Here is a 56,755-nt window from a genome sequence, read left to right on the forward strand (position 1 = left end):
CTGGACCTGGGGCGGCTCCTGGGACACCCCGATCGACTACCAGCACTTCGAGAAGCCCTGACCCCGGCCGGAAAGCCGTTCGCGGACGCTTGATCACAGCGGACGACGTCAATCAACAACAGCTCGCCCGGATTTCGTGCGCGAGTAAGAAATAGGAGCAAAAAGATGCGTAACAAGATCGCGGCCTTGGTCGCGACGACTGCGTTCGTCGCAGCCGGCACACTCATGACCGCGACGTCGGCGTCGGCAACCGTGGACCCGCCCGGCGGCAGCTGGGACCACACGTGGACCACCACGGACGCCGACAAGGGCGGCACTGTCTACATCGAAGAGAACGGCGACGTCGTCTCCCTCTGCGACACGGCGGCCGACGGACTCACTCCCCGGGCCACGATCGCCGTCGAGGAGAGCACCGTTCCGGGCGCCTACGACACCCGTTACACACTCACCGCCTCCGGCGGGCTGGGATCTTGCGCCACGGCCAGGGCTTCCGATGGCGGCACGCACAACCTCCCGGAAAACTGGAGCATCGGCGTCGGGATCTACCTGGGTCCGAACTACCAGCACTCGAGCCAGCACTACTACCTCAACGATCACTAGGTTTCTCGCGCCCTGGCTTCGCTTCGGTAGCCCCGTTCGGACGGCCCGGTCGATGGATCCCGACCGGGCCGTCCGCGCTGATCACGGAGTGTTACGAGAACTCGTCGAGGCGGCCCGAGCTAGACACCCACCAGCTCCGGCGCGGTCCGCGTCTTCGGGACCAGCGCCGCCAGCAGCGCCCCGGCCAGTGCGGCGCCCGCCGCCACCGCGAACGTCGCGCGGAAGCCGGCCAGCGACGGCACCGGCAGCCCGCCGACGCTGATCGTCAGCTGGGCCAGCATCGCCGCCATCACGGCGCTGGAGATCGCCGTGCCGACCGAGCGCATCAGGGAGTTCAGGCCGTTCGCCGACGCCGTTTCGGTGACCGGCACCGATCCCATGATCAGCGCGGGCATCGCCGCGTACGCGATGCCGACGCCGGCCCCGATGATCACCGACGCCGTGATCAGCTGGAGCGCGTTGTCCATCAGCACGATCGCGAACGCGTACCCGGCGGCGATCACCAGCGCGCCGCTCATCAGCGTCGGGCGCGGGCCGAACCGGGCGATGAGCCGGGCCGAAACCGGCGAAAGCAGCATCATCACCAGGCCGTTCGGGGCCAGCGTGAGACCGGACTCGACCATCGTCTGGCCCAGCCCGTAACCGGTCGACGCCGGCGCCTGCAGGAGCTGCGGGAACGACAACGCCATGGCGTACAGGGCGAAGCCGACCATGATCGACGCGAGGTTCGTGAACAGCACCGGACGGCGGGCGGACACCCGCAGGTCGACCAGCGGGTCGCGACGGCGCAGCTGGTAGGCGCCCCAGGCGAGCAGGACGACGACCGCGCCCGCGGCCAGCCCGAGCGTCGGCACGCTGGTCCAGCCCCACGTGCCGCCCTTGACCACCGGCAGCAGCAGGCAGAGCAACCCGGCGGCCAGCCCGAACGCGCCGAAGTAGTCGAACGGCGCGGGCGTCCGCAGCGGCGATTCGGGCACCACGGTGAGGATCAGCAGCGCGCAGGCCAGCCCGAGCCCGGCGGCGGTCCAGAAGAGTGCGTGCCAGTCGGCGTTCTCGGCCACCACGGCCGCGACCGGCAGCCCGATGGCGCCGCCGACCCCCAGCGTGGCGCTCATCAGCGAGATCGCGCCGCCGACGCGTTCGGGCGGCAGTTCGTCGCGCATGATGCTGATGCCGAGCGGGATCACGCCCATCGCGCAGCCCTGCAGCCCGCGGCCGAGGATCTGGAACCCGAGCGCGCTGGTCGTCGCGGACACGACCGAGCCGGCGATGAGCAGCGCGAGGCTGACCAGGATCATCCGCCGTTTGCCGTAGAGGTCGCCGAGCCGCCCGCTGACCGGGGTGATGACGGACGCGGCCAGCAGGGTCACGGTGACCACCCAGGACGCGTCGGCCGCCGAAGCGTGCAGCAGCCGCGGGAAGACCGGGATCAGCGGCACGACCAGCGTCTGCATGAACGACGCGACGAGCCCGCACGAGGCGAGCACCACGACGATCGCCCGGCCGGACGGCGCGGAACGGGACACCACACACCCCCAGTGTGTACTTAGTACGCATCATGCAACTTCATGCACTGTACCCACGGGGTGCCGGGTTTCCGTGCGAGTGGCGGTTTCGTCACAGCCAGGTGCGGACACCTCCGTGTCCGGAACAGGTACCCGAGCGGTGCTGGCTGTAACTGTAGGTGCCGTCCTTGCAGAGTGCTGTCGCGCCGGAGGGGTTGTCACTGGGCCGGTGGACGCAGTTGCCGTCGGAGTTCCGGTAGTAGTCGGCGCCGCACTCGGCCGGCTTCGGCGCGGCCTGCGTGGTGGTCCTCGGCGCCACGGGTTTCGGCGCGGTTGCCTTCGGCACGACGGCTCGCGGCGTGGTCGGCGCGGGGGTGACGACGGGTGCTTCGGAAGTCGTGGTCGGCGCTTCGGTCGTGGCCGGAACGGAGTACGTCGGCGCCGAATACGTCGTAGCCGGCGCGTCGAGAACGCCGACGTTCCCGGTGTTCTTCGGCGGCACCGCGCCGGCGCCACAGCCCGCAACCAGCAGGCACGCGGCGAGGATCCACCCGAATTTCTTGTTCATCGAGACTCCTTGGCGCCACGAAGCAATGCCGCGTAGTCGGCGCATCGGAAGCTCTTGTTACAAACGCCGCCGCCTAGACTCGGCGTATGTCCTGGTTGCGCCGGTTCGCCGTGGAGCTCGCGGTCACCGTGGCGGTGCTCGCCGGTTCGCTGTTCGCCGTGCTGGGCGATCGTCCCGAGGCCGCCCGCCACGCCGCGATCGGCTGGGCGCTGACCGTCCTCGGCTGCGCCGCCCTCTTCTTCCGGCGCCGGTACCCGCTGAGCGTCGCCGGGTTCGCGCTCGTCTGCTGTGCGCTCTACTACCCCCTGACCGATCCGGACGGCCTTGTCCTGCTCGCCTTCGCCTACGCGCTCTACAACGCCGCCGCGGCCGGGCGGATCCGCGGGGCCGCTCTGCTCGTCGTCGCGGCGATGGCCGGCGTCACGGCCGGCGAGATCGGGTCGCGGAGCGGGCGGCACGTCGACAACTTCGCGTTCTTCCTGATGACCGGCTGGTTCGTGGCGCTGGTCGCCGGTGGCGCCGTCGCGCACTACCGCGCCGAGGCCGAGCGCACCAAGGAGGCCGCGGCCCGGGCGCGCGCCACCGACGAACGCCTGCGCATCGCCCGCGAACTGCACGACGCCCTCGGCCACCACCTCGCGCTGATCAACGTCCAGGCCGGCGCCGCGCTGCACCGCCGTGACCCGGGGCAGGCCGAGGAAGCGCTCGGGGCGATCAAGGACGCCAGCAAGACCGCACTCCAGGAGTTGCGCGCGACACTCGGCGTGCTCCGCCAGACCGGTGGGCCGAGCCTGCAGCGGGTCGCGGAGCTGGCCGAATCGGTCGGCGCCTCCGGTCTGACCGTGCGCACCGAGATCGACGGCGTCGCCCGGGACCTGCCGCCGGACGTCGAGCACGCGGCGTTCCGGGTCGTGCAGGAGGCGCTGACCAACGTCGCCAAGCACGCCGGCGCGAAGACCGTTGTCGTCCGGCTCGGCTACGGCGCCGGCGAGCTGACCGTGGCTGTCGACGACGACGGCCGCGGCGGGACGGCGTCGGCGGGCAACGGGATCCGCGGCATGGCCGAACGCGCGCGGGCCCTCGGCGGCGAACTGACCGCGGCGCCGGGGGAGAACGGCGGTTTCCGGGTGCGCGCCCGGCTGCCGGTGCGATGATGGGCCGATGATCCGGGTCCTGCTCGTCGACGACCAGCGGCTCGTCCGCGCCGGCTTCCGGTCCATTTTGGACGGCGAGCACGACATTTCCGTGGTTGCGGAGGCCGCGGACGGGCGCGAGGCTCTGCAGGCCGCGCACGACCACCACCCGGACGTCGTGCTGATGGACATCCGGATGCCCGTGCTCGACGGCCTCGCCGCCACCCGGCACCTGCTGGACGACCCGGGCGTGCAGAGCAAGGTCGTCATCCTCACCACGTTCGACCTCGACGAAGACGTCTACGGTGCGCTGCGGGCGGGCGCGAGCGGGTTCCTGGTCAAGGACACCGAGCCGGAGGAGCTGATCCACGCCGTGCGCGTGGTCGCCCGCGGCGACGCGCTGCTGGCGCCGTCGATCACCCGGCGGCTGATCGCGGAGTTCGCCGCGCGCGGCACCCGCCCGGCGCCGTCCCCCGCGCTCGACCGGCTCACCGGCCGCGAACGCGAGGTGCTGACCCTGGTCGCGGCCGGGCTGTCGAACGACGAGATCGCCCGTGAGCTCACCCTCAGCCCGGCGACGGCGAAGACGCACGTCAGCCGCATCATGACCAAGACCGGCACGCGCGACCGGGCGCAGCTCGTTGTCCTCGCCTACGAGTCCGGTGCGGTGACGCCGCGGTGGCTGGCCCCCTGACCCGTACTCCCCCGGGAGTACGGGAACGGCCTTAGGGGACACCTCCGGGAGCACCCGAAGTGTCCTCCGCGGCGCGACGCGCGGTAGGGCCGGTCTCGCGAATCCTTGTCCACCATGGACACCATCACACGCCCCACCGGGGGAAGCCTGGCGCGGCTGGCCGGCTGGGCGCAACGCCACCGCTGGCTCGCCGTCGCGCTCTGGGCGCTGGTCCTCATCGGCGTCACGGTCACCGCCCGGCTCGCCGGCAGCGCGTTCCACGACGACAACTCGTTGCCCGGCACCGAATCGCAGCAGGTCGTCGACCTGCTCAAGACGACGGCACAGTCCGGCGCGAGCGCGCAGATCGTGCTCAAGGCCGACAGCGGGCTCGCCGCGAACCGCGCGCCGATCGACACGATGCTCGGCCAGGTCCGGTCCCTGCCGCACGTGCGGTCGGTATCCGAGACGACGCTCTCGGCCGACGGGCGGATCGGCTACGCCACCGTCACCTTCGACGCCGCCTCCACCGACCTCCCCTACGACGACATCGTGAAGTTCGCCGACACCGCGAAGCAAGCCGGACCGGTCGAGGTCGCGCTCGCCGGCGACCCGATCGAGCGGATCGCCGGGGGCGGCGGACCCGCCGAAGGCGTCGGGCTGCTCGCCGCGCTGGTCATCCTCGTGTTCCTGTTCCGCTCGCTGCTCGCGGCCGGGCTGCCGGTCATCACCGCGGTGTTCGCCGTCGGCGCCACGCTGGGCGTGATCACGGTCGTGTCGCACTACGTCGACATCGCGAGTTACACCTCGCCGCTGATGATGCTGGTCGGGTTCGGCGTCGGCGTCGACTACGCGCTGCTGATCTTTTCCCGCTACCGCGCCGAACTCCTCGCCGGCCACGACCGCGACGCGGCGGCGCGGCGCGCCCTCGACACCGCCGGCCGCTCGGTGCTGTTCGCCGGCACGACGGTGATCATCGCGCTGCTCGGCCTCCTCGCGCTCGGGCTCGGCGGCCTGCGCGGGGTGGCGCTGTCCGTCGCGCTCACCGTCCTGATGACGATGCTCGCGTCCGTCACGCTCCTGCCCGCGCTGCTGTCGCTGTTCGGCAAGCGGCTCGAACGCGGGATCCGCCGTCACGCCGCCCGCCGGGACCACGGCAAGGCGTGGCGACGGCTCGCCGACGCCGTCCAGAAGCGCCCGCTGGCCCCGCTCGCGCTCGGGTTGATCGTCCTCATCGGACTGTCCATCCCGGCCGCCGGGATGCGGCTCGGGTTCGCCGACGCGAGCACCGACCCCGCCGGCTCCACCACGCGGCAGGCCTACGACCTGCTGGCCGAGGGCTTCGGCCCGGGCTTCACCGGGCCGCTCGCGGTGGTCACCGAGGACGGCGACGCCGTCGCGCTGCAGCGGAAACTCGCGTCGACGCCGGGCATCGCCCGGGTTCTGCCGCCGATGGGCGAGACCGTGCTGGTCTTCCCGACGACGTCACCGCAGGACGAGGCGACGGCCGAGCTGGTGACGCGGCTGCGCACCGACGTCCTGCCGGCCCTGCCGGGCCACTACCTCGTCGGCGGCTCGGTGGCGGCCGCGACGGACTTCGCCGGTGCCGTCGCCGATCGGCTGCCGCTGTTCGTGCTGGTCGTGGTCGGGCTGTCCGCGCTGCTGCTGATGGTGGTGTTCCGGTCGGTGCTGATCCCGCTCAAGGCGGCGCTGCTGAACCTGCTGAGCATCGGCGCCTCGCTCGGCGTGATGACACTGGTGTTCGGCGACGGCTGGTTCGGCGCGCAGCCCGGCCCGATCGAGGCGTTCGTGCCGGTGATGATCTTCGCGATCGTCTTCGGGTTGTCGATGGACTACGAAGTGTTCCTGGTGTCACGGATGCACGAGGAGTGGCGCCGCACCGGCGACGCGCGGCTGGCGGTGCGCGAGGGCCTCGCCGCGACCGGCGGCGTGATCACCGCGGCCGGCGCGATCATGGTGCTGGTGTTCGGCGCGTTCCTGCTCGACCCGTCCCGGATGCTGGCGCAGTTCGGCCTCGGCCTGGCGGTCGCGGTGCTGCTGGACGCGCTGGTGATCCGCTGCCTGGTCGTCCCGGCGATCATGCGGCTGCTCGGCGCCCGGGCCTGGTGGCTGCCGCGGTGGCTGGACCGCCGGCTGCCGCACTTCGCGCTCGAGCCCTAACTCCCCCACGTAGTCGGCTTCTCCGACAACCGGAAGTCGAGGCTGCCGCCGGTGCGCAGGAAGTTCGCGTCGAGCTTCCAGTCCCGCTGGGGACGGCTGTCGCGGCGAACGTCCTGGACGTACTTCCCGCTCCCCGACGTCGTGATCCGGATCGGCGCGCCACCCGCCGGCCGGAGCACGGCGCTCGGGAACAGCGGGCTCGAGAGCAGCAGTTCCGCCGAGCCGGGCGTCCGCGGGTAGAGGCCGAGCGCGGCGAAGACGTACCAGGCGGACATCGTCCCGAGGTCGTCGTTGCCGGGCAGCCCCGACGGCCCGGTCGTGTAGACGGAGTTCACCAGCTGCCGCACGGTTTCCTGCGTCTTCCACGGCCGGCCCAGCTCGTTGTACAGCCACGGCGCGTGGATGCCGGGCTCGTTCGTCGGGTCGTACTTGAGCGGGCCGCCGCCTTTGAGCAGCCAGTTCCCCGCTCCGTCGTGGAAGAAGCCGTCGAGGCGGGTGACCGCGGCGGCCTTCCCGCCCATGGCGCCGGCGAGGCCGGAGACGTCCTGCGGGACCATCCAGGTGTAGGTGGCCGCACTGCCCTGCGCGAAGCCGCGGTCGCTCGCCGGGTCGAACGGCGTCACCCAGCCGCCGTCGAGGTTGCGCGCCTGCGTGTACCCGGTGGCGGGGTTGAAGACGTTGCGCCAGTAGCCACCGCGCGCGTCGAGTTCCGCGGCTTCCTCCGTACGGCCGAGCTGGTGCGCCCACTGGCCGAGCGCGAAGTCCGCGACGGAGTCTTCGAGCGTCTCGGCGGCGCCACCCCAGCAGTGGCAGACGTCCTGCGGCGCGTAGCGGGAGGTGAGGTACTGCGCGAGGTTCGGCCGCTGGCCGACGCACTGGCCGGGGCAGCCGCCGTCCTGCAGGCCCTCCGGCCGCGGGACGGTCGCCTGCCGGTACAGCGAGCCGAAGGCACCGCGGTGGTCGAAGTTGCGGACGCCCATGGCGTAGAAGGTCGCGAGCGTCGCCGCCGACGGGTCGCCGGTCATCACGTGCGTGGCGCCGTTGACGTGCACCCAGCGGTCCCAGACGCCGTCGTTCTGCCGCGCGTAGTTGTAGAGCGACTGGGCGAAGTTCCCCGCCACCCGCGGTTCGAGCAGGGCCAGCAGCTGCACGTGGGCGCGGTACTGGTCCCAGCCGGAGAAGTTCGAGTACTGGGCGTCCTGCCCGCGTTCGACGCGGTGGGGTTGCCCGTCCATCCCCAGGTACCGGCCGTCGACGTCGCTGACCAGGTTGGGCTGCTGGAAGCTGTGGTAGAGCGCGGTGGTGAAGACGATCCGCTGGTTGGCCGAGCCGCCGCCGACGTCCACGCGGCTCAGCTCGGTGTTCCAGGCCCGTTTCGCCTTCTCGGCAATGCTGTCCACAGTGGACTTCGAAGGCTGCTCGGCCCGCAGGTTGCGTTCGGCGCCTTCGAGGGAGACGTAGGAGATCGCGATCCGCATCGTGACCTTGCTGCCGGGCGCGAAGGTGACGTAGCCGCCGGAGCCGCGCCCGGCGCGGTCCTGGCCGGTCGCGTAGCCTTCGCCGCCGGTCTGGTCGAGGCCGCCGGGCTGGAGGGTGGCGTCCTTCCACGTCCCGGTGCCGGTGAAGGGCTGGTCGAACCGGGCGGTGAAGTGCAGGCGGTAGTAGGACTTGCGGTTGTTGACCCCGCCGTTCGCGCGGCGGCCGCAGAAGGCGCCGGTGAGCACGGACCCGGTGACCGCGCGGTTGGCCGGGTCGAGGTGGGTCTCGGCGTCTTCGCTGCCGTTGAGCGAGTTCGACGTGCGGAAGAGCAAGCTCGCGGGTTTGTCCGCCGGGTACTGCAGCGAGGCGATCGCGGTGCGTTCGGTCGCGGCCGCGTCCGTGGTGACGCCGTTGGCGAGGCCGAGCCGGTAGCGCCCGGGCGTCGCGGCTTCGTCGGCGTGGCTGAAGTTGCTCGCGTAGACGGCGTCGGTGGTGTCCGCCGTCGGCGACGAGGTGACATCGCCGGCGAAGGGCAGGATCGGCACGTCACCGGCGGCGCCGGGGTTGCAGCCGGCGCCGTTGACGTGGGTGAGGCTGAAGCCGCGGATCCGGGTGGTGTCGTACTGGTAGCCGTTGGCGGCGCCGGTCGAGGTCTGGTCGCCGCGGGTGCTGGTCGGGCTCCAGGCGAGCATGCCGAAGGGCGTGGTGGCCCCGGGGTAGGTGTTGCCGTCCCCGGCCGAGCCGATGAGCGGATCGACGAAGTCGGCGCGGCTCAGCGCGGCCGCGTCCGACATCGTTGTCAACGTCGAGGCGAGCAGGGCGGCGGCGAGGGCCACCGTGAGGGAACGGCGCATGGGCGGAGATTAACCCGCTCCGGTGGCGTTCCGGCGAACTTCCGGTGGACAGCTTCCCGGACACCCGCCGGTACCGTCGAGCCCCTCGACGGATTGGGGAACCGAGGATGATCGCACGTACCTGGCGCGGCTGGGCGCCCGCCGCGACGGCCGACGACTACCAACGGCACTACAAAACCGACGTGGCGCAGCACCTGCGTGACGTGCCCGGCTTCCAGGGCGCCCGGTTGCTGCGCCGCCCGGCCGGCGACGAGGTCGAGTTCACCTCGATCACCTTCTTCACCGACCTCGACGCCGTACGCGGCTTCGCGGGCGAGAGCTACGAAGAGGCCGTTCTCGAGGAGGACGCGCGGCGGGCACTGAGCCACTGGGACGGTCACGTCAGCCACGCCGAGGTGGCGGTCTCGTTCTGAACGCCGTGAAGGCCGCCACCGGAGTCCGGTGGCGGCCTTCGACGTCAGCCGTTATTCGTAGATCTCGCCCTTGGCGGCCTTCTCCACCAGCGAAGCGGGCGGCTCGAAGTGGTCGCCGTACCGGGCGGCCAGCTCACGCGCCCGGTCGACGAAGCCCTGCAGGCCACCCTCGTACTGGTTGATGTACTGGATGACGCCACCGGTCCACGCCGGGAAGCCGATGCCGAAGATCGAGCCGATGTTGGCGTCGGCCACCGACGTCAGCACGCCCTCGTCGAAGCACTTGACCGTTTCCAGGGCCTCGGCGAACAGCATCCGCTCCTTGAGGTCCTCGAACGGCACCTGCGCCGAGCCGGACTTGAACGCGTCGCGCAGACCCGGCCACAACCCGGTGCGCTTGCCGTCCTCGCCGTACTCGTAGAAGCCCGCGCCGGTCGAGCGGCCCTTGCGGTCGAACTCCTCGACCATCCGGTCGATCACGGCCTCCGACGCGTGCGACTTCCACGTCCCGCCGGCCGCCTCGACGGCTTCCTTCGTCTCCTTGCGGATCTTGCGCGGCAGGGTCAGCGTCAGCTCGTCCATCAGCTGCAGCGGCGGCGCCGGGTAACCGGCCTGCGCGCCCGCCTGCTCGATCGACGCCGGCTCGACCCCCTCGCCCAGCGCGGCGACGGCCTCGTTGATGAACGTGCCGATCACCCGCGAGGTGAAGAAGCCGCGGCTGTCGTTGACGACGATCGGGGTCTTCTTGATCTGCAGCGTGTAGTCGAAGACCTTGGCCAGCGTGGCCGGCGACGTCTTCTCGCCGCAGATGATCTCGACCAGCGGCATCTTGTCCACCGGCGAGAAGAAGTGGATCCCGATGAAGTCCTCGGTCCGCTGCACGCCCTCGGCGAGGGTGGTGATCGGCAGGGTCGAGGTGTTGGAACCCAGGACCGCGTCGGCGTTGACGATGCCTTCGATCTCGCCGAACACCTTGTGCTTCAGCTCGACGCTCTCGAAGACGGCCTCGATGACGAAGTCGACGCCTGCGAAGTCGGCCGGGTCGGCGGTCGGCTTGATCTTCGCCAGCAGCGCGTCCGACTTTTCCTGCGTGGTCTTGCCGCGCGAGAGGGCCTTCTCCTCGATCTTGACCGCGTAGCCCTTGCCCTTCTCGGCCGCCTCCTGCGAGACGTCCTTGAGGACGACGTCGATGCCGGCCTTCGCCGACACGTACGCGATCGCGGCGCCCATCATCCCGGCACCGAGCACGCCGACCTTCTTGGCCGTGTACTTCTCGAAGCCGTCCGGCCGCGAGCCGCCGGAGTTGATGGTCTGCAGGTCGAAGAAGAACGCCTTGGTCATGTTCTTCGCGACCTGGCCGGTGGCGAGGTGGATGAAGTAGCGCGTCTCGATCTGGATCGCGGTGTCGAAGTCGACCTGCGCACCCTCGATCGCGGCGGCCAGGATCGCCCGCGGCGCCGGCATGTTCGCGCCCTTGATCTGCTTGCGCAGGTTCGCCGGGAACGCCGGGAGGTTGGCCGCGAAGCTCGGGTTCGACGGGGTGCCGCCGGGGATCTTGTAGCCCTTGACGTCCCACGGCTGGACGCCGCCCTCGGGGTTCGCCTTGATCCACGCCTTCGCGGCGGGGACGAGCTCCTCGACCGTGCCGACGAGCTCGTGCACCAGGCCGAGCTCGAGCGCCTTGGCCGGACGGTGCCGCTGGCCCTGCAGCAGGACGTTCAGCAGCGCGCTCTGGATGCCGAGCAGGCGCACGGTGCGAACCACGCCACCGCCGCCGGGCAGCAGGCCCAGCGTCACCTCGGGCAGGCCGATCTGGCTGCCCTTGACGTCGGCGGCGATGCGGTGGTGCGTCGCCAGCGCGATCTCCAGGCCACCGCCGAGCGCGGCGCCGTTGATCGCCGCGACGACCGGCTTGCCGAGCTGCTCGATGCGGCGCATCTGCCCCTTCATCAGGGTGCTGCCCTCGGTCAGCTCGACCGCGTGCTCGGGCTTGGCCTGGATGAGGTCGTTCAGGTCGCCACCGGCGAAGAACGTCTTCTTGGCGGACGTGAGCACCACGCCGGTGATGCTGTCCTTCTCCGCCTCGAGGCGGTCGACGGTTACGCCGAGCGACTCGCGGAAGTCGGCGTTCATCGTGTTCGCCGACTGCTTCGGGTCGTCGAGGGTCAGCGTGACGATGCCGTCCTCGTCCTGCTCCCAGCGGATGGTCTTGCTCTCGGCCATTGTGGTCCTCACACCCGCTCGATGATGGTCGCGACGCCCATGCCGCCGCCGATGCACAGGGTCACCAGGGCGCGGCGCGCCTGGCGGCGTTCCAGCTCGTCGACCACGGTGCCGACCAGCATCGCGCCGGTGGCGCCGAGCGGGTGGCCCATGGCGATCGCGCCGCCGTTGACGTTGACCTTCTCCTCGTCGAGGTGCAGGTCCTTGATCCACTTGAGCACGACGGAGGCGAACGCCTCGTTGAGCTCCCACAGGTCGATGTCCTCGGGCTTGAGGCCCGCGGTCTTCAGCACCTTTTCCGTGGCCGGGGTGGGCCCGGTGAGCATGATGGTCGGCTCGGAGCCGACGGTCGCGGTCGCCACGATCCGGGCGCGCGGGGTCAGCCCGAAGGTCTGGCCGATCTGCTCGGAGCCGACCAGCACCAGCGCGGCGCCGTCGACGATGCCGGAGGAGTTGCCGCCGGTGTGGACGTGGTTGATCTTTTCGACCGAGTGGTACTTCTGCAGCGCCACGGCGTCGAAGCCGCCCAGCTCGCCGATGCCGGCGAAGGCGGGCTTGAGCTTGCCGAGGCCCTCGACGGTGGAGCCCGGACGGCGGTGCTCGTCGTGGTCGAGGACCGTGACGCCGTTGATGTCCTTGACCGGGACGACGGACTTGGCGAAGTAACCGCCGGACCAGGCGGCCTCGGCGCGCTCCTGCGAGCGGACGGCCCAGCGGTCGACGTCCTCGCGGGAGAAGCCCTCGATGGTCGCGATCAGGTCGGCGCCGGTGCCCTGCGGGACGATGTAGTTGTCGTACGCGGTGGCCGGGTCCATGAACAGCGCGCCGCCGTCGGAGCCCATCGGCACCCGCGACATCGACTCGACGCCGCCGGCGATGATCAGGTTGTCCCAGCCGGAGCGGACCTTCTGCGCGGCGGTGTTGGTGGCCTCGAGGCCGGAGGCGCAGAAGCGGTTCAGCTGCACGCCCGCGACGGTCTCCGGCAGGCCCGCGTTCAGCGCGGCGGTGCGCGCGATGACCGCGCCCTGCTCGCCGACCGGGGAGACGACGCCGAGCACGATGTCGTCGATCACGGCGGGGTCGAGGTTCGGGTGACGGACCTTCAGCTCTTCGATCAGGCCGACCACCAGGTCGACCGGCTTGGTGCCGTGCAGGGCACCGCCCTTGTTCTTGCCGCGAGGCGTGCGGATCGCCTCGTAGATGTAGGCCTCGCTACTCACTGAACTACTCCTCGCGAGCGATTCGGACGTCGTCGTGCCTAGCCGTGTCGCAGCCGACTATACCGGCCAGTAGAGCTAATGGCCATTAACATATCCCCGGATAACCCCATGGTGTCAATGGGTTGCAGGTGTGCCGTTAGCCGCTATCGTTCACTCACCATGACCGACTCTGTGCGTAGTGCGCGCCCGCGCGACCGCAAGGCCCAGCTGGCCGCGGTCGCGGCGGAGCTGTTCCGCGCGCGCGGCTTCCCCGGGGTCGGCATCAAGGACATCGCGGACGCGGCCGGCGTCACCGGACCGGCGTTGTACCGCCACTTCGCGGACAAGCAGGCGATCCTGGCGTACGTCGTCCTGAGCGGTTTCGAGGACCTGGAGGCGGCGACGGCGGAGGCGCTGTCGGACGCCGTTCCGCCCGCCGGCCGGCTGGAAGCCCTGCTCACGCGGCTGGCGACGCAGGCCGTCGAACGGCGGGAGATCGCGGCGCTGTGGCGCTGGGAGGGGCGGCACCTGCCCAAGGAGGACCAGCGGGAGATCGCCCGCCGCTCGGCGCTGGCGCTGGCGGCGTGGGCCAAGGCCCTGCTCGCCCGCCGGCCGGACCTGCCGGGCGACGACGCGGAGCTGCTCTGCTGGGCGGCCTTGTCGGTGTTCGGCAGCGTGTCGGTCCACCACACGTCGGTGGCGCGCCGCCGCTTCGCCCAGCTGCTCGTCGAGCTGGCCCTCGGTGTGCTCGACGCCACACTCCCGGAGCCGTCCGAGCACCCGGAGCCGCCGTCCTTGCGGCTGGGCACCCCGTCCCGCCGCGAGCAGGTCCTGGCGGAGGCGACGGCGCTGTTCGCCCAGCGCGGCTTCCACGACGTGAGCATGGAGGACATCGGCGCGGCGGCGGGCATCGCGGGCCCGAGCGTGTACCGCCACTTCCCGAGCAAGGCGGCCCTGATGGTGGCGATCGGCCACCGCGCAGCGGACCGCCTGGCCCTGGCGGCCGAGCAAGCCCTCCAGACGTCCGACGAACGCTCGGCCCTGCGCCGCCTGGCGGCGTCGTACGTGCACACGATCCTGCACACGCCGGAACTGCTGGTGTCGTTCTCGGCGGACCGCGTCACGATGCCGGACCGCGACAAGGCGGATCTGCTGCGCGTGCAACGGGATTACGTGGCCCAGTGGGTGACGCTGCTGTCGACGGTGCGCCCGGAGCTACCGCCGCGGGAAGCGAAAATAACCGTCCACGCGGCGCTGACCATCGCCAACGACCTGGCCCGCACGCGCCGGCTGGCCTCCCGCCCGCACTTCGAAGCCGAGCTGACCACCCTGCTGCACACCGCCCTCGGCGTCGCCTGAACCGGATCGGCAGCCAGATCACCACCTTCCGCCCTTCCTGCCGGGCCTGCCGGTCAGGCATCATGGACGTGGCGACTCGGCCGGCTTCCGTTCGTGAGTGGGGATGGGACATGAACACGGTTCTCGAACACCCGAACCCGGGCGCACCACTGGTCGACCTCAGTGCCGTGCCCCTCAGTGCACTGCGCACCATGGACACCCCGGAGCTGCAACGCGCCCTGCACCAAGTGGTCGAACAGTCGGCGGTGCCACAGTTCTGCGATCAGAAGCGCGACAACAGCTGGCACCACTAGCCGTGGTGCCATGCCAGCGGGCCAGGAGCACGTGACACCGGGCGAACTGCCGGTGCACCGGATCGGGACGGCGGATTTCGACGCGATCGCCACCGGAACCGGCGATATCGGTGCTCTGCGGCTGCTGCGCGAAGCCGAACGCAGCCGGCGGTTGCTCCTGCTGCGCGCGATCACGGACCTCGTGGCGAAGGACCCGGCGCTGTGCGGTCCGCTCGCGCCCCCGGACGAAGCCTGGGACCTGCTGGCCCGGGCGCAGAACTCGGACCCGGGATCCGTCGACCTCCTGCTCGGGCACCCGTACACCGGCACGTGGGCCGGGTACACGATCCGGTTGCTGCGCAGGCAGATCACCGGCGTCTGCCCGCTGTGGGTGCACACCGGCCACCTGCACGCGCTGGCGGCCGCGGCGGCGATCCGCGCCGGCCTCGACTTCACGGCGACCATCCCCGTCTGGGCGGGCACCGCGATGCTCCCCGGCCTCGGCGTGGCCCGCTTCCAGGCCAACACCGAATGGATGGTGGCCGAGGTCCGCCGGACCGGAACCGCGCTGGAACTGGACAACGGCCGCGAGATCGTCCGGGTGCCCGCCGATCCGGCGACGGACGGGCCGGGCTGGTGGGGTCTGCGCGAGGTGACGGCGATCGCGGGCGACCGCGTGCTGTCCCTGCGCCTCGACGACCTCGACCCGTACCGCGGTTCCTTCGAACCCGTGCTGCCCCAACGCCTTCCGGCGGAGGAACTGGCGAACTGGACGCGCTTGCTCGACGACGCCTGGCGGCTGATCGTCCGCTGCCTGCCCGACACGGCGGACGCGTTCCCGGTCGGGTTCAGCTCGCTCGTGCCGCGGCCGATGCAGCCGTTCCGCACCACGAGCGCGTCGAGCGGGGAGGCGTTCGGCAGCGCCGTCATTTCGCGGCCCGCCGACGCCGCGTCGCTCGCCGCGTCCCTGGTCCACGAGTTCCAGCACAACCGGCTCAGCGGGTTGATGCACCTGCGGCAACTGCACGGAGACGACCCGGCCGAGCGGTTTTACACCGCGTGGCGCGACGATCCGCGGCCGATCGGCGGCGTTTTCCAAGGGGTGTACGCCTTTTTCGGGGTGACGGCGTTCTGGCGGGCGCTGTCGCGGCTCGAAGGCGAACCGTTCCGGCGGATCGCCGAGTTCGAATTCGCCCACTGGCGGCAAGCGGTCCGGCAGGTCCTGGCGGTGCTCCGGGCCGATCCCCTGCTGACCATCGACGGACGGCGGTTCCTCCGCCGGATCGCCGAACAGCTCGGGCCGTGGCTGCGTGAACCGGTGCCGACGCCGGGCGCGACCGCGGCGAGGGCGGCGCTGCTCGACCACTACGCCGGCTGGCGGCTGCGCCACCTGCGGCCCGACCCGCTGGTCGTCCGGACCTTGGCCGACGCCTGGTCGGCCGGGCGGCCGCGGCCCGCGCTCGGCTTCCTGCCCGACGCCGACCCGACCCCGGTCCCCGACGGCCGGTGGCACCACGCCCGTCTCGATCTGACCCGGCTGTTCCTCACCGACCCGGCCGGCTTCCGCCGGCACGGCCACGACGTGCCGGGAGCGACCACGGCCGACTTCGCCTACGTTTCCGGCCACTTCGCCCAGGCGGCCGAGGGGTACCGGGCGGAGCTGGCCGCCGACCCGGACAGCCCGACGGCCTGGACGGGACTCGGGCTCGCCCTTTCCCGCTCCGGCACCGACCCGGCCGGGTCCGTGCTGCTGCACCAGCCGGAGCTCGTCCGCGCGGTGCACCGCCGGCTGCTCGCCGCCGGCACCGCTCCCGGAACACCGGACGCACTCGCGGGCTGGCTCGGCTGGCTGCGGACCGGCACCCGGCCGGCCCGCAGCTGACCGGCGTTACAGCGGCAGCGGGTCGATGTCGCAGTCCGCGCGAACACCCTTCGACGCCGCGATGGTGCCGGGGTGCGACTCGCGCAGCACCATCCGGTAGCGCGACAGGACGTCGGCGTAGAGCGTCTCCGCTTCCTGGCTCTGCCCGGACGTGCGCAGGTCGAGCGCCCGGTTCAGCCCGGCGGCGAGCGTCGTCGGGTGGTCCTTCCCGAGCGCCCGCTCGGCTCGCGCCAGCATGTCCGTTTCCAGTTGCAGCGCGGCCGCGGTCTCGCCGAGCGCGGAGAGATCGCTCGCCAGGTTGATCCCGCACAGCACCGCACTCGGGTGGTCCGGCCCGAGCGCCTCGCGCAGCTGCGCCAGCGAACGCTCGTCCAGTGCCCGTGCCGCGGCGGCGTTGCCGAAGAGGCGCAGCGTCACGGCCAGGTCGACGGCCGCGGCCATCGTGTGCGGGTGGTGCTCGCCCAGGTTGCGCCGGTACCGCTCGAAGATCTGCTCGCCCAGCTCGCGCGCGGACCGCAGTTCCTGCGCGTGGCGGAGGTCGATCGAGTACCCGAGCGCGCAGGCCATCACGTTGAAGTTGTCTTCGCCGTAGCGCACGCGGAACCGCTCCAGCACCGCGGCCGCCAGTTCCCTCGCCGCTTCGTGGTCGCCGGCCTTGCGCCGGGAGACCGCCAAGTAAGCCATCCGGCGCAGGGTCTCCGCGTTGTCCTCACCGAACAGTTCGCGCACGCGTTCGGCGAGTTTTTCGTTCTCTTCACGCGCCCAGACGTAGTCGCCCGCTTCCCGGCGGTCGATGATGAGACCCATCCGGGAGCTCAGGGTCTCCGCGTGGTCGTAGCCGAGGATTTCGGTCTGGCGCTGGTAATTCGCTTCGTCCAGCTCGGCGGCTTCGCGGTACTGGCCCGTGAGCCGCAGGTTGGTGCAGTGGATCCGGGCCGCGCGCAGGGTGACCGGGTCGTCCTCGCCGAAGAGCGCCTTGGCCTTTTGGTAGACGTCTTCGGTCAGGTCGCGCGATGCGACAAAATCGCCGCTGGCGGAAAGGTCGCCGGAGACCGCGATCTGGGCGGCGAGCGTCTCCTCGCTGTTGTCACCGGACAGCTGCCGCCGGGTGTCGAGGATCGTCCGGTTGATCTGCGCCGCCTCGGCGTACCGGCCGGTGACCCAGTAGTAGTACCCCAGCCGCTCGGCAGCCTGCATGGTCTGCTCGTCGTCGGAGCCGAGCCGCTCGGTCCAGTTCCGGTGCGACGTTTCCGCGAGCCGGAGCGCCTCGTCGTGGTCGCCCCACTGGTAGAGGTACCGCATCAGGTTGATCACGAGCTGGCGGACCCAGCGGTCGTCGCATTCGACGATCTCGGAGGGGTAGACGTGCGGCAGGATTTCCTGGTAGCGCGGCCACTGCTTCGACGAAGTGGGGTCGTTGGGGTCGCGTTTCGCGAGCAGCAGGTGGGCGCCGTGCCGCATTTCCGCCCGGTGCTGCGGCGTCATCCGGTTGCGGAGGACGATCTGCACCAACCGGTGCAGGACGATCGAATTGGTGCGGTGGTCGATCTTTGCCAAGCTGTACCGGTTGATGTCCCGGATGGCCCGCGCCAGTTTCATCGGGTCGCGCAGGGCCGTGTCGATTTCGGGCAGGATCGAAATACTGCCGACACCCGAGAAGAAGGCACGAGAAATGGGCTCCGGAGCGAAGAAAGCGCAAATTTGAAGGAGCTGGTGCGCCACCGGATTGCGCGTCCGCAATTCGTCGAATGCAACGTTCCAAGCCGCGGCGACCGACACCTCGTAATCCGCCGGACTCGAGGTGTCGAGGATTTCCGCGACCTTTTCGTCGAACAACCGCAGGTATTCCTGCACCGGCATGCCGGTTTCGGCGCGCCAGGCGGCGGCCTGCTCGATCGCCAGCGGAAGGTCGCCCAGCCGGTCCGCCAGCTGCTCGGCCTCGGCTATGTCGATCTCCGGACCCCGGCGGCGCAGCAGTTCGACGCTCTCCGCGCGTTCGAACACGGCGACTTCCAGCGGCCGGGCGACGCTGGCCCATTCCGCGTTGCGGGAGGTGATCAGGATTTCGCCGGGGCCGTTGGTCGGGAAGAACTGGCGGACCATCGCGACGTCTTCGGCCGAGTCGAAAACCAGCAGCCAGCGCCGGTACGGCCGGCCGGTCCGCAGCGCCTCGCGCACGGCCGGGATGGCGGTGTTCGCCTCGCCGGAGCCCGGGAGGTTCAACGCCTGGGCGAGTTCGGTCAGCGCCACCCGGATCTGGGCCGCGTGGGTGGCGGGGATCCACCACACGACGTCGTATTCCCGGAGGTGGCTGTAGATGTACTCGACGGCCATCTGCGTCTTGCCGATGCCGCCCATGCCGTGCAGGGCCGACGGCAGGACCGCCGTGGTGCCGGACAGGACCCGCTCGCCCAGTTCCCGGAGCAGTTCCCGGCGGCCGGTGAAGTTGGGGTTCCGCGGCGGCACACTGCCCCAGACGGGCGGGACGTCCTCGACCGGGCTGTCCCCGTGCTCCGGCGTGAAGATGGGACGGCGGCCCAGCAGGGCGCCGGCGTCTTCGGCAGGCAACGGCTCGCGCAACTCCGGGGTCCGGCGGACCTGGTCGTCCACCGCCTCGCCGGCGGTGGCGACTGTAGACGAGGAAGTCTCGGACGGAACGGAAGCGTTGGCCATAGCGTGGATCACCGGTTCACCATAGTCGTAGGGCGAGTTCTTCTTCTGAGGAATGGCATGTCCGGCCTTCGGGACAGTCGAGGTCCCAGCGGAATCGGCCGAAACATCAAGTTCGCCGTCGAATCCCTCTTTTGAGCGAATAATACGGCTGGCTCGTGAGGCATAAGGGCCACTGAGCGCCTGCATGACAACCCTTTCAAGTGAAATGTCATGCGGCGAGTCCTCCCCCGAAAGGGGATCCCGCGTGGCGTCCGGTGCGTCGATCGCATCCCGCAAGCGGGTGATGGTGCCGAACCGGGCCTCCGTGGCGCGGACCACCTCCGCGGTGTCGGTGCGCCGGGCCCCGCTCAGCAGCACCTGCCGGACCGAGGCCGGGAAGTCGAACACCGTCGTCTCGTCGCCGACCGCCGCGGCCGGCCGCAGCAGCCCGCTCGTCAGCACTTCTGTGAGGTGCTCCGGCCGGGCCTCGGGCAGGAGTTCGTCCTGGACGAACCGCGCGACCGAAAGGTTGGCGGGTACCGCGGCGAGCATCGTGGCCAGCCGGTAGGCCGGCGGAGAGGCGACGCTCAAGAACCGGCGCACCCGCTCGCGGGCGCTGTCCGGGTCGACGATGGCGCCGTCACCTTCGACGGGCGCGGTCTTCAGCCCGCTCAGCAGCACGCGCGCGGGGACAAAACCCTTGTGCTCACCGGCAACCAGCCGGGCCCACCAGCGCAGCCAGCGCGGACCGAGCTCCATCACCGGCACCGGGATCGCGCCGGCGTCCTTGGCCGCCGCCAGCTCCGGGTCCGCCCACGCTTCCGGCAGCTCCCAGCCCCACTGGCTGTTCGGCGCGACCGGCACGTGGACGTTGAGCCGGGCGCGGTGCAGGTCCATCCCCCGCGCCCACAGCCGCTGCGGCAGCACGTGCAGGACGGTCGTGGGCATCACCGACGCCCACTCGGCGAGCACGGCGGACACCCCGCCCGACCGCCAGAGGTCGCCGACCCCATCGGTGATCAGCAGAACCAGGCGCCGGCCGGTCGGGTCGATCAGCTCCGACGGATCCCTCGGCGTCGACGATGACGTTTCGCCGTACAACCGGGGCCGGCTGCGCGGGTGACCGCTGCTCTGGGTGTCGAGCCGGCGGTACTGGATCGTCCGGAAGGCGCCGAGCTGTTCCAGGCCGGCTCGAAACGATTTCACGGTGCTGCGCCACAGTGTCATCGAGCGAGCGGTATCCACCACGACGGTGAGATCAAGCCACCGTTCCATTTCCGGTTCGGTCACCGGCCACCAGAATCCGCTCTCGGCGACCCGCTCCGCCGTCGCGGCTTCGTCGACGATGACCACGTGCTCATGCCAGGCCGGCACCCTTCGCTTCAGCGTGCGGAGGGCCCGAACGATAACGGACGGCCGGATCGATCCGGAGACCGGCGGTGATTGCGGTCCGGAATCCGCGGTGGACGGAACTTCGATCACCCCGGCCGCAATCACCTGACGTGGGCTTTCGAGCGGAGGAGCCGGCTCTGCCCGCGTGGCCGGGGGCGGTAGTTCGACCGTATCCGGCAAAGTGTCCCGGACCGGGGGGATGTCCGGTCGCCGATAGGGGGTCGAAGGCCGCGCCCGTGCTTCGTCCGTCCGCGTCGCCGCGATCAGCCACAGTGCGTCGGCGACGTCGCGCACGTCCGGGGGCCGGGATGCGGCGGCCCGGCGCCGTTCCCCAGCACCGGCCGACCGCGATCCCGCGCCGTCGGGACCGGGAACCGGCGAAATGGGCGACCTGCCCACGTCATTGCACCGCCGACAGACGCTGCCACAGAGCGTCCACCAGCCGCTCCCACGTCACGTCGCCGCGGTAGGCGCCGGACGTGGCGAGGTACATGGCATCCAGGAGTTTTCCCGAGGGCAGCCGGTCGTCACCGGAGGCGCTGCGCCGCACGAACTGCTCGATCAGCTCGGACTGCAGACCCGCACCGAGCTTGCGCCGGTTGTCCTCCGAATCGTGCAGGTGGGCGACGACCATCGCGGCCAATTGCTCCGGGTCGGGATCCGGCATTTCCAGTTGAAGGCAACGTCGCAGGAAAGCGGGGGGAAATTCCCTTTCCCCATTGCTGGTGATGATGACGATCGGAAACGCGTGACACCGGATCCGCCCGCCGACGACGGAAGCCGTCTCGCCGGGGTCGTCGGTGAACACCGTCGCTTCGGGGGTGTGGTTGCGGATCCGCTCGAGTTCGGGAACGCGGAACTCGCCGTCTTCGAAAATGCTGAGCAGGTCGTTCGGGAGGTCGGCTTCGCTCTTGTCGAGCTCGTCGATCAGCAGGACGCGCGGCACCCGGCGCGGCAGGAAGGCGGTGCCCAGCACGCCGAGCCGGAGGAATTCGCCGATCGGCGGTTCGGGTTCGGGCGCGGGACTGGCCCGTTCGCCCCGCGAGGCGAACCGGGCGCTCGCCGCCTGGATCCGGCCGATGGCGTCGTAGTGGTAGAGCCCGGAATTCAGCGTGGTCCGGCTGGTGATCGGCCAGCGCAGGACCCGGCCCAGCTGCAGCTCGGCCGCCAGCCGGTACGCGAGGGTGGACTTCCCGGTTCCGGGCCGGCCGGTGACCAGCAACGGCCGTCGGAGGTAGAGCGCCGCGTTGATCATGTCGAGTTCGGCCGGACCAGTGCGCTGAGCCGATTGCGAATGCTCGCTCCCGAGCCGCCGTGCGACGTCGTGGTCGTCCCGCGGCGGGTCGTCCGACTCCGGCAGCGGACCCCCGTCGAAATCCCGCCACGGCGGTGGCGGTGGCAGGATGTCGGTCAGCTCGAGGTCGTGGATCGGCCGGCCGGTGCCGCGGTAGACCCACCAGTCCGACGACGCGAGACGCGACGCGTCGCGGACCTGCGTCGTCTCTCCCCCGTCAAGACGCTCGCTCTCGGTCATCCCGGATATCCCCTCGCTGCCACGGGAAAGCCGGCGGCTGGTCAAGAACGAGACGGCTCGGATCGTCCCACAGCACCACCAGATCCCGCACTGGATTATCCCGATCGAAGGCCGTTTCGGGAAGACTGGCGCGTGCTCGGGATTTCTTGGCCTGCATGGGCAAATCGCCTAGACCGGATTGGCCCTTCGCGAACTCGGTGATCAACTCCCGGAGTACGTCGAGTGGCGCGTCAGGGTGCCATAGTACCGCCGGGATACCCGACCGCAAAGCGGCCGTCAGGCTGTCCCCGTCCCCACCGGCTTCCAGCGGCGGAGCCGAACCGAGGACCACCAGCCCCCAGCGCAGGTCGGAAAGCACCACGTCGAGCCCCGAAGCCTGGGTGCCGTTTTCGTAGTAGACGCACTCGGCGGACGGGTTCGCCATGAACGCCTCCCAGTGCTGGTTCCAGACGCGGTGCCAGTGCTTCGAACGCATGCGCTCCAGCGAACGGACGGATATGAGGTAGTCGATCGAAAGCGGCCGCGGCATGCCGGATTCGTGCTCGCGGTGCCAGAGCTGCACGGGCAGGTTCAGCAACGCCCGCGGGAGCACGAACTCGAGCGCGACCGAACCGCGGTGGTCGGCCCAGACCCGTTCCGCGGCGACCACCAGTCCGTCGACGTATCGTTCGAGGTCGGCGGCCCGCACCTCCGCCGTGCCGCCGTGCGGTGGCGGCCATTCCCCGGAAAGCCGTTGACACCAATGGGAAACCTGGTACAAGTCCGGGTCTATCCCATCATGGTCGACCAGGATCATCAAGTGCAGCCGCCCTTCCCGCGACGGCGTGGCGATCGTGGCTCGACGCGCTCTCAGCTGGGCCTCGAGCCGGAGCCTCCTGGCCTGGTAGTCGTTCCACTCGATCAGCCGCAGCGCGAGTTCGCCGCCGCACTGGTGGGCGATGAGCTCGAGGAGCGTCAACGCCGGGGGGATGCCGTCGACGTCGGCGTTGAAATCGGCCAGGTGGGTGAAGGCTTCCCACGCGGTGCGCACCTTGGGCGGCAACGGCGAACCGAGCCCGCTCGCGCGACGGACCAGCTCGCCGAGCCGGGGCACCTCGAGGCCGGCCAGCCAGTGGTGCAGCCGGTCGCGGTCGGCGCGCGGCAGCAGGTCCAGCACCCGCGGCCGCTCCACCAGGTCCCGGACCCGCTCGGACTCCGGTGATCCGGGCCGCATGAAAGCGACGGCACCGACCAGTGCCTGCATGCCGTTCTGATAGCGCTCACAGGCGGAAACGACTTCGATCAGGGAACTGCGCGGGGTGGGGTGCCGGGGAACGGCCAGATCGACGCCCAGCGTCTTCCCGACGAGGCTGACCACGACGGCCAGTTCCTCGGCCAAGCCGGCTTCGGCGAGGACGTCGACGACGGCCTCTCCGATCAAGTGTCCCGCCACCTGGCGCAGCACCCCCCTACCACCTCACGGGACGGAACCGGCGTCATCGCCCCTGCGGATCGAACGCAGTTGCGGAGATCTTACCCGCGAAAAGGGCTTCCGCCGGGTGCCAAAAAGATGTCACGACGAGCTCTCTTCCGGCCAGCCGGCAACGCGCTCGAGCAGCCGCTGCACCGGCGCCGATCCGGGTTCCAGCATTTCCACCGCGGCGACGAGTTCGGCGAGCCCGCCGCGATAACGCAGGCAGGTACCGGCGATCTCCAGGACGTGCAGCCGGGTTTGCGGGTGATATGCCACGACGGTCGAGATCTCCGGCCGCAGCCGCTTCAACAGCATTCTCCGGCTGCTTTCCTCGGCGACGGCCGGAATGTCCAGGAGCAGTTCCGTCAGTTCCCGGGCGCGGTCGGGGGCGGGCGGCGCCACGGGCTGCCGCACGACCCGGAGGTCCGGCCGCCGCTCGCCGGCCCGGCCGCCGCCGTTGCTGCCGCTGCCGCCGAGCAGCCGCAACCACGCGACCGTGGAGGTTTCCTTGGTTTCGACCGGGATCCGCCGGTAGTCCGCGGGTGCCGCCGCCGGGTCCTGCAGCACGACGTCCTGGTAGAAGACGTCCGAGGCCAGCAGCGCCAGTTCGGCACCCGTGTCCCGCTGCGCGGTCTTCGCCTCCGCGGCTTCGAGCACCCGGAAGGTGAAGCTCACGGCTTTGCTGACCGAACCGTGGCCGGCGCTCAGCACTTCACCGGCGTGCAGCGCGAGGCGCAGCTGGATCTGCGCGCCTTCCGAGTGCACGGCGTTGTGGCGGCGCAGTTCGGCGTGCATGCGTTCGGGCAGCTGGGCCACCAGGTCGACCTTCGCGATGTCCGGCGGCAGGAGGATCATCGCGCCGTCGCCGGTGTTCTCCACGAAACAGACGTCCCACGGGATGCCGGTCTCGGCGAAGCCGCCCTTGAGCACCCGCCACAAGCCGTCGTGCACCTCGCGCAGGTGCGCCATGGTCCGGGCCGGGTTGTTGTACCCGGCGACGTCCACGGTCATGATCGTCCGGTGCAGCGCGGCCGGATAGGAAACCACGACACCCTCCCCACGTCCCGCGGTCATTGTCCCAGACCCATACCCGCTCGGCCATGTTCGCGCAGGGCGTTACCGGGAAACCGGCCCTTCTTGACCTTGTTTCGTCCATAATTCGGCGTGCCCACGAGACGCCTGCACCTGGTGAGCGCGGATGAGGACCACCGCGTCTCGACCATCGAGCTGTTCTTCGACCTGGTCTTCGTCTACGCCATCACCCAGACCACCCAGCTGATGGCCGACCACCTCAGCCCCGCCGGTGTCGGGCAGGGGCTGGCGATGCTCGCCGTCCTGTGGTGGTGCTGGTGCAGTTATGCCTGGCTCGGGACCACCATCCACGTCGACCACGGGATCGCGCGGCTCGCCATGTTCGGGGCGATGGCCGTGATGTTCCTGGTGTCGCTGACCATTCCCGAAGCCTTCGCCGATCATCCCGGCGGCCTGTTCGCGCCCGTGCTGTTCGTCGGCTGCTACGCGCTCGTGCGGCTGCTGCACCTCGTCGCGTACCTGGGGGCGGCGAAACACGACCCGGGGCTCCGGCGGGTGCTGCTCAAGATGCTCGTGGGGCTGCTGCCGAGTGTGGGACTGCTCGCCGTGGCCGCGTTCCTGGACGGGCCGTGGCAGCTGGGGTTGTGGGTGGTGGCCTTGGGAATCGATTACCTGAACGTCTACTTCGCCGGGCCGGAGGGCTGGCGGATCGAGGCGCCCGCGCACTTCGCCGAGCGGTTCGGGCTCATCGTGATCATCGCGCTCGGCGAGTCGATCGTGGCGATCGGCATCGGGATCGGGGCGCTGCCGATGTCGTGGCTGGTCACGGGCGCGGCGGTGTGCGGGCTGGCGCTGGCCGCGGGGATGTGGTGGACCTACTTCGACGTCGTCGCGCGCGTGTCCGAGCACCGGCTGACCAGCGCGACCGGGGTCGAACGCGCGAAGCTCGCCACCGACTCCTACACGTTCCTGCACCTGCCGCTGATCGCCGGGATCGTGCTGGTCGCCCTCGGGCTGAAGAAGGCGTTCCTCTACATCGCCGACACCGAGCACCACACCCCCGGCGAAGCACTGCACGGCGTGCCGATCTGGACGCTGACCGGCGGCCTCGCGCTCTACCTGGTCGCGCTGAGCGCCCTGCGCAAGCGCAACCTCGGCAGCTGGAACGTCCAGCGGCTGGTCGTCGGCGTGCTGCTGGTCGCGTCGACGCCGTTGCTGGAGCACGTGCCGGCCGCGGTGGTGCTGCTGATCACGGCCGCCGTGGTGCTCGGGCTCATCACCTTCGAACGGCTGCGCTTCGCCGAGTGGCGCAAGCAGGTGCACACCGCGCACTCATAGGAGCTCCGGGCCGACGACGGACAGCAGCTGCAGCTTCTCGGCGTCTTCGGTGCCGGGCGTGGCCGTGAACACCAGCAGCAACTGCCCGAGGTCGTCGGTGAAGAGCAGCTGGCAGTCGAGCGCGATCTCCCCGACCCCCGGGTGCACGAGCGTCTTGCGGCGCTCGAACGGCACCGCGACTTCGTGCGCTTCCCACAGCCGCGCGAACTCCGCGCTCTTCGCCGCGAGCAGCCGCGCGAGGCCCGCGGCCCGGGTGTCGCTCGCGCCGGCCGCCCGCAGGCTTGCGACCAGGAAGCGGCCGTGGCGCCCGCGGTCCGCCGGCGGGTAGCGCAGCTGCTCCGCCGGATCGGTGAACCACCGGTAGGCGGCGCTGCGCGCGGGTCCGGTGTGGCCGGTCTCGTCGCCGAGCAGCGCCCGGGCCGGCGGGTTCTGCACGAGCGTCTCGCCGAGGTTCGACATCACCTGCGCGGGCGTGTCGTGCAGCCGGTCCAGCACGCGCATCAGCGCCGGGCTGACGTGGTCCGCACGCGACACGCGGCTCGGTGCGGTGTGCCCGGCCAGCCGGAACAGGTGGTCGCGCTCGTCGAGCGTCAGGCGCAGGCCGCGGGCGATCGCGGCGAGCATCTGCTCCGACGGTCGCGGGCCGCGCTGCTGCTCCAGCCGCGTGTAGTAGTCGGTGGACATGCCCGAGAGCGTCGCGACCTCCTCCCGGCGCAGCCCGGACGTGCGGCGGCGCTGCCCGGGTGGCAGCCCGACGTCGTCCGGGCGCAGGGCCTCGCGGCGGCGGCGCAGGAAGTCGGCGAGCTCGGGGCGGTTCACGCTCCCGATTATCGGCGCCGGAGACCGGCGTACCCAGGGATCGCCGATCCCCCGATCGGCGCGCTTTGCCGCGGCCCGCCCGGCGCGGCAACGCTGAACCCATGACCACTTACCTCGTCACCGGGGCCGGCAGCGGCCTCGGCGCCGTCACCGCCCGCGAACTGGCCGCCACCGGAGCCAGCGTCGTGCTCGCCGTCCGCGACCCCGCCCGCGTCACGGCGCCGCCGGGCGACACCGAAGTCCGGCGCCTCGACCTCGCCGACCTGGGCTCGGTGCGGGAGTTCGCGGCCGGCTGGGCGGGCGACCTCGACGTGCTGATCAACAACGCCGGCGTGATGGCCGTGCCGTACGCGAAGACCGCCGACGGCTTCGAGACGCACATGGCCATCAACCACTTCGGCCCGTTCCTGCTGACGAACCTGCTGCTGCCGCACCTGACCGGCCGCGTCGTCACGGTCTCGTCCGGGCTGGCGCGCCTGGGGAAGGTGCCGCTCGGCGACCTGAACTGGGAGCGCCGCCGCTACTCCGCGCTGGGTGCCTACAACCAGTCGAAACTGGCGAACCTGCTGTTCACACAGGAACTCCAGCGGCGGCTGACCGATTCCGGCCGCGCGGTCCGGGCCGTCGCCGCGCACCCCGGCGTCGCACGGACCGGGCTCGACCGGCACTTCGGCGGCGGCCTCTCCCTGCTGATGAAGGTCGTCTACCCGCTGATCGCGCAGAAAAAGGCCGAGTACGGCGCGCTGCCGATCCTGTTCGCAGCGACCGGTGACGTCCCCGGCAACGCCTACGTCGGCCCGGGCGGCCGGAACGGCGGGCGGCCCCGGCTCGAGCGGCGCCGAGACCACCGCGACGCCCGGGAGCTGTGGGAGGTCTCGGCCCGGCTGACGCGTGCGTGAACCCGCACTGGCGTGATCCCGGCTCGCAGGTTAACCTACTCGCGAGTAGGTAACGGGATGGAGGGCCACATGGCTGCGCCAAGGAAACGGGACGCGATGGGCTGGGGCCTGTCCGCGCTGACCCGGCTGGCCGGGAGCAAGGTCGTCGATCGGGCCGGGCTGCGCAAACCGCTCGAGGACCTGGTCACGGCGGGGACGCGCAACGGCTTCCGCGTCGCCGGCGCGGCGACCCGGTCGTTCAAGTCGGTGCAGAAGCTGGGCAAGCCCGCCCGGCTCACACCGGCCGCCGACACGGGGCTGTTCGACCTCACGCCGAGTGAGGACCAGCAGCTCATCGTCGAAACGGTCACGGAGTTCGCCGCCGAGCAGCTGCGCCCGGCCGCCGCGGACGCCGACGCCAAGCTCGAAGCACCCGAGGGCCTGCTGAGCCGGGCCGCCGAGCTGGGCATCAGCCTGGTCGGCATCCCGGAGGAGCTCGGCGGCGTCGGCACGGAACGCTCGGTGGTGACCAACGCGCTCGTCGCGGAAGCGCTTGCGCACGGCGACCTGGGCCTGGCCGTGGCCGTGCTCGCGCCGTCCGCGGTGAGCACCGCGCTGGTCAGCTGGGGCGACGAGCAGCAGCAAGCCGACTATCTCCCCGCGTTCGTCGGCGAGCACGTGCCGGCCGCCGCGCTGGCGCTGCAAGAACAGAAAGCGCTGTACGACCCGTTCAAGCCGGCGACGAAGGCGCGCCGCACCCCGAAGGGCTACCAGCTCGACGGCGTGAAGGCGCTGGTCCCGCGGGCGGCGCAGGCGGAGCTGTTCATCGTGTCGGCCGACCTCGAAGGCCGCGGCCCGGCGCTGTTCCTCGTCGAGTCGTCGAACGCCGGAGTGTCCATCGAGGCCGAGCCGGCGATGGGCCTGCGCGGCGCCGCGACCGGCAAGCTGCACCTTTCGAGCGTCGCGCTCCCGGCGGGCGCGCTGCTGGGCGGCGGCCAGGCGGACGTCTTCGCCGAGGTCGTCCGGCTTTCGCGGCTGGGCTGGGCGGCGCTGGCCGCCGGGACCGCGAAGGCCGTCCTCGACTACGTCGTCCCCTACGTCAACGAGCGGACCGCATTCGGCGAGCCGATCAGCCACCGGCAGGCGGTGGCGTTCTCCGTCGCCGACATCGCGATCGAGCTGGAGGGCCTGCGGCTGGTCACGCTGCGCGCCGCGGCGCGGGCCGAGCAGGGCAAGTCCTACGCCCGCGAGGTCGCGCTGGCCCGGAAGCTGGCCGTGGACAAGGGCATGCAGATCGGCAGCGCGGGCGTGCAGCTGCTCGGCGGGCACGGCTTCGTCAAGGAGCACCCGGTCGAGCGCTGGTACCGGGACCTGCGCGCCATCGGCGTCATGGAAGGCGCCGTCCTTCTTTAGGCTTCGGAAAGGCTTTGGACCATGATCAACCTGGAAGTTCCCAAGAAGGCCGGCGCGCTGATCAACCAGGCGTACCAGGCCGCGGCCGAGGTGTTCCGGCCGATCTCGCGCAAGTACGACCGCGCGGAGCACACGTACCCGGCCGAGCTGGACATGTTCGCGGCGCTGCTGGACGGCCTCAATTCGTCGGGTGAGGGCGGCGCGGGCGCGGCGGGCGTGCGCCGCTCCGGTTCCGACGATTCGGCCAAGGGAAATCGCAACGGCGCCAACCTGAACGTCGTCCTCGGCACGATCGAGATGTGCTGGGGTGACGTCGGCCTGCTGCTGTCGATGCCGCGGCAGGGCCTGGGCAACGCGGCGATCAGCTCGGTGGCCACGGACGAGCAGCTGGAGCGCTTTTCCGGCATGTGGGCGGCAATGGCGATCACCGAGCCGGGCTTCGGCTCGGACTCGGCGGCGGTCAGCACGACGGCTCGTCTCGACGGCGACCACTACGTGTTGAACGGCGAGAAGATCTTCGTCACGTCGGGCGAGCGCGCGGACGCGGTGGTCGTCTGGGCCACGCTGGACAAGAGCAAGGGCCGCGCGGCGATCAAGTCGTTCGTGGTCGAGAAGGGCACACCGGGCTTCGAGGTGGTGCGCACCGAGCACAAGCTCGGCATCCGCGCCTCCGACACGGCGGTGCTGCGCTTCGAAAACTGCCGCGTGCCCCGCGAAAACCTGTTGGGCACACCGGAGATCGACACAAAAAAGGGTTTCGCGGGCGTCATGCAGACGTTCGACAACACCCGGCCGCTGGTGGCGGCGATGGCGATCGGCGTGGCCCGCGCGGCCCTCGACGAGACCCGCAAAATCCTCACCACCGCCGGGGTGACCATCGATTACGACCGCCCAGCCAATTCCCAGCACGCCGCGGCGGCGGAGTTTCTGAGGTTGGAGGCGGACTACGAGTCGGCGTATTTGCTGACGCTCGAGTCGGCTTGGATGGCGGACAACCGCAAGCCGAACTCGCTCCAGGCGTCGATGGCGAAGGCCAAGGCGGGGCGTTCGGTGGTGGAGATCGCGTTGAAGTGCGTTGAGCTCACCGGGGCTTACAGCGAGGAGTCGCTGCTGGAGAAGTGGGCTCGGGATGCGAAGATCCTCGACATCTTCGAGGGGACTCAGCAGATCCAGCAGCTGATCGTCGCGCGGCGGATCCTCGGGAAGTCGTCGGCTGAGCTGAAGTAGTTGTGACGTAACGGAAAGCCGCCCGGTCGCTTGCCCTTCTCGGGGCTCTGCGACCGGGCGGCTTTCGCGTCGGCGGGGGCGGGGTTTCATGATCAGGCCGCCTCCAGGCCGTCATCGAACAGAGGCCCGTCCGGCCGGCACATCACAGTGAAGTCAGATCGCGCTATCGACCTGCACACGGGAGTCATGCGCGAGCCCCAAGTCGTCGTTCGAGTTGAGCGTGAACGTCTTGAGTTCATCCTCTTGTATCTGCGAGACCGCGCCGTTGGCACTCCCGATGATCTTGCCTCGCTCGTCGCTGTAAGTAGCTGTAATGAACGCCATCTGCTTCCTGGGCCCGAGGTTCTTCGCCTCTCCCAAGACCGTGTACAGCCCAAAACCAACGGTCTTTGGCTCCTGTAGGCGCAGTAGGAAATCTCCCGAGCGAGTCCAGCCGTCCTCCTCTCTGGGGGTCGCCGACAACGCCCCCGCGCCCGACGGCTCGGCCCCAACGCCGGACGTGAAGTCGGGTTCAGGGGGCACCGTGAATTGTCCAGCCTGGTACCAGTCCGACTTCCCCGAGATGTCGACTTCGCATCCTGCGGACTGGAGCCGCTCAACCAGCTCCTGTCGCTGATTCGGCGCGTTTCCCATGCGCAAGACGTGACGACCGGCCACATCGCTGAACGGACGCATGCGACCAATCTCGACCAGCACCGTCCGGTCGGAGTGCCGACCCATCGCCATGCCCGCCTCGAAAAGAACATTGGGCCGCGCCTGAGTCGATGGGCTCAGGTCCGGATCGCTCATTCCATCGGCATATTCAGGGCGAAGGCTGACCACTTCATCTGGGGTGAGCAGCACGATGACCGCCTGTGCCGCATCGAACGCCATGTCCAAAATGTCACCAATATACGGATTCGGCTCTTTGGTCAGCGCCCGAGCCCTGCCCCACTCGATCGGGTTCAGGTCGATGGCGCGCAGGAACTCGAACATAGCTTGCTTAGCTTCGATGTTCCGGCCGTGCACCACGAAGACGTTGCGCCGCCTCTTCGCTTCTTGCTCGTCCATCCGACAACCTCATTCGCCCAAACCTACGAAGATCCACTAGTCAGTGTAGACCAACGATGTGATCAATTTCACACGACATGCCGATTGCGCTCATCGCCAGGTGAGACTGCTAGGCGGCTTTCAAGGCAGGCCGCCCGAACACCGCGTCGACGGCCTCACGTGCCCGCTGGTGGCTCGACGGGACGAGGTGCGTGTACGTCCGGAGCGTGAAGCCCGGGTCCGCGTGCCCAAGGTAGTCGGCCAGCTCGGTAATCGACACCGCACGGGCCAGGAGCGTCGACGCGTAGAAGTGACGGAGCGCATGCATCCCGTCCGCGCGACCTCGGTACTTGATCCCGGCCGCCCGGAACGCTCCGTGCCAGACGACCTTCGTGAACAGGTCGCCGGAGTACAGCCGGCCAGCTTCGCCGGTCATCAGCAGCCGCGCCGTAACCGGATCACCGTCCGCGCTCTGCCAGGGCAGCGTGACTGCCACGGACGGGGAACCGGTCCTCGTGGTCGTCGATCTCGGCCAGCATGGCGGCCGACAGCGGGATGGTTCGCTCCTTTCCCCGCTTGGGGAAAGGAGCGAACATCATCACGCCTCTGACCGTCTTGATCTGTCGACGAATCCGCACGGTCATCGCCGTCCGGTCGATGTCGTCGGGTGAGAAGCCCAGAATCTCACCCTGCCGTAAACCGAAGCCAGCACCGAGCGGAACCGCGATCTTGAACCGCTCCGCCAGCCCCGACCGCACAGCCTGAACACGTTCCTCCGGCCATACGACGATCGGCGGGCTACTCGCGACCGGTCGCCGCACGGTCTTCGCGTGGCACGGGTTCTCACGAATCCGGCGGTCGTCCACGGCCGAATCCATCACGCCGGAGACGGTGTTGAACAAGACCGCCTGGTAGTTGTCCGAGAGCTTCCGCTCTTCCATCGAGCCGACCCAGTCACGAATGGTCGCCGGTTTGATCTGCCCGACCTTCTTGGTCTCGAAGACTGGGTAGATCTGGCTTTCGAGCCGACTGAGGATGGTCGACCGCGTGCCCGGGTCCGGGGACTGGCCCTTCAACCAGCTCTCCGCCTGCTGGCGGAACGTCGTCATCGAGGCCCGCGGATCGATGTACTTGTCTTCGCGTTTGTCGGACTCGACACCAATGAGGAAGTCCTCAGCGCGCTTCTTCTGCTTGTCCGCGAACGACTTCGAGCGTTCGTTGTTGTCCGGGTCGAGGTACCGGACCTTGTACCGCAGCCCGATGCCGTACAGCTCGGACCGTTCCATGACGGGCTTGCCCCGCGCGTTGAGGATGACCTTCCCGGTCACCGCATCCCGCGCGGGGCGAAACCACCGATCTTGGATGTGCCCCATCAGGCCGCCTCCGCGTCGACCCAGGCGCGCAGCTTGGCCGGGTCATAGCGCAGGTGCCGGCCGATCTTCTTGACCGGCGGGCCCTCGCCGCGCCATTTCCACTGGTAGAGCGTCTTCACCGGAACGCCGAGGTAGTCCGAGACGTCTTCGACGGTCCAGAGCCGGTTCATGCTGCTGACGTTGTTCATGTGCTCCCCCTTTGATCAGGCCGCGAGTCCAGTTACCGAAGTTTCTGGCGGTCTCTCCGCTGCCAGTAGCGCCCGGTCTTACTCGGCCTTCCATGTGATCCGCTCGGCGATAGCGCGCATCACAAGGTGCGGCCGGGGCGGGACCTGCGGGTCTCCGGGCTCGACCTTCCGCCAGACCTGCTGTGACCGGTCGACCTCCGGCTTCACGATCCCGACCGCCGCGAGCGCCTGGAGCACAAACGCCCGGCGGTCGGCCTTGTGGTCCACGAGCGTCTTGCCCGACCACTTCCGCGAAACCAGGACGCGGCGGCCGGGCAGCCCGAGCGTGGTCCGGCGGTGAGCCCGGCCCTTGCAGTGGCCTGGAGTGGTCTTGCCCGTGACGCCCTTGGGTTGGATGCCGTAGAGCAGCCAGACCGCGCAGCGCGGCGAACACGGCGTGACCGACAGCTCGGCGTGAAGCCGGTCGTGGTGATCAGCCTGGGCTGCGCTATCGGCCTCCACCACTTCACCGGTGGACTTGGTGAGGTACTTGGTCAGATAACCGATGTGACGGCCGGCCTCCTCTGTGCCGCCGAGGATGCCCTTCGAGTGGACTTGCCGCCCGAACGTGACGACGTGCGCCGGACTCTCGACCGCCTCCACCGCGTCGTCCCACCGGGTCAGCGGCCGACGTGTCTCCGGGTCGACGAAGCCGGTGTCCGGGCCGTCCCAGATCGGGAGGCGATTGGTGTAGACGATCTCGTCGTGGGACGGCCACCAGACCTGGCGATAGGTGGCTTCGGTGACCTGGCGGATCACGTCGTGCGGCACCGCGCCCCGGATAGCGGTATGCAGGTGCGGAGCGGCCCGACGCTGGGGCTCGACGGTGGCGAAGTACTGGGCGTCCCAGCCGACGACCCGCCGCAGGTTCGGCCACCACCGGTCCACCAGCGCGGAGAAGTGCACCGCATCCCGAGCGGCCCGCCGGTAGTCATACCGCGATGGGTCGACCGGCGAGCCGTCACCACGGACCGGGCCGTAGGTGTCGCAGGTCAGCGTCACGAACATCGACGGCCGGAACTTGCCCGCGTACTCCCGCCCGACCGTCGTCTTCGCGACCTTCCGCCGAGGCAGGTTCGGAGCATCCTGCCGACGACGGGTCGAGCGCTTCACCGGGCGCTTGGCCGGGACGTCGAGGGCAGGCAGCCGGCCCCGCATCCCGAGTTGCCGAAGTTCCGCATCCACCCCGGCGACCTCCTCCCGCAACTCCTCCGCCTCCGTCTGGTCGTGCTCGACCACCTCCTGATACGCCGCGACGAGATCGGCGCGGTAGGTCAGCAGCTCGTTGTGATCCTCCGACGGCAGCTCGGCGGCGAAGACGGGTTCCTCGGTCATGTGCCAGCCCTCGCGGCACTGGGCCTGCCGGAGTGCCTTCGCCTTCCGCGCACACGGCAGGCACACCGACTCCACCGTGGAGCCGCAAGGGACGGGGACGTAGCGGAGTTCGCCGCTCGTGGTGTCGCCGACCTCCATCGTGAAGGGCCGGACGCAGACGCCGTGCTTCTCCGCCGTCGCCCGGATCACATCGGCAGCCAGCGGTGTCCGCATCCGTTCAGCCCGGGTCTCGCTCATCAGGCCGCCACCTCCCCGGCCATCGACCAGCCGCGCAGTAGGTAGACCGGCATGTCCTGCTTCGCCCCGGCCGGGAGGTCCGGGAACGTGCTCGGCTCGAACCGCACCACGCCGAAGACGAGGACCGGGATGCCGCAGGGTGTCCGACCGGTGATCGAGATGTGCACCCACTTGCCGTCACACAGCCGCCACAGCCGCGCCGAGACCTCATCGAGGGTCTGTGTCCACACCACCAGTGCCCGCGCCACCTCCGGCAGGCCGTCCACGTCGAGCTGAACCGTGATCGGGCCGGACCAGGCGTTGACATCGACCGACGCGGCCGGCGGCAGCTGATAGGAGTCGAGGTGGTCGCGGATGGCATCAAGGAAGATCATCAGCCGGTTCACGCGGCCACCCCCTCGCCGCCGTGTCGCAAATCCGCGACGCCCCCGTTTGTGATATACGCCTCCAGCGCCTTCACGGTGCTGTCGGAGACCCACCCGGCACGGATGCGCAGGGGCTCGCGGATGCCTTCGCCCCACACGTAACCGACACCGGCCTCCGAGTCGCCGATCCGGTTCGCCCACGCCCCACGCTCGTACGCGCCGTCACCGAGGACCATCCCGACGTGCGTCTTGGAGGTCACGCGCAGGCACACCCGCCGGGTGAACAGCTCGCGGACCGGAACGGTGTCTTTGGTGGGCTCCTGGACGTAGCCACGGACCGAGATCCCGAGCGCCCGACCTTGAGTGGTCAGCAAGGCGACGCGCTCCACAATGGCCTCACGGGTCTTGCGGTCGGTGTACTTCGTCAGCGCCCCGATCTCGTCGAACTCCAGCAGCTCCAACGGATACTCCGTCGACACCGGGATCGTCCGCAGCCGACCGGCGAAGGCCCGCTTGCGAGATTCCATCTCCTCCACCAGGCCGTCAAGCAGCTCCACGGCGTCCTTGCCACCCACCGCGTACCGGGAGAAGATCCCGCGCCCGTACGCCAGTTCCATTCCCTTCGGGTCGATCCCGGACATCCGCACCACCCCGGCCCGGATCGCCGAGGCAGCCGCGACCAGCGGACACCACATCACCGAGTTCTTGCCCGCCCCGGAGGCACCGGCGGTCAGGCAGTGAGCACCGGAGCCCAGCAGAGGGACGCGCCAGTCACGCCCGTACTCGGTCCGACCCGCCCAGACGTTGCGCAGGTCCACGCCGGTCGAGTCGACGCCGTCGGGGACCTGGGGGCCGGCCACCCCGCCGCCCAGGAGGTCACGCCGTTGGAAGTCGATCGACACCACGTTGGGTGTCAGTTCGCGACCTGGCAGCGAGCGACCTTCCGCGCGACGGCCAAGGCACGGGCGGCGTCGTCGAAGTCCTCCGGCTTCTGACCGGCCACCAGTTCCACCCGCACCTCGTCCCACGACGCTCCGGAGCGCACGCCGAGCACCTTGGGCATCCGCGTGCCGGAGCGGGTCGAGGTCGAGCGGGAGAGGGCACGTCGGCGGCCGACCAGGTTCACGTTCACCACCACCGGCAAGGCCTCGTCCCGCACCGACAGCCCGCAGGCGTGCAGCCACTCCGGCAGCTTCCGGCCATAGACCGCCCAGCGGGCCCACCAGGAGCGCAGGAACCGCCAGCACCACTGATCGAACGAGACGGCATCGATCGCCCACCACGTCGCCAGAACGACCGCGATACCGCCGAGGATGATCGCCAGGGAGAGCCAGCCGAACAGCTCGCACCAGGCGTAGACCGCGATCACGGCCAGGCTGGTCCGCCACCGCGTCACCACCTGCGCGAGCATCCACGCCACGGCCTTGCACAGCCACCACAGGGCCACGAACACCACGGCCGCCGCAGCCAGAGCTTCCAGGATCGAGGCCAGGGCACGGCCGACTCTGTGCAGCACCCACACACCGAGCCCCAGCCCGGCCAGGGCCACTACCGCGAAGCCGGGAGACATCACCGACCACCCCGCTTCACCCGCAGATCCAGCGGCAGCATCTCCAAGCAGGGAGCGCACTTGGTCTCACCGGGCAGGAGTTTGGCGAATCGTTTGCAGGCGGCGCAGCGCGTTCGGGTGACCCCCGTTGACGCTCGCCGGTTGTCGTCGTTTAGCGTTGTCATTGTTCACTTCCGCTGGGTTGTGGACAGCGCAGGAGCGGCAAGGTTGGTAGCCAGGCACCGCTTCTGCGCCTTAACGGATCACACGCACCCGCAACAGGGCGTGCTTCATCGCCGCACGTCATCGCGTGCGTTTTCGCTACTACTGTTGACTTTTAAGTCGTCTACATGCGACTAATCAGCAGGCTTGCTCTCCGCCTGGAGTTCCACCGAGATCTCACCCGCTTTCCGTTCCTCGTAGCTGGCCCAATACAGCGCCTCGTGGTGATGGCCCCGGTCAATGTCGGCGACGGCCTTGTACAACCGTGCGTTGCCGAGTCGGAACGCCAGCCACACCGAGGGGTTCGCGTCGTTCGGTGGCCGGCGGTCCATCACGACCTCATGGGCGTCCCGCAGCGTCTTCGGCTCACCCTTGCGCACGGTCACCCCTCTCCGCGCGGGCTTCCAGCAGCGCCGCCAGTTCCTCGGCGTGGTCGCGGAGACGGCGCAGGAACACCGCGCATCCCGTCCACGCTTCCTGATCCTCCGGCGGCACCAGCGTCACCACGCACAGCCCACCAGCCAGCACCAGCACCGGCGGGTGCGATGCGCCCGTCCCGGTCTCCTCCACCGTCACCTCGGTACCCGCGCTCACCGTCCAGCGCAGCCCCAGCCCGTCCCACGTAGCCGTCATGCGCTTCCCACTCCCGGGCCAGGTCGGCGAACCCCTCGGCCGCCGACTCCAGCGCCGCCACACACCACCACGGCAACCCGCGCGCCTGCGCCAGCTCGTGCCACGCCCGCGACACCCGCCGAGCAGCATTCGCCGTATTCGTCGCACTCACCGGCGACAGGACCGCACGGCCGTGCTCCCACGCGGCCATGTAGTCCCGATACGCCTGCTCCCACGCCTCGACCCGCTCGCGGAAGCCCACCATCGTCACGCTGCCTTCGCCGTCTCACCGGACCCACCGGACCGAGATGCCTTGCTCGCGGCCTGCTTGAAGCCGGTCGCGCGGAACACATAGGACTGGTATTTGAATTCGCCCTGCCCAGCCACGCGCGGTTCGGCCGTCAGACCGTCCAGCTCGATCGGCCGCATCCCCGGGAGCGCTTCCGACGTGGTCGGCACCGGCTGGACGTCGGCAAGAAGGGTGATCTCGAAGGAGGCCCGCTTCGCCCGCGTCTCGGACGGGTCAGTGACCATGACCTTCCACTGCCGCTTACCCGTGATCTCGTCAACCCGCTGCCGCACCGGACGGTTGGCGGCCCGGTCCTCACGCGACTGGTACTCGTTGTCCGGCGACACCTCGCCCACCATCACCAAGCCCTGCGGAAACGCGTCGTCGAAGTCGATGCCGAACCGGTGTCCCTTATCGATAGCCATGCTGAATCCCTTATGTCGTCTGTTGGTCAGTTTCTTCGGGCGGTTCTCCGCCTCGTGCCGCTGCGGCGTCCAGTGCCGCGCTCACCTCGTCCAGTTCCCTCCGCAGTACGGCGATGGCGTCGGAGTCCACGAGCAGGACCACCGGGAACGCCTTGCCGAACCGGACTTCCGCGCGGTTTGCGTACGTCAGCGCCCGGACACGAATCGGCAGATCAGCCGTGACGTGGATCTGAACCGTGTCGCGCATGCCACGCCGCGCCTACGCCGCACGTCGGCGAGGGATCGGCCGCTTGTCCAAGCCAGCCGGCCGGACGGCGGTTTCAATGGTCACGCCTACCTCCTCGGTGTCCTGGCACCGGGCCTGCCCCGGCAACCTGACACCCAGACTCCGCCAAAACGCGGGACGTGATCACCACGTGGCAGGACATCTTGGGACGTCCCTGGTACCGTCGAAGACGTCCCTACACGTCCCAAGGGGTGCCGATGCCGAACGAACGCCTGCGTGACGCGCTGCTGCGCAACGGCCTGACGCTGGAGCAGGTCGCCAAGGCCGTCGGGGTCGATCAGAAGACCGTCGAGCGCTGGATCACCAAGAACCGGACGCCCTACCCCAAGCACCGGCACAAGATCGCCGCCATGGCGCGCGAGTCAGAGACCTACCTGTGGCCGGACTCGGTGGCCCCGGAGCGCAAGGCCGAGACGGCCGCCGCCGAGCTTGTGCAGGTCTTCCCGCACCGCAACGCCGTACCCGTCGAACTGTGGGACCGGCTAATCAAGGAAGCATCGGAGACCGTCGAGATCCTGGTCCACGCAGCGTTGTTCCTGGTCGAACGCCCGCGGTTCATCAAGGACCTGGCAGCCAAGGCAGCGGCCGGCGCTCGAATCCGACTCGCGTTCGGCGACCCCGAGGGGGACAGCGTGGCCCTGCGCGGCGAGGAAGAGCAGCTCGGCGACGGGACGCTTGCGGCACGCATCCGCAACGCGCTGGCGTCCTACCGGCCACTGGTCGGCGTCGACGGGGTAGAGATGCGGTTCCACAACACGACGCTCTACAACTCGATCTTCCGGTTCGACGACGAGATGATCATCAACACGCACGTGTACGGGTTCCAGGGAGCCCACGCCCCGTCCCTCCACCTGCGGAGACTCTCCGCCGGGGACCTCTTCGAGACCTACTCGGAGAGCTTCGAGTCAGTCTGGAACCTCGCCAAGCCGGCCACCTTCTAGGAGGCAGCATGACCCGAGTCGACTATTACAACGATCCGAACGCACCCAAGGCCAACAGCATCGCGGTAGCGGTGTCTGCGTTCATCCAGGACGACGAAGGCCGGATCCTGATGATCAGGCGCACGGACAACGACCTGTACTCCATCCCTGGAGGCCAGCTGGAGCTCGGCGAGACGCTCGCCGAGGCGGCGGTCCGGGAGGTCCGCGAGGAGACCGGCATCGAGTGCGAGGTTAAGGAGGTAATTGGTCTCTATTCAAATCCTAAGCACGTCATCGCCTACGACGACGGCGAAGTTCGGCAAGAGTTCTCCATTTGCTTTCGTGCCGCGCCGACCAGCGGAACACTCAGGACGAGCAATGAAAGCAAAGAAGTGACTTGGATACCGAAAGATTCCCTAGAGAAACTTCCAATTCATCCCTCAACTAAGCTTCGCTTATCACATGCCTTGAACCGAAATAGCGACGTCTTCTTTTCTTAGATAGTCGACGTTGCGCCTGCCAAGAGTTGGACTTAGTACCACACTTTACCTATGGAATAGGTAGCCTTAATGTGACCACTCAAATTCCTGTCGGTAACGCCAGCCAAGTGAGAGAAGATTCCTCGAACCAGATTGAGGCAATCGTCGGTCAGTCGTGCCTGCCCAGTCTTATTGGTGTTCCATGAGTACGCCCTCATTGGGGCTCCATGCGCAAAGTGGTGGCGTACGGTAACAATTTCATCCACAAGGTTTTTTACCGCAGGACCACCCATACCCCGACTAGGCCAATTCCAATCGTTGATCGGATCGTAGCCAGTTGACGTATAGATTAGATCGCGTGCGTTACCATATTTCGGAGTATTAAACCTCTTGAGCTCGCTATCAATTTTTGGCGCCAACAAATCAATCACGGCAGAGTAACGCACGTCGAGCGGGTCGGCAACTAACGTCAAAAAGTCTTTTACAACGTTCTCGAGGTAAGTTTCCCAGGCTGCAACGTGCGCCGCCAGGCAGGCTGCATACTGCACTTTTTTCTCATACTGAGTGAAGGTTCCTCTTCGCTTGCGAACATTCGTCCGCAACGTCTCAGCGTTGCGAACAGCATTTCTATATCCCACCTTGGCTGGCGACGGCATCATCACTCACAACGCATCGACAAAGTCTTCAAGTGCGGCCAGATAGGTCTTGAGAGGCACGGGGTTAACCTGCACTCGTTCACCAGCCACTTGCTTAGGGCCGGCCGTCATCTTGTGCAGCGGAATGCCGAGCATTGCAGATACAATGCATGCACCATGATAGTCAGGGACAGTTATGAACGCATTCTCCGGCTTGCTCCTTGGGTTTGCAAAGATCGATCGATGCTGTCGATAGATCCTACTAACGGTTGCCTCAATTGTATTCGCCACCGCAAGAAATGCCTTACTGGGCTTACCTTCATATTTAGTCACTCGATTGCTGACAAAAGTATGAAGAAGAGGAAGGTCAACCCCCTCCTCCTTAGCTCTACGCGAGAAGCTGATTCGCGAATAGGCCGAAACCTTGTCATCGCCGATTCCATATGTCAGAGCGACAACATTCTCAATTGCGCGCCGCGAACTGTCATCAGCGGTGAACGGCACTACAATATTCCGGGCAGCAGCCAGTCCTAGTTGAGTGTAGATGGCGAAGCTGGGGTTACAGTCAAACATGAAGACAGCAGGACGATTACCGCTACGCGCCGCGAGTGCCACCGTAAGATCCTTGATCCACTCGGTAACCTTCTTCCACGAATCCGTCGGTATGGCCAACTGGGAAGTTTGACGAATGGCTTCGGCAAGAATTTCGAGAAGATTGTCCCCGCAAACAAGATATAGGTTGTCTGGAACATTCTTGTTAACGGTCACAGGGTGACTCACGTACGGCTCAACGCTATCAATCTGGCGAAACGGCGAGCTTAGTCGCGCTTCAATATATCCCGCCACAGTGGCCCGACTTGCCCTCCCAATAAGCTCATGCATAGCGTTTGGACTGGTTTGATAACCGCCCAACAAGATCTCGCTAACATTCGCCTGCGGGCATAGGTCGATGACGTAAACGTCAACATCCTTATTTCTGTGGGCGTACTCCGATGACGCGATGAAGCATAGGTAGCTCTTTCCTACGCCCCCCTTGTTGTTCCAGAATGCATACGATGTCACCCGAGGGCCCCACTTCTGTTCAGATCCTTCAGGCCCCAAATCCTACACCGCCTGTGGTCGTATTCTGCCGAACTTGGCTCTATGGGATCAAGGGCGCGCCGCCGCAGGCGGCGCGCCTGTCGCCTACGGAGCCCCTCGCCTTGGCGACCGCATCCGCTTCCGACACGGCGGGCTGCCGCTCCGCTCCGCTCCGCCCGCCGGCCGGGCGGTGCGGCCGCCAGCGGGTCACCTCGCGCAGCGCCGCACGGCGGCGGCACACGGGTCCCCAGAGCCAACGTCGGCCTCCTCTGCGAGCGGCTGTGACAGACGGGTCGTTCGTGACTCGATCTCTGTTACGCACCGTCGTGAGAGACCTCCATCCCGACGCCGGATCGTGACAACGGCCGGTAGCACCGCGTCAAGACGGTGAAGCGTGTCTTGACCCGGCACCACCGGCCGCGTGCTGGCTTCGTATCGGGATGCAGGGGTAGGTGTGGCTGGTCCGCCAGGCCGTCTCCAGGCCGTCAGAGGCCGGGGAGAGGCGACAGACGACGAGAACTAACGAGACACATCAGCGCAGCTCAGAGGCCGTTTACGACGAAACGAGCGAGGCCCGCGAAATCCAGCTGAGAAATTCTGGACATCTTCGAGGGGACGCAGCAGATTCAGCAGCTGATCGTGGCTCGGCGAGTGCTCGGGAAGACTTCCGCCGAGCTGAAGTAGTTGTGATGTAACGGAAAGCCGCCCGGTCGCTTGCCCCTCCTTGAGGCTCTGCGACCGGGCGGGCGTTACGAACTTCCCGGCGCCGCGTGGGCGGACGTCCGCTACAGCGCGGCCGAGCCGTTCGAGATCGACCTAGTCGGCTGAAGCCCGGTCGTCGAGGAACTCGTCCAGGTACCGCCAAGTGGTGCCCCGCGCCTTGCGGCCCGTCAGGACACCCAAGTGCCCGCCGGGAGCCGTCTTGAAGCGGACCTCCGGGGCCTTGTCCAGCAGCTCCACCACGCGCTCCACCGACGGACGAGGGGCGATCGTGTCGTTTTCGCCCGCCACCACCAACGTCGGAACGCGGACCGATGACAGCGAAATGATGCGGCCGTTCAGGTCCACCTTGCCCTCCGCCAGGTCGTTCGTGCGGAACAGGCGGTGGTACAGCTGGCCGAACGTGCGGCCCGGGTACGCGTACATGTTGCTCATGAAGTGGTCGACCGCCTCGATCTGGGCGAGGTAGTCGCGGTCGTCGAGGTGGGACAGGATCGCCAGCGGCTTCGTGATTTCCCTGCTGATGCCCGTGGCGCGGAAGACCCGGCTGACCAAATAGGACGGTGCGCCGCCGAACACGCGGTAGATCGGGGTCAGCAGGTGGCCGTTCGTCAGGTCGACCAGCGGGCGGAACGGGGCCACGATCGGGATGGCCGTGAAGTCCACCGGCGAGCCGATCGCGGTGATCGACGCGATCGGCAGGTCGGGCCGGTCGGCGTTCACCAGCAGCGAGAAGATCCCGCCCAGCGACCACGACACCAAGTGCACGTCTTGGCCGCCGGCGTCCGCGCTCACGCGCCGGATCGCGCGCGGCAGCACCTCGTCGATCCAGTGCTCGATGCCCAGGCGGCGGTCGGAGAACGCGACCACGCCGTAGTCGACGAGGTAGGTGTTGCGGCGGCCCTCGACCAGGTGCTCGACGAGGCTGCAGCCGCGGCGCAGGTCGAAGCAGATCGCCGGCGCGGCCAGCGGCGGCACCAGCAGGACCGGCGGCCCGGACACCGGCCCGCCGCGGTGGGTCATCCGGTACAGCGAGCGGTTGGGTCCCTGGTCGATCAGCACCCGCGGCATCGGGCGCAGGTCGGCGAGGCCGCCGTGCAGCACCTTGCCGACCACGTTCGACGCCGCCGCGGCCAGCCGTGCGGGTGGTGAAACCATCGTCCTCGTGCCTCCCGGAAGCGGATCCGGAAGCGGATCCGGGAGCAATCTTGCCGGGCCGGGCGGGCGGACTCAACACCCACGACCGCAAGCACCCGGCAAGCACGTCCATTTCGGACGGTCACTGGTCCGTCCGGGTTACCCCGGGCCCGCTCTCCGCGGCCCGCGCTTCGTACGCCGCGCGGGCCGGGGAATGGGCCGCAGAAGCCAAAAGCCGGTCCGCCTTCAGCACTCGCGCGAGCGTTTCCCCCGCACGCCGCGGCAGCAACCGGGTGAGCTTGCCCATAGCGCCCAGCGAGCGGGGCACAAAAACGTCGAAACGAGGCTTGCGCGGCGTGGATACGATGGCGTCGGCCACATCTTCCGGCCGCACGGCCTTGAACATCTTCGCCTCACCGAGGCCGCTCGCGAGTTCCGTCCGCACGACGCCCGGCATCACGCACGAGACGTGGACGCCGCTGCCGTGCAGCTCCAGGTGCACCGCCTCGGACAGCCCGACGACCGCGTGCTTGGTGGCGCAGTAGGTCGCCGCGCCGGGGAAGCCCGCCTTGCCCGCGAAGGAGGCGACGTTGACGATGTGCCCGGACCGCCGCGGCCGCATCCGTTTCACCGCCTCGCGCGTGCCGTGGATGACGGCGTGCAGGTTGATCTCCAGCTGACGCCGGGTCGTCGCGTCGCTTTCGGTTTCGAGGTCGCCGAGCGGCATGATGCCGGCGTTGTTGATCAGCACGTCGATCCGGCCGTGGCGGCGTTCGACCTCGTCGAGGAATTCGGTGAACCCACGGATGTCGGTGACGTCCAGCGGCAGCGCATCGGCGCCCAGCTCCCCCGCCGTCTTCTCGGCCCGGACCTGGTCGAGGTCGCCGATCACCACCTTCGCGCCCAGGCGGGACAGGGCCGACGCGGTCGCCGCGCCGATCCCCTGCCCGCCGCCGGTGATGACGACGACCTTGCCCGCGAGTTCCTCGGCCATGGCGACTCCTCCGTCTGTTGGCACCGCGTCAACAGTGTCGCCCGTGCCGCCGGATCGCGCTACCCCACGCGCTGCTCCAGCACCTGCCCGACCCACTCGTCGACGGTGAACTGCACCGTCGGCCGGAACCCCTGGCTCTCGTAATACCGCTGCAGTTCGCCGTCACCACCGGCCCAGCAGTCGACGCGCACGAGGTGGATGCCGCGCCGCCGCGCCTCGTCGAGCGCGTACTCGACGAGGCGCCCGCCGACGCGCCGCCCGGCGAACCGCCGCGACGTGATGAGCAGCCGCACGTACAGCTCGCGCTCGTCGACGGCCGGCACGTGCGGGTCGTGGTCCTCCGAGACGATCAGCGCGCCGGCGGGCTCGCCGTCGACCACCGCGATGCGCAGCCCCGGGTCCGCCGCCATGCCCTTGACCCGTTCGACGCGCTTCGGGACCCGGCTCCACGGCTCGGTCCCCCACTGCTTCGAGCTGCCGCGGGCGACCAGCCATTCGACGGCTTCGTCGAAGAAGCGCAGCAACGTGTCGACATCCCCAGAGTCACCCGAACGGATGACGATGTTGTCCATCCCCCTGTCTACCGCACGGTGAGCACGCGCGGGCCGTCTTCGGTGATGGCGATGGTGTGCTCGACGTGCGCGGCCCGGCTGCCGTCGGCGGTGCGGATCGACCAGCCGTCGTCGGCGTAGCGGTAGGCGTCGCCGCCCCGGGTGAGCATCGGCTCGATCGCCAGCGCGAGGCCCGGCTTGAGCCGCATCCCGCGGCCCGCGCGGCCCTCGTTCGCCAGGTGCGGGTCCTCGTGCATCGCGCGGCCGATCCCGTGGCCGCCGTGGTCCTCGAGCATGCCGAAGCCCGACGCGCGGCCGGAGGTACCGATCGCGTAGGAGATGTCGCCGAGCTTCGCCCCCGGCTGGGCGGCGGCGATCCCGGCGGCCAGTGCACGCTCGGTCGCCTCGATCAGCGCGAGGTCGCGCGGGTCGGCGTGGCCGACGACGAAGCTGATCGCCGCGTCCCCGTTCCAGCCGTCGAGGATGGCGCCGCAGTCGATGCTGACCAGGTCGCCGTCCTGGATGCGGTACGCCGTCGGGATTCCGTGCACGACGACGTCGTTGACGCTGGCGCAGAGGACGTTGGGGTAGGGCGTCGGCGCGGACCGGGGCTGGTAGTGCAGGAACGACGGTTTTGCGCCGGCTTCGCTGATGACGTGGGCGGCGACTTCGTCCAGCTCGCGCAGGGAGACGCCGATCGCGGCCGCCTCCTTGACCGCGTGCAGGGTGTTCGCCACCACCCGGCCGGCTTCGCGCATCATCGCCAGCTCGGACTCCGTTTTGATCTCGACCATGGCGATAACTATACCGGTATAGTTATCGCTGTCCAGCGAGGGGCGCGTTCAGCTGGCGGCTCCGTCGGGGTCATCCGGAGTTCAACGAGCGCTGATTGACTTCGTTCGTCCACAACCTCTCTGGCGACGAGGACAAATTGACCCAGTCAGTGCCCGACGGCGACCCGCTCGCCGCGTTCGGCGCCGAACTCGCGGAAATCCGGGCGAAAGCCGCGGCCACCCAGGAAAAACTCCGGTCGGCGGTCGCCAGCGTGCGGTCGCCGGACGGGGCGGTCTCGGTGACCGTCGGCCCGAGCGGCGTCCTGCAGGACCTCCGGTTCGGCCCCCGCGCGTACGAACGACCCCCGCAAGCCCTGTCCGGCCTGGTGATGCAGCTGATCGGCCGCGCGCAGCAGCAGGTCTCGGCCCAGGTGGCCGACGCGTTCGGCGGCATGGTCGGCGAAAACTCGGCCGCCCGCGAACTCCTCGACGAGTTCCTGCCGGAGCCGGAAGCGGGCCCGCCGCAGCCGGCGGCCGAAGAGCGCCCCCCGCACCAGCCGCCACCGAGTCCGCAGCAGCCGCAGCACGGTCAGCCGCGTCGTCGTCCCCGGCCCACCCCGGAAGAGGACGACGGCGAAAGCAACCCCTGGTAGTACGGAGGAGAACCGGTGGTTTCCGGAGCAGGTTTCTCGGTCGACCCGGCCGAGCTGCAGAAGTTCAGCCAGTTCCTGTCGGGCACCACGCAACCGGCGGTGCAGGACGCCGCGAACCGGATGCAGGCCGCCAACGGGTTCGACAACGCCGCGTTCGGCATCCTGCTCGCGCAGGTGCTGGCCGTGCCCTCGCGGATCACGATGGGCGTGATCACCGGCGAGATCGGCAAGCTCGCCGGTGACATCGGCAAGTCCGCAGCGGACGTGAAGAAGGCCGCCGAAACGTACGCGACCCACGACGCGAACACGGCACAGGGTTTGAGCACCTTCGAGACGGAGCTGGGCAAGTGACCGTTCCCATCACGGCATCGAACTCCACCACCGGCGCCGGCGTCTTCGACAGCTGGAAGCAGGTCGGCGACTCGATCGGCAAGGTCCAGACCGAGCACGGCGGCGACCTCGCGGCCGTCAGCGTCGAGCTCGGCATCAACATCATCAGCGCCGCGCTCGACACCGTCGCGTTCGTCATGGACCCCCTTTCGAAGCTGATCGCCGCGGGCCTGGGCTGGCTGATCGAGCACGTCTCGTTCCTGAAGTGGCCGCTGGACCAGGTCGCGGGCAACCCGTCCGAGGTCACGAAGCTCGCCAACGAGCTGCACAAGATCGGCGAGTCGCTGCGCCACACCGGCACCGAGCTCGACGACACGCTCAAGTCGACGATCACCCAGTGGCAGGGCAAGGGCTACGACAGCTTCAAGAAGTCGATCGACGACCGGAAGGGCTGGATCGACGCGAACGCGAAGGCCTCGGACGTCGCCGGCTACATGGTCGAGACCACCGGGGCGCTGATCGCCGCGGTCCGTTCGCTGCTGCGCGACATCATCACGACGATCCTCGGCGACATCATCTCCACGATGCTGATCGCCCTCGCGATGGCCGCGTTCACCTTCGGCGCGTCGATCGCCGTCGGGGTCAGCAAGATCATCGTGCAGGTCTCGATCCAGGTCGCGGCGATGGCGGCCAAGCTCGCCAAGGTCGTCGCCTACGCCGGACGCACCATGGCCCGGCTCACCCACCTGTCGAAGCTGGTCAAGCCGAAGCCGGGCGCGTCGAACGCGGGCCACGAGCTGACCCCGGTGCCGCGCCCGGGCGGCGGGAACACCGTGCCCAACTTCTCGCGGCCGCTGCCGCCGAAACCGGCACCGCCGGGCACCGCGATCACCCACGACAACCCCGGCCCCGCGGGCGCCACGCCGAGCACGCGGCCCCCGGGTGACGGCACCACGCCGAACTTCTCGCGGCCGCTGCCGAAGCCGGCGGACCCGCCGCCTCCGGCCAAGCCGCCGTCCCCGCAGTCGCACCTGAGCGAGCACGACTTCCCGATGATCAAGAAGCACGAGGACTGGCTGAAGACCAAGTTCGGGGACAGCTACCAGAAGATGAAGTTCGCCGACGACTGGATCAAGAAGAACCACCCGGACTACTACCCGATGCTGAAGGCTCTCTCCGACGCCAAGAGCTCGAAGAACTTCGCCGGCTGGGCGGGCAAGAGCATCGTGCAGGTCGACCGCGGTCTGACCGACATCCAGATGCAGGCGGAAGCCGCGTGGGCCGAAGAGGACAAGAAGCAGCAACAGCAGCAGCAGCACTAGCCCCGAGGGGCACCTCCGCGGGAGGTGCCCCTTCGGGGAACGTCAGGCGACCCCGAGGTGCCGCGAGATCAGCATCTTCTGGACCTCGCTGGTCCCCTCGCCGATCTCCAGGATCTTCGCGTCGCGGTAGAAGCGGCTCACCGGGTACTCGTTCATGAACCCGTAACCGCCGAAGATCTGGGTTGCGTCGCGCGCGTTGTCCATGGCCGCGTTCGACGCCACTAGCTTCGCGATCGACGCCTCCTTCTTGAACGGCTCGTCGCGCAGCATCTTCGACGCCGCCTGGTAGTACGCCAGGCGGGCGGTGTGCGTGCGGACCTCCATGTCGGCGATCTTGAACTGGATCGCCTGGTACTCGCCGATCCGCTTGCCGAACGCGACGCGGTCCTTCACGTACTGGAGGCACTCGTCGACGCAGCCCTGCGCCAGGCCCACCGACAGCGCGGCGATCGCGACCCGGCCCTCGTCCAAGATGGACAGGAACTGCGCGTAACCCCGGCCACGGACGCCGATCAGGTTGTCCACCGGCACCCGGACGTCCGAAAAGGACAGCTCGTGGGTGTCCGAGCAGTTCCAGCCGACCTTGGAGTACTTCGGCGCGACCTCGAAGCCCGGCGTGCCGGACGGGACCAGGATCGCCGAGATCTCCTTGCGGCCGTTCTCCATCACGTCGGTGACCGCGGTGGCCGTGACGAACCTGGTGATGTCCGTGCCCGAGTTCGTGATGAACGCCTTGCTGCCGTTGATGACCCAGTCGTCGCCGTCCTGACGCGCCCGCGTGCGCGTCGCCCCCGCGTCGGAGCCGCCGCCGGGCTCGGTGAGGCCGAAGCCACCCAAAGCGGTCCCCTCGCACAGCGACGGCAGCCACTCTTCCTTCTGCGCCTGCGTCCCGAAGCGGTGGATCGGCATCGCGCCGAGCGAAACGCCGGCCTCCAGGGTGATCGCGACCGACGAGTCGACGCGCGCCAGCTCCTCGAGCGCCAGGCACAGCGCGAAGTAGTCGCCGCCCATGCCGCCGAACTCCTCCGGGAACGGCAGGCCGAACAGGCCCATCTCGCCCATCTTCGCGACGATGGCGTACGGGAACTCTTCCTTCTCGTACAGGTCGCCGATCACCGGCGCGACCTCGGCGTGCGCGAAGTCCTCGACGGTCTTGCGGAGGGACTCGTACTCCTCGTCCAGGCGGAAGTCGATCACTGCTGCTCCTCGTGGGGCATAACGATGGCAAGGGTTTCGTCCAGCGCGACCTGTTGACCGGCCCGGACGGGGAGTTCGCTGACCACGCCGTCGATCGGCGCGGTGACCGTGTGCTCCATCTTCATCGCTTCGACTACCAGCAACGGCGTCCCGGCCTTCACCACGTCACCGGCCGCAACCTTCACGACCAGCACCGTGCCCGGCATCGGGCTGGTGACCGGACCCGCCCCGGCCGCCTCGCCGCGCGACGCCAGCTCGAATTCCTGCTCGCCGAACGGGAAGCCGAGCCCGTCACGCGCCAGCCAGACCGTCCTGTCCGGACCGCAAGCCTGGCGGTAGCGGTGGAAGCCGCCCGCGTGCCGGATCTCCAGAACGTCGCCATCGCGGCGAGCCGACACGTGAACCGGCGAAGCGTCATCGACGAACACCGTTGCCGAAGCCGGCGTCCCCTGCACCCGGACCACCGCGCGGGCGGCGCCGGACTTCAGCCGGAACGTCACCCCGCCGGACCCGCCCATCCGCCAGCCGTCCGGCACGTCCCACGGGTCCACCACGGGCCCGGACGGCTGCAGCTCCAGGAACCGGTCCAGCGCGGCCGCGACGAAGAACTCCGCGGGCACGTCGGAGGAGACCAGCTCGGACAGCCGCCGGTCGACGAGCTCGGTGTCGAGCCGGCCGGCCCGGACGTCGGCGTCCGCCAGCAGCGCGCGCAGGAACGCGGTGTTCGTGCCGATGCCCAGCAACGCCGTGTCGGCGAGCGCCAGGTCGAGCCGGTGCAGCGCCGCCGCGCGGTCCGGGCCCCAGGCGATGACCTTGGCCAGCATCGGGTCGTAGTTCGAGCCGACCACCGCGCCGGGCGTCATCCACGAGTCGACGCGGACACCGTCACCGGACGGCTCGTGCACCGCCAGCACCGTGCCGCCGGTCGGGATGAACCCGCGCGCCGGGTCCTCGGCGTACACCCGGGCTTCGACGGCGTGGCCGTTCAGCACCACGTCGTCCTGGGCCAGGGAAAGGCGTTCACCGGCCGCGACCCGGACCTGCCACTCGACCAGGTCGAGGCCGGTGACCAGTTCGGTGACCGGGTGCTCGACCTGCAGCCGGGTGTTCATCTCCATGAAGAAGAACTCGTCCGGGTCGTGGGCCGACATGATGAACTCGACGGTCCCCGCGCCGACGTACCCCACCGAGCGGGCGGCCTCGACCGCCGCCGAGCCCATCTTTTTGCGGGTCGCGGGATCGAGCAGCACCGACGGCGCTTCTTCGATGATCTTCTGGTGACGGCGCTGCAGGCTGCACTCGCGCTCGCCGAGGTGGATGACGTGGCCGTGCTTGTCGGCCAGGACCTGGATCTCGATGTGCCGCGGCGTCGTGACGAACCGCTCCATCAGCAGCGTGTCGTCGCCGAACGACCCCTTGGCCTCGCGCCGCGCGGACTCGATCGCGGAGTCCAGCTCTTCGGGACCGTGCACCAGCCGCATCCCCTTGCCGCCACCACCGGCGGACGGCTTCAGCAACAGCGGGTACCCCACGCGAGCGGCGGCTTCCGCGAAGCCGCCTTCCGGAATGTCCACATCGGACGCACCGGGCACGACCGGCACCCCGGCCTTCGACACCGTCGCCTTGGCGCGGATCTTGTCGCCCATGGCGTCGATCGCCGCGACCGGCGGGCCGATGAACACCAGCCCGGCGGCCTCGCAGGCCCGCGCGAACTCGGCGTTCTCCGCCAGGAAGCCGTACCCCGGGTGCACGGCCTGCGCGCCGGAGGACACGGCAGCGTCCACAATGGCCTCGATCGACAGGTAGCTCTTCGCCGCCTCCGCGGGTCCGATGCGCACCGCCGTGTGCGCCTCGCGGACGTGCCGTGCGTCGGCGTCCGCGTCGCTGTACACGGCGACCGCGCGGATGCCGAGAGCCCGCAGCGTGCGGATGACCCGGACCGCGATCTCGCCCCGGTTCGCGACCAAAACCGAATCGAACATGTCCCTCACATCCGGAAGACGCCGTAGTTGACCTCGGACAGCGGCGCGTTGGCCGCGGCCGAGAGGGCCAGTCCGAGCACCGTGCGGGTGTCCGCCGGGTCGATCACGCCGTCGTCCCACAGCCGCGCGGTGGAGTAGTACGGGCTGCCCTGCGCCTCGTACTGCTCGCGGATCGGATCCTTGAAGGCCTCTTCGTCCTCTGTGGACCACTCGCCGCCGCGGGCCTCGATCGAGTCGCGGCGGACCGTCGACAGCACCGACGCCGCCTGCTCGCCGCCCATCACCGAGATCCGCGCGTTCGGCCACATCCACAGGAAGCGCGGCGAGTAGGCCCGGCCGCACATCGAGTAGTTGCCGGCCCCGAACGAGCCGCCGATGACGACGGTCAGCTTCGGCACCCGCGCGCACGCGACGGCGGTGACCATCTTCGCGCCGTGCTTGGCGATGCCGCCCGCCTCGTACGCGCGTCCGACCATGAAGCCGGTGATGTTCTGCAGGAACAGCAGCGGGATCGAGCGCTTGTCGCACAGTTCGATGAAGTGCGCGCCCTTCATCGCCGACTCGGCGAAGAGCACGCCGTTGTTCGCGATGATGCCGACCGGGTGGCCGTGGATCCGGGCGAACCCGGTGACCAGGGTGGCGCCGTACTCCTTCTTGAACTCGGCGAACCGGCTGCCGTCGACGATCCGGGCGATCACCTCACGCACGTCGTAGGGCGTGCGCGGGTCGGTCGGCACGACGCCGTACAGCTCGGCCGGGTCGACGGCGGGCGCTTCGGTCGCCACGACGTCCCACGGCCGCGGGGCGCGCGGCCCCAGCGTCGACACGATCGAGCGAACGATCCGCAGCGCGTGGGCGTCGTCGTCGGCCAGGTGGTCGGTGACGCCGGACTGGCGCGCGTGGACGTCGCCGCCGCCGAGTTCCTCCGCCGTCACGACCTCGCCGGTCGCCGCCTTCACCAGCGGCGGGCCGCCGAGGAAGATCGTGCCCTGGTTCCGGACGATCACGGCCTCGTCGCTCATCGCCGGGACGTACGCGCCGCCCGCGGTGCACGAGCCGAGCACGGCGGCGATCTGCGGGATGCCGCGCGCGGACATGGTCGCCTGGTTGTAGAAGATCCGGCCGAAGTGTTCACGATCCGGGAAGACCTCGTCCTGCCTGGGCAGGAACGCGCCGCCGGAGTCCACCAGGTAGACGCACGGCAGGTTGTTGTGCAGCGCGACCTCCTGGGCGCGCAGGTGCTTCTTCACCGTCATCGGGTAGTACGTGCCGCCCTTGACGGTGGCGTCGTTGGCGACGACCACGCATTCCCGGCCCGACACCCGCCCGACGCCGGTGATGATGCCCGCGGACGGCGCTTCGTCGTCGTAGAGCCCGTTCGCCGCCAGCGGCGACAGTTCGAGGAACGGCGAACCCGGGTCCAGCAGCGTGTCGACGCGGTCGCGGGGCAGCAGCTTGCCGCGCTCGACGTGCCGGGTGCGCGCTTTCTCCGGTCCGCCGAGGCGGGCGCTCGCCAGCCGTTTGCGGAGGTCTTCCACCAGCTCCGCGTGGGAGGTGGCGTTGCGGGCGTGGGCCTCGCTGTCCGGGGCAGCCGAAGTCCCCAGTGCCGGCGTGTCCATGGGCTCCCTCGAAGTTAGCGGTCGTTAACCTCCGTCCCGATGTTAGCGACCGCTAACGTGGGTGTCCAGTCGCCGGAATGCGGAACGGCCACCCCGGCGGACCGGGGTGGCCGTCACGGGCGCGGTCAGCCGATCGCCGCCCGCAGCGGGGCGTAGTAGCCGCCCGACTGCCCGGCCGCGGTCGGGTGGTAGGACTCGATCACCGGCCAGGTCAGGCTGTGCAGGTAGTCGTCGGCCGACGAGCAGATGTTGTGCCCGACGAACGACGGCCGGACGTCGACGAACGTCGCCCCGGCCGAGGCCGCCCGCGACTGGATGACCGACGCGAGCGTGTCGGCACCCGAGTTGATCGCCGTGCGCTTGGTGTCGCTCAGCCCCACCCAGCAGGAGCCGGGCACGGTGTAGAAGCGCGGGTAGGACAGGACGACGAGCTTGGCGCCCGGCGCCTTGGCCTTGATCGCGTTGTAGGTGTTGGTCAGCAGCGGCGGCAGCGTGTTGTTGACGTACGTCTTGGCCGTGTTGACCCGGTTCACGCAGTCGGAGTCGCTGCCCAGGGTGCAGGTCTGGATCACGTCGCTGAACCCGGCGTCGTTCCCGCCGACGGTCACCGTGACGAGCGTGGCCGACGAGGGGATCGAGTTCGCCTGGTTGATCACGTCCCCGGTGCGGGCCCCGGAGCAGGCCAGGAACGTGAACGAGGTACCGCTGTGGGCGTTGGTCCACAGCTGGGGATAGGCCTTGGAGCTGCGGTAACAGCTCCCGGAACTGCCGTAGCTGCCGGCTCCGACCCCCGAGGAGTAGGAGTCGCCGAGCGCGGCGTAGACGGTCCCGGCGGCGTGGGCGAGGCCCGTGACACCGAGAGTGGCAACAACAACGGCCCCCAGGGCCGTGCTCAACCGTAGGAGGGATCGCCGGAAATCACGGGTGGGAACAGCCATGGGTCACTCCTTTGTGACAGGGCCGACCCAAATAGGACAGCAGGTGGGAGGCTCACAAGGAACCCCTAGATACCGGCGGATACCCACTCGGCCCACACCGGAAGTGTGAAACGTCAGCGGCCGGTCAGCCGTCGTTTCCCGCGGCGCAGGATTCGCACTGGGCCCTTGACAGGGAGTCCGCGATCGCTAACCTCGTCTGGGAGCGCTCCCAGAACGACGTTTCGCTCAAAGGAGAGCAGATGACGCAGCTGAGAAAGGCGTTCGGCCTGCTGGCCGCGGCCGTGGTGGCCGCGAGCGGGCTGGTCACCTTCGGCGCGACCGGCCAGGTCGCGGCGGCCGCCGGCGGTACGGGCACCGGGTACCTGCACACCAGCGGCAACAAGATCCTGGACAGCACCGGCGCGACGGTCCGGCTGACCGGCATCAACTGGTTCGGGATGGAGACCGACAACAAGACCTTCCACGGCCTGTGGTCCAGCCGCACCTGGCGCCAGCAGCTCGACCAGATGGCGCAGCTGGGCTACAACACCCTGCGCGTGCCGTTCTCCGACGACGCGCTGAAACCCGGCGCCACGGCGACCGGTATCAACGACTACACCAACCCCGACCTGGTCGGGCTTTCCCCGCTGCAGATCCTCGACAAGGTGATCGGCTACGCGGGGCAGAAGGGGATGCGCGTCATCCTCGACCGGCACCGGCCGACCAGCTCGGGTCAGACCGCGCTCTGGTACACCGCCGGCGTCCCGGAAAGCACTTGGATCAACGACTGGAAGACGCTTGCCCAGCACTACGCGGGCAACACCACGGTCATCGGCGCCGACCTGCACAACGAGCCGCACGCCGAGGGCACCAACCCGGCCGCGACCGGCGCGTGCTGGGGCTGCGGCGACACCGCCCGCGACTGGCGGCTGGCCGCCGAACGCGCCGGCAACGCGATCCTGGGCGTGCAGCCGAACTGGCTGATCTTCGTCGAGGGTGTGAGCTGCCCGAGCGGCGGGCTGTCGAACGTGTGGGACGGCGACCCGTCCAACGACGAGGACTGCGGCTGGTGGGGTGGGAACCTGTCGAAGGCGGGCGAGTTCCCGGTACGCCTGTCCGTGCCCGGCCGGCTGGTGTACTCCCCGCACGAGTACGCCACCTCGGTCTACGACCAGCCGTGGTTCAGCGCTCCCGACTACCCGGCGAACCTGCCCGCGATCTGGGACCACTACTGGGGTTACCTGTACAAGCAGAACATCGCGCCGCTGATGATGGGCGAGTTCGGCTCCACGCTGGCGAACCCGGTCGACAAGGTGTGGCTGGAAAAGCTGATGGCCTACACCGGGACGGGCGTCAACGGCATCTCGTTCACCTACTGGTCGTGGAACCCCAACTCCGGTGACACCGGCGGCATCGTCGGCGACGACTGGACCACGGTCAACCAGGCGAAGCAGAGCATCCTCCAGCCCTACCTCATCCCACCGACCGGCGGCGGCGGCCCCGACCCGACGACGACCACCCCGACCACCCCGACGACCGGCGGCGGCACCGGCGGGTGCACGACGGCGTGGAAACTGGACAATTCCTGGCAGGGCGGCTTCCAGGGCACGTTGACCGTCACCAACACCGCGACGAACGCCGCCAATCCGTGGACCGTCCTGTTCGCCCTGCCCGCCGGAGCCACCATCGCCAGCGGCTGGAACGGCACCTTCACCCAGACCGGAACCACGGTCACCGTGAGCGCGCCCTCCTACAGCCCGTCCCTGGGCGCCGGAGCGGCGGTGTCGCTCGGTTTCACCGCCAACGGCCCGTCGGGCGCACCTTCGGCCGTCAAGCTCGGCGCGGCGGCCTGCACCGCGTGACCTGCTCCTGGCTGCGGTGCCGTCAGGGCACCGCAGCCGGGGCCGGGACGCAGTGACGTTAGCGCTCGCTAACCTGCCGCTCTAATATGGCGAGATGCCGGCGACCCCCACCCCGCTCGTGAACGGCGAAAAGGCGAACAGGCGCGAACAGATCCTGGCCGCGGCGGCGGAGCTGTTCGCCCACCACGGCTTCCACGGCGTCGGCATCGACGACATCGGTGCCGCGGTCGGCATCTCCGGCCCGGCGCTCTACCGGCACTTCCGCAGCAAGGACGCGATCCTCGGCGAGATGCTGAACTCGATCAGCCGCTACCTGCTCGACGGCGGCACGGCGCGGGCGAGCCGGCCGGGCGAGCCCGACGACACGCTGACCGGGCTCGTGCGCTTCCACGTGGACTTCGCCCTCGCGCACCCCGCGTTGATCACCGTTCAAGAGCGCAACCTCGCCAACCTCACCGACGCCGACCGCAAGCAGGTGCGCGCGCTCCAGCGCCAGTACGTCGAGGTGTGGGTGCGCGTGATCCGCGAAGCGGTCCCGGAGCTGGGAGAACGGCAGGCCCGGTCGGCGGCACACGCCGTGTTCGGACTGATCAATTCGACGCCGTACAACCGCCATCTCGGTGACGACGAGCTCGCCGAACTGCTCTGCCGCCTCGCGCTGGGTGCCCTTCGCGCGGCCGGATGACCCTCGGCGGATCAAGGTATCCCCACGAGCGCCGTCGTGGTGTTTGATGGGGCACGTGGACCCGGATTGGAGCGAGCAGGAGCGCCGGCTCGTCGAGAAGGCTCAGCGCGCGTTGACCGCGCTGAGCCTCGGCGACGACGCCGAAGCGCTGGGCGAGGTCGCCCCGTCGGCCGCCGAGCCCCAGGCCCGCGCGGACGAGACGAAGGCCCTGATGCTGCTGCTCTTCGGCGAGTGCAGCGCGATGGTCTCCACCCTCGGCGACGGGGGCAGCGCCCCGGTGAAGGTCCAGGTGTTCGACGAGGACGGCGAAGAGGTCTCGATCGACCAGGCCGACCCGCCGGTGCGGACCGCGGTCCGGACGCTGCTCGCGGAGGTGCACGGCAACACCGAAGCCGCGCAGGAGCAGGTCGAGATCGCCCTGGCCAACGCGGCCCCGGACGAGGTCGACAGCCTCGTCCTGCAGGCCCTGCGCTGGACGATCCGGCTGTCGGCGGAGTGCCTGGACCGCGACCTGCCGGTGGCCCCCTGGATCTCCGAGGCCGTCTCGGACTAGCCCCGAGCGTCAGCCGAGCAGGTGCTTGACCAGGGCCGCGATCTGGCCGGTCTCGATGAGGAAAGAATCGTGGCCGTACGGCGACGACACCACCGACGGCTCCGGCGCACCCGGGATCCCGGCCGCGATCTCCGCCGACTGGTACAGCGGGTAGAGCCGGTCGCTGTCGACGCCGCCGATCACCGCCCGTGCCGTCACCCGGCCCAGTGCCGCCGCCACGCCGCCGCGGCCGCGGCCGACGTCGTGGGTGTTCATCGACTCCGTCAGCACCAGGTAGCTGTTGGCGTCGAAGCGGCGCGCCAGCTTGGCCGCGTGGTG

51 protein-coding genes and 2 pseudogenes (1 of these 53 cut by a window edge) are annotated in these 56,755 nt (G+C 69.3%); 21 read left to right on the forward strand and 32 right to left on the reverse strand.

Features of this window, described 5'->3' with window-relative positions; genetic code table 11:
* Both Q5425_RS45930 and Q5425_RS38480 read left to right on the forward strand, forming a co-directional pair.
* Positions 1-61: M15 family metallopeptidase (locus Q5425_RS45930; protein WP_354924792.1), on the forward strand; the 61-nt coding region annotated here is incomplete at its 5' end.
* 104 nt (positions 62-165) lie between these two features.
* The gene (locus Q5425_RS38480) at positions 166-600 is read left to right on the forward strand and encodes a hypothetical protein (RefSeq protein WP_308677343.1); all 435 of its coding nucleotides are present in this window, start codon (positions 166-168) and stop codon (positions 598-600) included.
* 119 nt (positions 601-719) lie between these two features.
* Here Q5425_RS38480 and Q5425_RS38485 read toward each other — a convergent pair whose 3' ends face one another.
* Together Q5425_RS38485 and Q5425_RS38490 are read right to left on the reverse strand one after the other, a co-directional pair.
* On the reverse strand, positions 720-2,129 hold the full coding sequence (locus Q5425_RS38485; protein ID WP_308677344.1) for an MFS transporter: 1,410 nt from the start codon (positions 2,127-2,129) through the stop codon (positions 720-722).
* 88 nt (positions 2,130-2,217) lie between these two features.
* Positions 2,218-2,673: a DUF3761 domain-containing protein gene (locus tag Q5425_RS38490; protein WP_308677345.1), complete on the reverse strand. Its 456-nt coding sequence runs from the start codon at positions 2,671-2,673 to the stop codon at positions 2,218-2,220.
* Between the two features lie 86 nt (positions 2,674-2,759).
* Here Q5425_RS38490 and Q5425_RS38495 point away from each other — a divergent pair, with 86 nt between their 5' ends.
* The 3 genes from Q5425_RS38495 to Q5425_RS38505 all read left to right on the forward strand — a co-directional run bounded on the left by Q5425_RS38495 (position 2,760) and on the right by Q5425_RS38505 (position 6,660).
* The gene (locus Q5425_RS38495) at positions 2,760-3,827 is read left to right on the forward strand and encodes a sensor histidine kinase (protein WP_308677346.1); all 1,068 of its coding nucleotides are present in this window, start codon (positions 2,760-2,762) and stop codon (positions 3,825-3,827) included.
* Between the two features lie 7 nt (positions 3,828-3,834).
* Positions 3,835-4,500: a response regulator transcription factor gene (locus tag Q5425_RS38500; protein WP_308677347.1), complete on the forward strand. Its 666-nt coding sequence runs from the start codon at positions 3,835-3,837 to the stop codon at positions 4,498-4,500.
* Between the two features lie 114 nt (positions 4,501-4,614).
* A complete protein-coding gene (locus tag Q5425_RS38505; RefSeq protein ID WP_308677348.1) occupies positions 4,615-6,660 on the forward strand; it encodes an MMPL family transporter in 2,046 nt (681 codons plus the stop codon).
* On the opposite strand, the gene Q5425_RS38510 is transcribed toward Q5425_RS38505, so the two are convergent.
* Positions 6,657-8,993 carry a GH92 family glycosyl hydrolase gene (locus Q5425_RS38510; protein WP_308677350.1) on the reverse strand — a complete coding sequence of 779 codons (2,337 nt, stop codon included), beginning with the start codon at positions 8,991-8,993 and terminating at the stop codon, positions 6,657-6,659. The two genes, Q5425_RS38505 and Q5425_RS38510, sit on opposite strands and share 4 nt — an antisense overlap.
* A gap of 107 nt (positions 8,994-9,100) precedes the next feature.
* On the opposite strand from Q5425_RS38510, the gene Q5425_RS38515 reads away from it, so the two are divergent.
* Positions 9,101-9,406: an antibiotic biosynthesis monooxygenase gene (locus tag Q5425_RS38515; RefSeq protein ID WP_308677351.1), complete on the forward strand. Its 306-nt coding sequence runs from the start codon at positions 9,101-9,103 to the stop codon at positions 9,404-9,406.
* 51 nt (positions 9,407-9,457) lie between these two features.
* Here Q5425_RS38515 and Q5425_RS38520 read toward each other — a convergent pair whose 3' ends face one another.
* Both Q5425_RS38520 and Q5425_RS38525 read right to left on the reverse strand, forming a co-directional pair.
* Positions 9,458-11,629 (reverse strand): 3-hydroxyacyl-CoA dehydrogenase NAD-binding domain-containing protein, encoded by a 2,172-nt coding sequence (locus Q5425_RS38520; protein WP_308677352.1) that lies wholly within the window; start codon positions 11,627-11,629, stop codon positions 9,458-9,460.
* 8 nt (positions 11,630-11,637) lie between these two features.
* Entirely contained in the window at positions 11,638-12,849 is a 1,212-nt protein-coding gene (locus tag Q5425_RS38525; protein ID WP_308677353.1) for an acetyl-CoA C-acetyltransferase, read from the reverse strand.
* Between the two features lie 159 nt (positions 12,850-13,008).
* Between Q5425_RS38525 and Q5425_RS38530 the strand changes: the two genes are divergently transcribed.
* The 3 genes from Q5425_RS38530 (at position 13,009) to Q5425_RS38540 (ending at position 16,341) form a co-directional block, all read left to right on the forward strand.
* Positions 13,009-14,187, forward strand: coding sequence for a TetR/AcrR family transcriptional regulator (locus Q5425_RS38530; protein WP_308677354.1), 1,179 nt, complete (start codon positions 13,009-13,011; stop codon positions 14,185-14,187).
* Positions 14,188-14,297: 110 nt separating this feature from the next.
* A complete protein-coding gene (locus Q5425_RS38535) occupies positions 14,298-14,480 on the forward strand; it encodes a hypothetical protein (protein ID WP_308677355.1) in 183 nt (60 codons plus the stop codon).
* A 10-nt stretch (positions 14,481-14,490) separates the two neighbouring features.
* Positions 14,491-16,341 (forward strand): HEXXH motif domain-containing protein, encoded by a 1,851-nt coding sequence (locus tag Q5425_RS38540; RefSeq protein WP_308677356.1) that lies wholly within the window; start codon positions 14,491-14,493, stop codon positions 16,339-16,341.
* A gap of 6 nt (positions 16,342-16,347) precedes the next feature.
* Here Q5425_RS38540 and fxsT read toward each other — a convergent pair whose 3' ends face one another.
* From fxsT to Q5425_RS38560, 4 genes are all read right to left on the reverse strand, one after another.
* Complete coding sequence (gene fxsT, locus Q5425_RS38545) at positions 16,348-20,784, reverse strand: FxSxx-COOH system tetratricopeptide repeat protein (RefSeq protein ID WP_308677357.1); 4,437 nt, start codon at positions 20,782-20,784, stop codon at positions 16,348-16,350.
* Between the two features lies 1 nt (position 20,785).
* Positions 20,786-21,919, reverse strand: a complete 1,134-nt coding sequence (locus Q5425_RS38550; protein WP_308677358.1) for a MoxR family ATPase — start codon at positions 21,917-21,919, stop codon at positions 20,786-20,788.
* Positions 21,897-23,297, reverse strand: a complete 1,401-nt coding sequence (locus Q5425_RS38555) for an effector-associated domain 2-containing protein (protein ID WP_396135348.1) — start codon at positions 23,295-23,297, stop codon at positions 21,897-21,899. Before Q5425_RS38555 ends, Q5425_RS38550 begins: the two co-directional genes overlap by 23 nt.
* Before the next feature lie 174 nt (positions 23,298-23,471).
* Complete coding sequence (locus Q5425_RS38560; RefSeq protein ID WP_308677360.1) at positions 23,472-24,419, reverse strand: effector-associated domain 2-containing protein; 948 nt, start codon at positions 24,417-24,419, stop codon at positions 23,472-23,474.
* A 117-nt stretch (positions 24,420-24,536) separates the two neighbouring features.
* Here Q5425_RS38560 and Q5425_RS38565 point away from each other — a divergent pair, with 117 nt between their 5' ends.
* A complete protein-coding gene (locus Q5425_RS38565) occupies positions 24,537-25,742 on the forward strand; it encodes a low temperature requirement protein A (RefSeq protein WP_308677361.1) in 1,206 nt (401 codons plus the stop codon).
* Here Q5425_RS38565 and Q5425_RS38570 read toward each other — a convergent pair.
* Positions 25,737-26,561, reverse strand: coding sequence for a helix-turn-helix transcriptional regulator (locus tag Q5425_RS38570; protein WP_308677362.1), 825 nt, complete (start codon positions 26,559-26,561; stop codon positions 25,737-25,739). The genes Q5425_RS38565 and Q5425_RS38570 overlap by 6 nt on opposite strands.
* A gap of 101 nt (positions 26,562-26,662) precedes the next feature.
* Here Q5425_RS38570 and Q5425_RS38575 point away from each other — a divergent pair, with 101 nt between their 5' ends.
* From Q5425_RS38575 to Q5425_RS38585, 3 genes are all read left to right on the forward strand, one after another.
* The gene (locus tag Q5425_RS38575; protein ID WP_308677363.1) at positions 26,663-27,460 is read left to right on the forward strand and encodes an SDR family NAD(P)-dependent oxidoreductase; all 798 of its coding nucleotides are present in this window, start codon (positions 26,663-26,665) and stop codon (positions 27,458-27,460) included.
* Between the two features lie 96 nt (positions 27,461-27,556).
* On the forward strand, positions 27,557-28,852 hold the full coding sequence (locus Q5425_RS38580; protein ID WP_308677454.1) for an acyl-CoA dehydrogenase family protein: 1,296 nt from the start codon (positions 27,557-27,559) through the stop codon (positions 28,850-28,852).
* Between the two features lie 21 nt (positions 28,853-28,873).
* Positions 28,874-30,079: an acyl-CoA dehydrogenase family protein gene (locus Q5425_RS38585; RefSeq protein WP_308677364.1), complete on the forward strand. Its 1,206-nt coding sequence runs from the start codon at positions 28,874-28,876 to the stop codon at positions 30,077-30,079.
* A gap of 153 nt (positions 30,080-30,232) precedes the next feature.
* Here Q5425_RS38585 and Q5425_RS38590 read toward each other — a convergent pair whose 3' ends face one another.
* From Q5425_RS38590 to Q5425_RS38640, 11 genes and pseudogenes are all read right to left on the reverse strand, one after another.
* The gene (locus Q5425_RS38590; protein ID WP_308677365.1) at positions 30,233-31,129 is read right to left on the reverse strand and encodes a nucleotide-binding protein; all 897 of its coding nucleotides are present in this window, start codon (positions 31,127-31,129) and stop codon (positions 30,233-30,235) included.
* 109 nt (positions 31,130-31,238) lie between these two features.
* On the reverse strand, positions 31,239-31,544 hold the full coding sequence (locus Q5425_RS38595; protein WP_308677366.1) for a tyrosine-type recombinase/integrase: 306 nt from the start codon (positions 31,542-31,544) through the stop codon (positions 31,239-31,241).
* A gap of 22 nt (positions 31,545-31,566) precedes the next feature.
* A complete protein-coding gene (locus Q5425_RS38600) occupies positions 31,567-32,481 on the reverse strand; it encodes a phage integrase central domain-containing protein (protein ID WP_308677367.1) in 915 nt (304 codons plus the stop codon).
* A complete protein-coding gene (locus Q5425_RS38605; RefSeq protein WP_308677368.1) occupies positions 32,481-32,669 on the reverse strand; it encodes a helix-turn-helix domain-containing protein in 189 nt (62 codons plus the stop codon). Before Q5425_RS38605 ends, Q5425_RS38600 begins: the two co-directional genes overlap by 1 nt.
* Positions 32,670-32,684: 15 nt before the next feature.
* Positions 32,685-34,280 (reverse strand): annotated as a pseudogene (locus Q5425_RS38610) (replication initiator).
* Entirely contained in the window at positions 34,280-34,666 is a 387-nt protein-coding gene (locus Q5425_RS38615) for a hypothetical protein (protein WP_308677370.1), read from the reverse strand. The pseudogene Q5425_RS38610 and the gene Q5425_RS38615 overlap by 1 nt, the downstream one beginning before the upstream one ends.
* Positions 34,663-36,215, reverse strand: a pseudogene (locus Q5425_RS38620) (FtsK/SpoIIIE domain-containing protein). Before Q5425_RS38620 ends, Q5425_RS38615 begins: the two are co-directional and overlap by 4 nt.
* A 335-nt stretch (positions 36,216-36,550) precedes the next feature.
* On the reverse strand, positions 36,551-36,802 hold the full coding sequence (locus Q5425_RS38625; protein ID WP_396135349.1) for an AMED_5909 family protein: 252 nt from the start codon (positions 36,800-36,802) through the stop codon (positions 36,551-36,553).
* Positions 36,783-37,049, reverse strand: a complete 267-nt coding sequence (locus Q5425_RS38630; RefSeq protein ID WP_308677371.1) for a hypothetical protein — start codon at positions 37,047-37,049, stop codon at positions 36,783-36,785. Before Q5425_RS38630 ends, Q5425_RS38625 begins: the two co-directional genes overlap by 20 nt.
* Before the next feature lie 246 nt (positions 37,050-37,295).
* The gene (locus Q5425_RS38635) at positions 37,296-37,742 is read right to left on the reverse strand and encodes a hypothetical protein (RefSeq protein ID WP_308677372.1); all 447 of its coding nucleotides are present in this window, start codon (positions 37,740-37,742) and stop codon (positions 37,296-37,298) included.
* A 10-nt stretch (positions 37,743-37,752) separates the two neighbouring features.
* Positions 37,753-37,989 carry a hypothetical protein gene (locus tag Q5425_RS38640; protein ID WP_308677373.1) on the reverse strand — a complete coding sequence of 79 codons (237 nt, stop codon included), beginning with the start codon at positions 37,987-37,989 and terminating at the stop codon, positions 37,753-37,755.
* A gap of 236 nt (positions 37,990-38,225) precedes the next feature.
* On the opposite strand from Q5425_RS38640, the gene Q5425_RS38645 reads away from it, so the two are divergent.
* Together Q5425_RS38645 and Q5425_RS38650 are read left to right on the forward strand one after the other, a co-directional pair.
* Positions 38,226-38,969 (forward strand): DUF5919 domain-containing protein, encoded by a 744-nt coding sequence (locus Q5425_RS38645; protein WP_308677374.1) that lies wholly within the window; start codon positions 38,226-38,228, stop codon positions 38,967-38,969.
* Positions 38,970-38,977: 8 nt separating this feature from the next.
* Positions 38,978-39,448 (forward strand): NUDIX domain-containing protein, encoded by a 471-nt coding sequence (locus Q5425_RS38650; protein WP_308677375.1) that lies wholly within the window; start codon positions 38,978-38,980, stop codon positions 39,446-39,448.
* Positions 39,449-39,480: 32 nt separating this feature from the next.
* Here Q5425_RS38650 and Q5425_RS38655 read toward each other — a convergent pair whose 3' ends face one another.
* The 6 genes from Q5425_RS38655 to map all read right to left on the reverse strand — a co-directional run bounded on the left by Q5425_RS38655 (position 39,481) and on the right by map (position 45,338).
* Positions 39,481-39,975 carry a HEPN domain-containing protein gene (locus Q5425_RS38655; RefSeq protein WP_308677376.1) on the reverse strand — a complete coding sequence of 165 codons (495 nt, stop codon included), beginning with the start codon at positions 39,973-39,975 and terminating at the stop codon, positions 39,481-39,483.
* 114 nt (positions 39,976-40,089) lie between these two features.
* On the reverse strand, positions 40,090-40,842 hold the full coding sequence (locus tag Q5425_RS38660) for a hypothetical protein (RefSeq protein WP_396135350.1): 753 nt from the start codon (positions 40,840-40,842) through the stop codon (positions 40,090-40,092).
* Between the two features lie 1,116 nt (positions 40,843-41,958).
* A complete protein-coding gene (locus Q5425_RS38665) occupies positions 41,959-43,020 on the reverse strand; it encodes an alpha/beta fold hydrolase (RefSeq protein WP_308677378.1) in 1,062 nt (353 codons plus the stop codon).
* A gap of 121 nt (positions 43,021-43,141) precedes the next feature.
* Positions 43,142-43,993: an SDR family oxidoreductase gene (locus tag Q5425_RS38670; RefSeq protein ID WP_308677379.1), complete on the reverse strand. Its 852-nt coding sequence runs from the start codon at positions 43,991-43,993 to the stop codon at positions 43,142-43,144.
* Between the two features lie 59 nt (positions 43,994-44,052).
* Positions 44,053-44,565 (reverse strand): GNAT family N-acetyltransferase, encoded by a 513-nt coding sequence (locus tag Q5425_RS38675; RefSeq protein ID WP_308677380.1) that lies wholly within the window; start codon positions 44,563-44,565, stop codon positions 44,053-44,055.
* 8 nt (positions 44,566-44,573) lie between these two features.
* On the reverse strand, positions 44,574-45,338 hold the full coding sequence (gene map, locus Q5425_RS38680) for a type I methionyl aminopeptidase (protein WP_308677381.1): 765 nt from the start codon (positions 45,336-45,338) through the stop codon (positions 44,574-44,576).
* Positions 45,339-45,475: 137 nt separating this feature from the next.
* Here map and Q5425_RS38685 point away from each other — a divergent pair, with 137 nt between their 5' ends.
* The 3 genes from Q5425_RS38685 to Q5425_RS38695 are packed head-to-tail and all read left to right on the forward strand — an operon-like array spanning position 45,476 to position 47,622.
* Entirely contained in the window at positions 45,476-45,970 is a 495-nt protein-coding gene (locus Q5425_RS38685; protein WP_308677382.1) for a YbaB/EbfC family nucleoid-associated protein, read from the forward strand.
* 15 nt (positions 45,971-45,985) lie between these two features.
* Positions 45,986-46,321, forward strand: coding sequence for a hypothetical protein (locus Q5425_RS38690; protein WP_308677383.1), 336 nt, complete (start codon positions 45,986-45,988; stop codon positions 46,319-46,321).
* A complete protein-coding gene (locus Q5425_RS38695) occupies positions 46,318-47,622 on the forward strand; it encodes a hypothetical protein (protein ID WP_308677384.1) in 1,305 nt (434 codons plus the stop codon). Before Q5425_RS38690 ends, Q5425_RS38695 begins: the two co-directional genes overlap by 4 nt.
* A gap of 42 nt (positions 47,623-47,664) precedes the next feature.
* On the opposite strand, the gene Q5425_RS38700 is transcribed toward Q5425_RS38695, so the two are convergent.
* From Q5425_RS38700 to Q5425_RS38715, 4 genes are all read right to left on the reverse strand, one after another.
* Positions 47,665-48,819, reverse strand: coding sequence for an acyl-CoA dehydrogenase family protein (locus Q5425_RS38700; protein WP_308677385.1), 1,155 nt, complete (start codon positions 48,817-48,819; stop codon positions 47,665-47,667).
* Entirely contained in the window at positions 48,816-50,801 is a 1,986-nt protein-coding gene (locus Q5425_RS38705; protein WP_308677386.1) for a biotin carboxylase N-terminal domain-containing protein, read from the reverse strand. The genes Q5425_RS38700 and Q5425_RS38705 overlap by 4 nt, the downstream gene beginning before the upstream one ends.
* A 5-nt stretch (positions 50,802-50,806) precedes the next feature.
* Complete coding sequence (locus tag Q5425_RS38710; RefSeq protein ID WP_308677387.1) at positions 50,807-52,420, reverse strand: carboxyl transferase domain-containing protein; 1,614 nt, start codon at positions 52,418-52,420, stop codon at positions 50,807-50,809.
* A gap of 125 nt (positions 52,421-52,545) precedes the next feature.
* The gene (locus tag Q5425_RS38715) at positions 52,546-53,316 is read right to left on the reverse strand and encodes an SGNH/GDSL hydrolase family protein (RefSeq protein WP_308677388.1); all 771 of its coding nucleotides are present in this window, start codon (positions 53,314-53,316) and stop codon (positions 52,546-52,548) included.
* A gap of 281 nt (positions 53,317-53,597) precedes the next feature.
* Between Q5425_RS38715 and Q5425_RS38720 the strand changes: the two genes are divergently transcribed.
* The 3 genes from Q5425_RS38720 (at position 53,598) to Q5425_RS38730 (ending at position 56,437) form a co-directional block, all read left to right on the forward strand.
* Positions 53,598-55,199: a cellulase family glycosylhydrolase gene (locus Q5425_RS38720; RefSeq protein WP_308677389.1), complete on the forward strand. Its 1,602-nt coding sequence runs from the start codon at positions 53,598-53,600 to the stop codon at positions 55,197-55,199.
* 94 nt (positions 55,200-55,293) lie between these two features.
* Positions 55,294-55,884, forward strand: coding sequence for a TetR/AcrR family transcriptional regulator (locus Q5425_RS38725; RefSeq protein WP_308677390.1), 591 nt, complete (start codon positions 55,294-55,296; stop codon positions 55,882-55,884).
* 46 nt (positions 55,885-55,930) lie between these two features.
* Positions 55,931-56,437, forward strand: a complete 507-nt coding sequence (locus tag Q5425_RS38730; RefSeq protein WP_308677391.1) for a hypothetical protein — start codon at positions 55,931-55,933, stop codon at positions 56,435-56,437.
* Positions 56,438-56,446: 9 nt separating this feature from the next.
* Here the strand turns inward: Q5425_RS38730 and Q5425_RS38735 are convergent, their stop codons facing one another.
* Positions 56,447-56,755, reverse strand: the final stretch of a protein-coding gene (locus Q5425_RS38735) for a homoserine O-acetyltransferase (protein WP_308677392.1). The gene runs 810 nt beyond the window's last position; only the last 309 of its 1,119 coding nucleotides appear in the window; its start codon lies off the right edge, out of view — the gene reads right to left on this strand; the stop codon is at positions 56,447-56,449.

Origin of the sequence: Amycolatopsis sp. A133 (assembly GCF_031082405.1) — a bacterium.
Lineage (GTDB): Bacteria > Actinomycetota > Actinomycetes > Mycobacteriales > Pseudonocardiaceae > Amycolatopsis.

What these genes read in the sequence shown, in the direction of transcription:
- Q5425_RS38480 (WP_308677343.1), top strand. Translation starts at nt 166, where the DNA reads ATGCGTAACAAGATCGCGGCCTTGGTCGCGACGACTGCGTTCGTCGCA.
- Q5425_RS38490 (WP_308677345.1), bottom strand. Translation starts at nt 2,673, where the DNA reads ATGAACAAGAAATTCGGGTGGATCCTCGCCGCGTGCCTGCTGGTTGCG.
- Q5425_RS38495 (WP_308677346.1), top strand. Translation starts at nt 2,760, where the DNA reads ATGTCCTGGTTGCGCCGGTTCGCCGTGGAGCTCGCGGTCACCGTGGCG.
- Q5425_RS38500 (WP_308677347.1), top strand. Translation starts at nt 3,835, where the DNA reads ATGATCCGGGTCCTGCTCGTCGACGACCAGCGGCTCGTCCGCGCCGGC.
- Q5425_RS38505 (WP_308677348.1), top strand. Translation starts at nt 4,615, where the DNA reads ATGGACACCATCACACGCCCCACCGGGGGAAGCCTGGCGCGGCTGGCC.
- Q5425_RS38510 (WP_308677350.1), bottom strand. Translation starts at nt 8,993, where the DNA reads ATGCGCCGTTCCCTCACGGTGGCCCTCGCCGCCGCCCTGCTCGCCTCG.
- Q5425_RS38515 (WP_308677351.1), top strand. Translation starts at nt 9,101, where the DNA reads ATGATCGCACGTACCTGGCGCGGCTGGGCGCCCGCCGCGACGGCCGAC.
- Q5425_RS38520 (WP_308677352.1), bottom strand. Translation starts at nt 11,629, where the DNA reads ATGGCCGAGAGCAAGACCATCCGCTGGGAGCAGGACGAGGACGGCATC.
- Q5425_RS38530 (WP_308677354.1), top strand. Translation starts at nt 13,009, where the DNA reads ATGACCGACTCTGTGCGTAGTGCGCGCCCGCGCGACCGCAAGGCCCAG.
- Q5425_RS38535 (WP_308677355.1), top strand. Translation starts at nt 14,298, where the DNA reads ATGAACACGGTTCTCGAACACCCGAACCCGGGCGCACCACTGGTCGAC.
- Q5425_RS38540 (WP_308677356.1), top strand. Translation starts at nt 14,491, where the DNA reads ATGCCAGCGGGCCAGGAGCACGTGACACCGGGCGAACTGCCGGTGCAC.
- Q5425_RS38550 (WP_308677358.1), bottom strand. Translation starts at nt 21,919, where the DNA reads ATGACCGAGAGCGAGCGTCTTGACGGGGGAGAGACGACGCAGGTCCGC.
- Q5425_RS38575 (WP_308677363.1), top strand. Translation starts at nt 26,663, where the DNA reads ATGACCACTTACCTCGTCACCGGGGCCGGCAGCGGCCTCGGCGCCGTC.
- Q5425_RS38580 (WP_308677454.1), top strand. Translation starts at nt 27,557, where the DNA reads ATGGGCTGGGGCCTGTCCGCGCTGACCCGGCTGGCCGGGAGCAAGGTC.
- Q5425_RS38585 (WP_308677364.1), top strand. Translation starts at nt 28,874, where the DNA reads ATGATCAACCTGGAAGTTCCCAAGAAGGCCGGCGCGCTGATCAACCAG.
- Q5425_RS38590 (WP_308677365.1), bottom strand. Translation starts at nt 31,129, where the DNA reads ATGGACGAGCAAGAAGCGAAGAGGCGGCGCAACGTCTTCGTGGTGCAC.
- Q5425_RS38595 (WP_308677366.1), bottom strand. Translation starts at nt 31,544, where the DNA reads ATGACCGGCGAAGCTGGCCGGCTGTACTCCGGCGACCTGTTCACGAAG.
- Q5425_RS38600 (WP_308677367.1), bottom strand. Translation starts at nt 32,481, where the DNA reads ATGGGGCACATCCAAGATCGGTGGTTTCGCCCCGCGCGGGATGCGGTG.
- Q5425_RS38605 (WP_308677368.1), bottom strand. Translation starts at nt 32,669, where the DNA reads ATGAACAACGTCAGCAGCATGAACCGGCTCTGGACCGTCGAAGACGTC.
- Q5425_RS38630 (WP_308677371.1), bottom strand. Translation starts at nt 37,049, where the DNA reads ATGACGGCTACGTGGGACGGGCTGGGGCTGCGCTGGACGGTGAGCGCG.
- Q5425_RS38635 (WP_308677372.1), bottom strand. Translation starts at nt 37,742, where the DNA reads ATGGCTATCGATAAGGGACACCGGTTCGGCATCGACTTCGACGACGCG.
- Q5425_RS38640 (WP_308677373.1), bottom strand. Translation starts at nt 37,989, where the DNA reads ATGCGCGACACGGTTCAGATCCACGTCACGGCTGATCTGCCGATTCGT.
- Q5425_RS38645 (WP_308677374.1), top strand. Translation starts at nt 38,226, where the DNA reads ATGCCGAACGAACGCCTGCGTGACGCGCTGCTGCGCAACGGCCTGACG.
- Q5425_RS38650 (WP_308677375.1), top strand. Translation starts at nt 38,978, where the DNA reads ATGACCCGAGTCGACTATTACAACGATCCGAACGCACCCAAGGCCAAC.
- Q5425_RS38665 (WP_308677378.1), bottom strand. Translation starts at nt 43,020, where the DNA reads ATGGTTTCACCACCCGCACGGCTGGCCGCGGCGGCGTCGAACGTGGTC.
- Q5425_RS38670 (WP_308677379.1), bottom strand. Translation starts at nt 43,993, where the DNA reads ATGGCCGAGGAACTCGCGGGCAAGGTCGTCGTCATCACCGGCGGCGGG.
- Q5425_RS38675 (WP_308677380.1), bottom strand. Translation starts at nt 44,565, where the DNA reads ATGGACAACATCGTCATCCGTTCGGGTGACTCTGGGGATGTCGACACG.
- map (WP_308677381.1), bottom strand. Translation starts at nt 45,338, where the DNA reads ATGGTCGAGATCAAAACGGAGTCCGAGCTGGCGATGATGCGCGAAGCC.
- Q5425_RS38705 (WP_308677386.1), bottom strand. Translation starts at nt 50,801, where the DNA reads ATGTTCGATTCGGTTTTGGTCGCGAACCGGGGCGAGATCGCGGTCCGG.
- Q5425_RS38710 (WP_308677387.1), bottom strand. Translation starts at nt 52,420, where the DNA reads ATGGACACGCCGGCACTGGGGACTTCGGCTGCCCCGGACAGCGAGGCC.
- Q5425_RS38720 (WP_308677389.1), top strand. Translation starts at nt 53,598, where the DNA reads ATGACGCAGCTGAGAAAGGCGTTCGGCCTGCTGGCCGCGGCCGTGGTG.
- Q5425_RS38725 (WP_308677390.1), top strand. Translation starts at nt 55,294, where the DNA reads ATGCCGGCGACCCCCACCCCGCTCGTGAACGGCGAAAAGGCGAACAGG.
- Q5425_RS38730 (WP_308677391.1), top strand. Translation starts at nt 55,931, where the DNA reads ATGGGGCACGTGGACCCGGATTGGAGCGAGCAGGAGCGCCGGCTCGTC.